The sequence below is a fragment of the Halomonas sp. Mc5H-6 genome, from assembly GCF_024124705.1.
GTDB lineage: Bacteria > Pseudomonadota > Gammaproteobacteria > Pseudomonadales > Halomonadaceae > Vreelandella > Vreelandella subterranea.
The window spans coordinates 1-57671 of sequence record NZ_JAMXSI010000007.1 but is presented as its reverse complement, the minus strand read 5'-3'; the positions used below and the strand labels follow the sequence as shown (position 1 = coordinate 57671).

The 57671-nt window shown below is 57.8% G+C and carries 51 protein-coding genes (1 of these 51 running past the window's edge); 32 read left to right on the top strand and 19 right to left on the bottom strand.

What is annotated here, in order from left to right; all coding sequences use genetic code 11:
* The 3 genes from NH395_RS11390 to NH395_RS11380 all read left to right on the top strand — a co-directional run.
* Positions 1-614 carry the 3' portion of an NAD(P)/FAD-dependent oxidoreductase gene (locus NH395_RS11390; protein ID WP_253024897.1) on the top strand. It extends 1183 nt beyond the left edge of the window, so only the last 614 of its 1797 coding nucleotides appear in the window; its start codon lies beyond the left edge, outside the window; it ends in the stop codon at positions 612-614.
* Between the two features lie 16 nt (positions 615-630).
* Positions 631-1707: a 2,3-butanediol dehydrogenase gene (locus NH395_RS11385; protein WP_290443806.1), complete on the top strand. Its 1077-nt coding sequence runs from the start codon at positions 631-633 to the stop codon at positions 1705-1707.
* Positions 1708-2246: 539 nt separating this feature from the next.
* Positions 2247-2861, top strand: coding sequence for an OmpW family outer membrane protein (locus NH395_RS11380; RefSeq protein WP_253024896.1), 615 nt, complete (start codon positions 2247-2249; stop codon positions 2859-2861).
* 95 nt (positions 2862-2956) lie between these two features.
* On the opposite strand, the gene pepQ is transcribed toward NH395_RS11380, so the two are convergent.
* From pepQ to NH395_RS11340, 8 genes are all read right to left on the bottom strand, one after another.
* Complete coding sequence (pepQ, locus tag NH395_RS11375) at positions 2957-4246, bottom strand: Xaa-Pro dipeptidase (RefSeq protein ID WP_253024895.1); 1290 nt, start codon at positions 4244-4246, stop codon at positions 2957-2959.
* A 9-nt stretch (positions 4247-4255) separates the two neighbouring features.
* A complete protein-coding gene (locus tag NH395_RS11370; protein WP_066319202.1) occupies positions 4256-5170 on the bottom strand; it encodes a LysR family transcriptional regulator in 915 nt (304 codons plus the stop codon).
* Positions 5171-5216: 46 nt separating this feature from the next.
* Positions 5217-6284, bottom strand: a complete 1068-nt coding sequence (locus NH395_RS11365; RefSeq protein ID WP_253024894.1) for an oligopeptide/dipeptide ABC transporter ATP-binding protein — start codon at positions 6282-6284, stop codon at positions 5217-5219.
* On the bottom strand, positions 6281-7297 hold the full coding sequence (locus NH395_RS11360; protein WP_253024893.1) for an ABC transporter ATP-binding protein: 1017 nt from the start codon (positions 7295-7297) through the stop codon (positions 6281-6283). Before NH395_RS11360 ends, NH395_RS11365 begins: the two co-directional genes overlap by 4 nt.
* A 7-nt stretch (positions 7298-7304) precedes the next feature.
* Positions 7305-8246, bottom strand: coding sequence for an ABC transporter permease (locus NH395_RS11355; RefSeq protein ID WP_253024892.1), 942 nt, complete (start codon positions 8244-8246; stop codon positions 7305-7307).
* A complete protein-coding gene (locus NH395_RS11350) occupies positions 8243-9289 on the bottom strand; it encodes an ABC transporter permease (protein ID WP_253024891.1) in 1047 nt (348 codons plus the stop codon). The genes NH395_RS11355 and NH395_RS11350 overlap by 4 nt, the downstream gene beginning before the upstream one ends.
* 98 nt (positions 9290-9387) lie before the next feature.
* Positions 9388-10965: an ABC transporter substrate-binding protein gene (locus NH395_RS11345; protein ID WP_253024890.1), complete on the bottom strand. Its 1578-nt coding sequence runs from the start codon at positions 10963-10965 to the stop codon at positions 9388-9390.
* A 270-nt stretch (positions 10966-11235) separates the two neighbouring features.
* Complete coding sequence (locus NH395_RS11340; RefSeq protein ID WP_253025117.1) at positions 11236-11622, bottom strand: glutaredoxin; 387 nt, start codon at positions 11620-11622, stop codon at positions 11236-11238.
* A 208-nt stretch (positions 11623-11830) separates the two neighbouring features.
* On the opposite strand from NH395_RS11340, the gene mpl reads away from it, so the two are divergent.
* Genes mpl through NH395_RS11325 form a run of 3 tightly spaced genes read left to right on the top strand, consistent with a single transcriptional unit; the run spans position 11831 to position 14490 of the window.
* Entirely contained in the window at positions 11831-13216 is a 1386-nt protein-coding gene (gene mpl, locus NH395_RS11335) for a UDP-N-acetylmuramate:L-alanyl-gamma-D-glutamyl-meso-diaminopimelate ligase (protein WP_253024889.1), read from the top strand.
* Positions 13216-13863, top strand: coding sequence for a flavin prenyltransferase UbiX (locus NH395_RS11330; RefSeq protein ID WP_092828708.1), 648 nt, complete (start codon positions 13216-13218; stop codon positions 13861-13863). The genes mpl and NH395_RS11330 overlap by 1 nt, the downstream gene beginning before the upstream one ends.
* Before the next feature lie 3 nt (positions 13864-13866).
* On the top strand, positions 13867-14490 hold the full coding sequence (locus NH395_RS11325) for a LysE family translocator (RefSeq protein WP_199825210.1): 624 nt from the start codon (positions 13867-13869) through the stop codon (positions 14488-14490).
* Positions 14491-14529: 39 nt separating this feature from the next.
* Here NH395_RS11325 and NH395_RS11320 read toward each other — a convergent pair whose 3' ends face one another.
* Positions 14530-15462, bottom strand: a complete 933-nt coding sequence (locus tag NH395_RS11320) for a diguanylate cyclase (RefSeq protein WP_253024888.1) — start codon at positions 15460-15462, stop codon at positions 14530-14532.
* Positions 15459-16313 (bottom strand): hypothetical protein, encoded by an 855-nt coding sequence (locus tag NH395_RS11315; RefSeq protein WP_253024872.1) that lies wholly within the window; start codon positions 16311-16313, stop codon positions 15459-15461. The genes NH395_RS11320 and NH395_RS11315 overlap by 4 nt, the downstream gene beginning before the upstream one ends.
* A gap of 192 nt (positions 16314-16505) precedes the next feature.
* Here NH395_RS11315 and NH395_RS11310 point away from each other — a divergent pair, with 192 nt between their 5' ends.
* From NH395_RS11310 to lipB, 11 genes are all read left to right on the top strand, one after another.
* Positions 16506-17813: a glutamate-5-semialdehyde dehydrogenase gene (locus tag NH395_RS11310; RefSeq protein WP_253024871.1), complete on the top strand. Its 1308-nt coding sequence runs from the start codon at positions 16506-16508 to the stop codon at positions 17811-17813.
* Positions 17810-18475, top strand: a complete 666-nt coding sequence (gene nadD / locus NH395_RS11305) for a nicotinate-nucleotide adenylyltransferase (protein WP_253024870.1) — start codon at positions 17810-17812, stop codon at positions 18473-18475. The genes NH395_RS11310 and nadD overlap by 4 nt, the downstream gene beginning before the upstream one ends.
* Positions 18476-18530: 55 nt before the next feature.
* A complete protein-coding gene (gene rsfS, locus NH395_RS11300) occupies positions 18531-18911 on the top strand; it encodes a ribosome silencing factor (protein ID WP_253024869.1) in 381 nt (126 codons plus the stop codon).
* Positions 18908-19375 carry a 23S rRNA (pseudouridine(1915)-N(3))-methyltransferase RlmH gene (gene rlmH / locus NH395_RS11295; RefSeq protein WP_253024868.1) on the top strand — a complete coding sequence of 156 codons (468 nt, stop codon included), beginning with the start codon at positions 18908-18910 and terminating at the stop codon, positions 19373-19375. The genes rsfS and rlmH overlap by 4 nt, the downstream gene beginning before the upstream one ends.
* Positions 19376-19429: 54 nt before the next feature.
* On the top strand, positions 19430-21337 hold the full coding sequence (gene mrdA, locus NH395_RS11290) for a penicillin-binding protein 2 (protein WP_253024867.1): 1908 nt from the start codon (positions 19430-19432) through the stop codon (positions 21335-21337).
* Between the two features lie 2 nt (positions 21338-21339).
* Positions 21340-22497 (top strand): rod shape-determining protein RodA, encoded by a 1158-nt coding sequence (rodA, locus tag NH395_RS11285; RefSeq protein WP_253024866.1) that lies wholly within the window; start codon positions 21340-21342, stop codon positions 22495-22497.
* A gap of 119 nt (positions 22498-22616) precedes the next feature.
* On the top strand, positions 22617-23597 hold the full coding sequence (gene mltB / locus NH395_RS11280; RefSeq protein WP_253025115.1) for a lytic murein transglycosylase B: 981 nt from the start codon (positions 22617-22619) through the stop codon (positions 23595-23597).
* Positions 23594-24553, top strand: coding sequence for a septal ring lytic transglycosylase RlpA family protein (locus tag NH395_RS11275; RefSeq protein ID WP_253024864.1), 960 nt, complete (start codon positions 23594-23596; stop codon positions 24551-24553). The genes mltB and NH395_RS11275 overlap by 4 nt, the downstream gene beginning before the upstream one ends.
* A 67-nt stretch (positions 24554-24620) precedes the next feature.
* Positions 24621-25820 carry a D-alanyl-D-alanine carboxypeptidase family protein gene (locus tag NH395_RS11270; protein WP_253024862.1) on the top strand — a complete coding sequence of 400 codons (1200 nt, stop codon included), beginning with the start codon at positions 24621-24623 and terminating at the stop codon, positions 25818-25820.
* Positions 25821-25878: 58 nt separating this feature from the next.
* Positions 25879-26190 (top strand): DUF493 domain-containing protein, encoded by a 312-nt coding sequence (locus NH395_RS11265; RefSeq protein WP_066315147.1) that lies wholly within the window; start codon positions 25879-25881, stop codon positions 26188-26190.
* Positions 26190-26858 (top strand): lipoyl(octanoyl) transferase LipB, encoded by a 669-nt coding sequence (gene lipB, locus NH395_RS11260; protein WP_253024860.1) that lies wholly within the window; start codon positions 26190-26192, stop codon positions 26856-26858. Before NH395_RS11265 ends, lipB begins: the two co-directional genes overlap by 1 nt.
* A gap of 20 nt (positions 26859-26878) precedes the next feature.
* Here lipB and lipA read toward each other — a convergent pair whose 3' ends face one another.
* Positions 26879-27934 carry a lipoyl synthase gene (lipA, locus tag NH395_RS11255; RefSeq protein WP_253024858.1) on the bottom strand — a complete coding sequence of 352 codons (1056 nt, stop codon included), beginning with the start codon at positions 27932-27934 and terminating at the stop codon, positions 26879-26881.
* A gap of 293 nt (positions 27935-28227) precedes the next feature.
* Here lipA and NH395_RS11250 point away from each other — a divergent pair, with 293 nt between their 5' ends.
* From NH395_RS11250 to NH395_RS11225, 6 genes are all read left to right on the top strand, one after another.
* Complete coding sequence (locus NH395_RS11250; RefSeq protein ID WP_253024856.1) at positions 28228-30582, top strand: DUF3141 domain-containing protein; 2355 nt, start codon at positions 28228-28230, stop codon at positions 30580-30582.
* Between the two features lie 302 nt (positions 30583-30884).
* Positions 30885-33515, top strand: coding sequence for a type I DNA topoisomerase (gene topA, locus NH395_RS11245; protein WP_253024854.1), 2631 nt, complete (start codon positions 30885-30887; stop codon positions 33513-33515).
* A complete protein-coding gene (locus NH395_RS11240; protein WP_253024852.1) occupies positions 33512-33973 on the top strand; it encodes a DUF6586 family protein in 462 nt (153 codons plus the stop codon). The genes topA and NH395_RS11240 overlap by 4 nt, the downstream gene beginning before the upstream one ends.
* Positions 33974-34043: 70 nt before the next feature.
* Positions 34044-34508, top strand: a complete 465-nt coding sequence (locus NH395_RS11235; RefSeq protein ID WP_253024850.1) for a 2-hydroxyacyl-CoA dehydratase — start codon at positions 34044-34046, stop codon at positions 34506-34508.
* Positions 34509-34548: 40 nt separating this feature from the next.
* The gene (locus tag NH395_RS11230; protein ID WP_253024848.1) at positions 34549-35181 is read left to right on the top strand and encodes a L,D-transpeptidase; all 633 of its coding nucleotides are present in this window, start codon (positions 34549-34551) and stop codon (positions 35179-35181) included.
* Between the two features lie 212 nt (positions 35182-35393).
* Positions 35394-35657: an Lpp/OprI family alanine-zipper lipoprotein gene (locus NH395_RS11225; protein WP_085919284.1), complete on the top strand. Its 264-nt coding sequence runs from the start codon at positions 35394-35396 to the stop codon at positions 35655-35657.
* A gap of 103 nt (positions 35658-35760) precedes the next feature.
* Here NH395_RS11225 and NH395_RS11220 read toward each other — a convergent pair whose 3' ends face one another.
* The gene (locus NH395_RS11220) at positions 35761-36915 is read right to left on the bottom strand and encodes a L,D-transpeptidase family protein (protein WP_253024846.1); all 1155 of its coding nucleotides are present in this window, start codon (positions 36913-36915) and stop codon (positions 35761-35763) included.
* A 68-nt stretch (positions 36916-36983) separates the two neighbouring features.
* Positions 36984-40433, bottom strand: coding sequence for a transcription-repair coupling factor (gene mfd, locus NH395_RS11215; protein ID WP_253024844.1), 3450 nt, complete (start codon positions 40431-40433; stop codon positions 36984-36986).
* A 198-nt stretch (positions 40434-40631) separates the two neighbouring features.
* Between mfd and NH395_RS11210 the strand changes: the two genes are divergently transcribed.
* The 8 genes from NH395_RS11210 (at position 40632) to nqrM (ending at position 48771) form a co-directional block, all read left to right on the top strand.
* A complete protein-coding gene (locus NH395_RS11210) occupies positions 40632-42095 on the top strand; it encodes a glyceraldehyde-3-phosphate dehydrogenase (protein WP_253024841.1) in 1464 nt (487 codons plus the stop codon).
* A gap of 298 nt (positions 42096-42393) precedes the next feature.
* Positions 42394-43743, top strand: a complete 1350-nt coding sequence (locus tag NH395_RS11205) for a Na(+)-translocating NADH-quinone reductase subunit A (RefSeq protein ID WP_253024839.1) — start codon at positions 42394-42396, stop codon at positions 43741-43743.
* A complete protein-coding gene (locus tag NH395_RS11200) occupies positions 43743-44969 on the top strand; it encodes an NADH:ubiquinone reductase (Na(+)-transporting) subunit B (protein WP_253024837.1) in 1227 nt (408 codons plus the stop codon). The genes NH395_RS11205 and NH395_RS11200 overlap by 1 nt, the downstream gene beginning before the upstream one ends.
* Complete coding sequence (locus NH395_RS11195) at positions 44969-45790, top strand: Na(+)-translocating NADH-quinone reductase subunit C (protein ID WP_253024835.1); 822 nt, start codon at positions 44969-44971, stop codon at positions 45788-45790. The genes NH395_RS11200 and NH395_RS11195 overlap by 1 nt, the downstream gene beginning before the upstream one ends.
* A 2-nt stretch (positions 45791-45792) precedes the next feature.
* Complete coding sequence (locus NH395_RS11190) at positions 45793-46461, top strand: NADH:ubiquinone reductase (Na(+)-transporting) subunit D (protein ID WP_085919291.1); 669 nt, start codon at positions 45793-45795, stop codon at positions 46459-46461.
* 1 nt (position 46462) lies between these two features.
* Complete coding sequence (gene nqrE, locus NH395_RS11185) at positions 46463-47080, top strand: NADH:ubiquinone reductase (Na(+)-transporting) subunit E (protein ID WP_085919292.1); 618 nt, start codon at positions 46463-46465, stop codon at positions 47078-47080.
* 73 nt (positions 47081-47153) lie between these two features.
* Positions 47154-48386, top strand: coding sequence for an NADH:ubiquinone reductase (Na(+)-transporting) subunit F (gene nqrF / locus NH395_RS11180; protein ID WP_253024833.1), 1233 nt, complete (start codon positions 47154-47156; stop codon positions 48384-48386).
* Positions 48387-48516: 130 nt separating this feature from the next.
* Positions 48517-48771 (top strand): (Na+)-NQR maturation NqrM, encoded by a 255-nt coding sequence (nqrM, locus tag NH395_RS11175; RefSeq protein WP_066315197.1) that lies wholly within the window; start codon positions 48517-48519, stop codon positions 48769-48771.
* Positions 48772-48832: 61 nt separating this feature from the next.
* On the opposite strand, the gene NH395_RS11170 is transcribed toward nqrM, so the two are convergent.
* The 5 genes from NH395_RS11170 to leuS all read right to left on the bottom strand — a co-directional run bounded on the left by NH395_RS11170 (position 48833) and on the right by leuS (position 54507).
* The gene (locus NH395_RS11170) at positions 48833-49777 is read right to left on the bottom strand and encodes a PA2778 family cysteine peptidase (RefSeq protein WP_253024831.1); all 945 of its coding nucleotides are present in this window, start codon (positions 49775-49777) and stop codon (positions 48833-48835) included.
* 18 nt (positions 49778-49795) lie between these two features.
* Entirely contained in the window at positions 49796-50191 is a 396-nt protein-coding gene (locus NH395_RS11165; RefSeq protein ID WP_253024829.1) for a PA2779 family protein, read from the bottom strand.
* Between the two features lie 175 nt (positions 50192-50366).
* A complete protein-coding gene (holA, locus tag NH395_RS11160; RefSeq protein ID WP_092828769.1) occupies positions 50367-51434 on the bottom strand; it encodes a DNA polymerase III subunit delta in 1068 nt (355 codons plus the stop codon).
* Complete coding sequence (locus tag NH395_RS11155; protein WP_253024827.1) at positions 51431-51925, bottom strand: hypothetical protein; 495 nt, start codon at positions 51923-51925, stop codon at positions 51431-51433. The genes holA and NH395_RS11155 overlap by 4 nt, the downstream gene beginning before the upstream one ends.
* Complete coding sequence (gene leuS, locus NH395_RS11150) at positions 51922-54507, bottom strand: leucine--tRNA ligase (protein WP_253024825.1); 2586 nt, start codon at positions 54505-54507, stop codon at positions 51922-51924. Before leuS ends, NH395_RS11155 begins: the two co-directional genes overlap by 4 nt.
* 161 nt (positions 54508-54668) lie before the next feature.
* Here leuS and NH395_RS11145 point away from each other — a divergent pair, with 161 nt between their 5' ends.
* On the top strand, positions 54669-55190 hold the full coding sequence (locus tag NH395_RS11145) for a zinc ribbon-containing protein (RefSeq protein ID WP_253024823.1): 522 nt from the start codon (positions 54669-54671) through the stop codon (positions 55188-55190).
* Between the two features lie 7 nt (positions 55191-55197).
* Here the strand turns inward: NH395_RS11145 and NH395_RS11140 are convergent, their stop codons facing one another.
* The gene (locus tag NH395_RS11140; protein ID WP_253024821.1) at positions 55198-56511 is read right to left on the bottom strand and encodes a hypothetical protein; all 1314 of its coding nucleotides are present in this window, start codon (positions 56509-56511) and stop codon (positions 55198-55200) included.
* Positions 56512-57671 lie beyond the last annotated feature (1160 nt).

Genomic DNA, 57671 nt, shown 5'->3' with positions numbered 1-57671 from the left:
TGATTTTTGCTTCGATCCCCTACAAGGTACTGCCAGACTTCCAGCGCCCGGCGTTTGAGGCAATCAAACAGCGCGACGCCGCGTTCTATCAGAAGCTCGAAGACGCGGGCTTTATGCTCGATTTTGGTGACGACGACTCGGGTCTGTTCTTGAAGTACCTGCGCCGGGGCTCGGGCTACTACATCGATGTGGGCGCCTGTGATCTGGTTGCCAATGGCGATATCAAGTTGCGCAGCGGTGTGGGCATTGAGCGGATCAATCCCCACTCCATCACCCTCACCGATGGCAGTGAGCTAGAGGCAGATTTGATCGTTTATGCCACTGGCTATGGCTCCATGAACGGCTGGGCGGCCAGACTTATCTCCCAGGAGGTAGCGGATAAAGTCGGCAAGTGCTGGGGCTTGGGCTCCGACACCACCAAAGACCCCGGCCCCTGGGAGGGCGAGCTACGCAACATGTGGAAACCCACCCAGCAGGAGGCGCTGTGGTTCCATGGCGGCAATCTGCACCAGTCGCGGCACTACTCCCACTATTTGGCGCTGCAGTTGAAAGCACGCATGGAGGGTCTGGCAACGTCTGTCTATGGTCTTCAGCCGGTTCACCACACGTCTTAAACAGGAAGGGAAAGCCATGAGTCAGTCGAACAATCAGCAAACTATGCAGGCAGCGGTTTGGTACGCAGCAAAAGCTTTACGCGTTGAGCAAGTTGCGGTTCCCAGTATCAGCGATCCCCATGAAGTGAAGGTGAAAGTGGCTGCCTGTGGCATTTGCGGCAGTGACTTACATGAGTATGCCGCCGGGCCGATTTTTATCCCGGTGGACAAGCCGCACCCTATCAGCGGTGAACAGGCGCCGATCATCATGGGCCATGAATTTGCCGGGGAAGTGGTCGAGGTCGGCGATAAGGTAACGCGAGTGAAAGTGGGCGACCGCGTGGCGATTGAACCGATTCTCTCGCCCAATAAAGACGGCGCCTACCAAATGGAGCGCTATAACCTTACCCCGCTGCTGGGCTTTCATGGTCTTTCCGGCGGTGGCGGTGGCTTCTCGGCGTTCACCGTGATGGGTGAGCATATGGTGCACAAGCTGCCGGATGACCTTAGCTTCGAGCAGGGCGCACTGGTCGAGCCCGCGGCGGTAGCGCTGCATGCGGTGCGTCAAAGCTGCTTGAAAGCGGGTGATAGCGCAGCTGTATTTGGCGCGGGGCCGATTGGTCTGATGACCATCGAAGCACTGAAAGCCGCCGGTGCTGCTAAAATTTACGCCGTTGAGGTGGCGCCTTCTCGCAAAGCCAAGGCCGAAGCATTGGGGGCCATTGCAGTTGATCCGCAGCAGGAGGATGCGGTGGCAACGATTCAATCACTGAGCGGTGGCGGCGTGGACGTGGCGTTTGAGGTAACTGGCATTCCTGGCGTACTGAATCAGGCGCTGCATAGCACCCACGAAGGCGGGGAGGTGGTAGTGGTGAGTATTTGGGAAGGGGAGGCCAGCTTTCAGCCTAATGACCTCGTCATCAAAGAGCGCACCATGAAGGGTATTATCGCCTATCGCCATGTATACCCAGCGGTGATGGCGCTGATGCAACGGGGCTACTTCCGCGCCGAAGATATGGTCACCCAGCGCATTCCACTGGCTGATATCGTGGAGGCGGGCTTTGAGGCGCTGCTAAGGGACAAAGCCCAGGTAAAAATCATCGTGACACCCTAGCGATTTTGAGGGTTTCTAAACGCTGACGAACTCACATGATGCTTTGTGATGCAAAAAGGCTGCAAACTGCGCAGTGCTGGTGCAGTTTATTTGCTGCAGTGCGGAGAAAATTAATAAAAACCAGGCAGTATTTTCTTAAGATATTGTTTTATATTTATTTTTTTAAAAGTGGCACGCAGATCGCAATATAGATGGCAAAGGGTGAGTGAATAGAGAAACAACGGCTTGGATAGTTTGCTTCTCTCCCTTCTTCACCTACATCGCTACCACATGGTAGCGATACACCGAGTGAGCTGGCGTGCTCCACCTGGGTCCCCTTCGGGGGACTTTTTTTTGCGTGTCATTTGGCCTCTTCTCTGCATATTTTGTGCTTAATATTATAACAAAATTTTACGTGACGTTTTGAAACAGTGTTCTTATAGTAATTGCTGTATAAGTTATCGAAGCGTCGCAGACGGTATGAACCTAGACGTTGTAGACGTGAGTGGTACGTGACGCTTGATAACGGACTCCAAGCGAAAGTTGAGAGGATGACCCTGATGAACCAATTCAAAATTGTTACAGCCGCTGTGATTACCGCTGGCTTTGCCATGGCAAGCCAAGCCGCCCTTGCATACACCGCGGGTGATATTTTTGTTCGCGGTGGGGTCGCTAAAACGGACATCGCTTCCGACAACACCAATGCAGGTGGAGCAGACTTCGACGTTGAAAGTGAAAACGGCTACAGCTACGGCGTTGGTTATCTGTTCCATGACAAATTCGGCATCGAGCTGAACAGTGGTGAAGGCTTCGAGCATGACTTGACGACTGCGGCCGGTGATGATGCCGGTAGCGTCGAGCGTTTGCCGATTAATGCGCTGTTCAACTACTACCCGATGGGCGGTGTCGATTCGCGCATTCAGCCCTACGTAGGCGTGGGCCTTAACTACACCAACTTCTACAGCGAAGATATTGGCGCCGGTATCAAAGTCGACGACAGCTATGGTGCGATTGGTCAGGCGGGTCTCGATCTGGCCGTAACAAACAACATCATGCTTAACGGCTATGTCAGCTATGCCGACGTGGACGCCGACATTACATCCAACGGTAACAACGTTGGTGCCGTGGACATTGATCCTGTAACCGTCGGTGGTGGTGTTACCTACCGCTTCTAATCGGCCATATTGAACGCCCACCATTGCGTTAGCCAAGCTAGAACAAACGCCCAGCTCAGCTGGGCGTTTTTATATCAGGCGTGTGCGACTATAGCTCAAGGGGTCAAATTATCCGGTCCCTGTTCGGTCACGGCAATATTGTCTTCAATGCGAATACCACCGCAGGGCATGCAGTAATCCACCAGCGCCCAGTTGATGGGCAGCGATGTCTCGCGCAGGGGTGCCAACAGCATGGGAATGAAATAAAGCCCGGGCTCGATGGTCACGACCATGCCGCTGGAAAGCGTGCGCGTGAGACGAAGCGCCGGATGCTCTTTGGGCGGCGGAGCCGCAGTGCCGTCCGGGTTGCGTAAACCGGCCACGTCATGCACCTGCAAGCCCAGCGAGTGCCCCAGCCCATGCGGACAGAAGGCGCGGGTGACGCCCTCATCGATCGCCTGTTCGCAGCTGCCACGGAAAAGATCATGGGCGATCAGAATATCGCCCAGCCGCTGGTGCATCTGCTCGTGTAGCGCGATGAAATCCGTACCTGCCGTAACGCCCTGAACCAGTTCGTCTTTCAGGCCGTGCATGGCGCCCACCAGCTCGCCGAATAGCGCCGGGGCATCTGGTCCGGCGTGGGTGCGGGTGATATCGGCGCAGTAACCACGAAAGCGTCTTCCGGCATCGACAAGCAGGCTATGGCGTCGCCTGGGCGGGCTTATGTCGTAGTGCTGGTAGTGGAGGACGCCCGCGTGGTCGTTCAGGCCGATAATATTCTGGTAAGGAACCGCCGACTCGCGCTGGCGGCTACCTGCCAGGTAGGCAAGTTGGATATCCAGCTCGCCGGACGCGCCCAGGAAGGCTGCCTGGGCGGCCTCGTGCCCGGCGATCGCGAGCCGATTAGCTTCACGTAGGCAGGCGATTTCATAGTCAGACTTGACGATGCGACCCTCGTCCAGGCGATTCAACAATGAGGGAGGATTCAGTTGCGCCTTCAGGCTGGCGTTGGGCAGCTGCGCCACGTCGCCGATAATTGCGGCGTGGCCATCCAGCGCGGGGCTGACGTGGTCGCTGCACAGGTGGATATCGAATTCGTCGACCCAGGGTTCTTCGGGAAGCCGGGTCGGCAGGTGCCAAAAGTCCGCCGGGGCATAGAGGTAAAGTTGTGGCCGCTGATGAGGGCGTATCACCAGCCAGCTATGTTGCACGTCGGCCAGTGGCACCCAGTGCATGAAGTGGCCGTAGGTCTGCAAGGCGGGTGCCTGATCGTCGGCAAAGTAGGCGTTGGTGTGCCCGCTGTATATGGCCAGGCTGTCGAGCTGGTGCTCGTCAAGCAAGGCGGTATAGTCGCGCTGCAGGCGTGTCAGGTGCGCTTGCTGTAACCGATATAGTTGCGATGACATGCAGGGTCTCTAGTAAGTGCGAAAGTGTGGGAGTTCACTCCAGAAGGCGTCCAGCTCTCCATGGTGCTGGCCTTGGTGACGATACAGGCGAAGCTCCATGGGCACATCCCAGCGGCTGTCGCCCGCGCGGACCAGGCTACCCTGGCGAAGCTCAGCCTCGACGTTGCGTTCGGGCAGCCAGCTCATTCCGTAGCCGAGCAGCACCAGTTCCTTGATACCCGCCGCATAGAGGTTTTCGCTCTGGGCGTTTAAATAGCTGCTCTGGGGTAATCGCGCCAAGTGGGCGGTCACCGCTGAACCCAGCAGGCCTCGTTGTGGATAGGCGAGCCAGGGAAGTGGCTGCTGGCGGCTGCCCGGCAATAATGCTCTCGGCGCCGAGTGTTCGTCGACACCGGTCACCGGAATCAGCCGTTCATGGCCGATGACGCGGTAGGTGCAGGCACTGGTGTCGATGTCCAGATCGCAGCGCCCAATCGGCCAGTAGCAGATCGCCAGGTCACATTCGCCGTGCTGGAGCGCCTGGAAATAGTCGCTGGCCACCCAGCCGGTGGCGCGCAGGTAGGGTTGAACACGCTCCTGCCAGCCCGTCGTGGCCAGCCACTCGGGTAGAAATTGCCCCAGCAGGCTCTGTGGGGCGGCCACCATGATGCGCCGCTTCTGACCCGCGCTGATTTCCCGAACGCGGTCTCGCGTCAGCCGTACGCGGTCAGTGACCTGCTCGCACAGCAGCAAGAACTCGTCTCCCGCCGGGGTCAAGGAAAGCGGCAGTGTTTGCCGGTTGATCAGCGTCACGCCCATTTCCTCTTCCAGCAGCTTGATACGCCGGGAAAAAGTGGGCTGTGTGACGTTCTGCTCATCAGCAGCGCGGGAGAAGTGTCGCGTTCTGGCCAGGGCGATAAAGTCTTCTAGCCAGCGAATTTCCATGCCTTACCTCTCCGTGCATAGCGCCATCTAAGGTCCGACGACCGCCTCATAGACGGCCTTCTTCAACAGCGTGGCATGCAACACGCGTGCCGTCATCCTGTGTCTGCAGGACAGGAATTTCCTGTTTGCAGCGCGCATTGGCATGGGGGCAACGGCCATGAAACACACAGCCGCTGGGCAGATTCACCGGTGTAGGTACTTCGCCGGAGAGCCGGATGTGCTGGGGGCGGTCGTCTTCAAGCCTTGGAATCGCCGACAGCAACGCCTGAGTATAAGGATGGCGTGGCTTGGCGAATAATGTCGAGGTGGTAGCAATTTCGCATACAGTGCCCAGGTACATGACGGCAACACGGGTCCCGAAATGCTCGACGACTGCCAGGTCATGGGTGATGAACAGATAGGTCAGGTTGCGCTCTTGCTGGGCTTCCATCAGCAGGTTGAGTACCTGGGCCTGAATGGAGACGTCCAGCGCGGAAATGGGCTCATCGGCAACGATGAACTCAGGGTCGACGGCCAGGGCACGGGCAATGGCAATACGCTGACGTTGGCCGCCGGAAAATTCGTGGCCGAAGCGCTTGCCCCAGTCCGGGTCAATGCCTACGGACTGCATGACGTCTTCGACCTTGGCTTCGATTTTCTCCCGATGCCAATCCGGATGGTGCAGCCGTAGCGGTTCTTCCAGCGTTTGCTGGATGGTCATGCGTGGGTTGAGCGATGCATAGGGGTTCTGGAAGATCATCTGCATGCGCTTGCGGTAGGGCAGCAGTTGCCGCGAGCTCAGGTTGTCTATGCGCTCGCCGCCGTAGCGAATCTCGCCTTCTGACGGAGTGATCAGCCCCATGACCATACGTGCAACGGTCGATTTACCACAGCCCGACTCACCTACTACACACAGCGCTTCGCCGCGTTTGATATCCAGGTCAACGCCGTTGATGGCATGCACGTATTCCTGGTGGCGGACCAGCTTGCCACCCTTGAAGCGAAGCTGTTCAAGAAAATCGCCCGACAAGGAAAAGCGCTTTTTCAAGCCGCGAATCTGCAGCAGCGAGTCGTCACTTTTCTCGTTCTGGGTCGGCGTCGGGTGGGCCGCCATGGCCTCAGCAGGCGCGGTCATGAGGTTTCCTCCTTCAAGCGGCGGTCTTCAAGCATTTCAGCGACCATATGGCACGCCACGCGGCAGTTGCCGGACTCGACGAAGCCGGGAACCTGCTCGATACAGGCAGGGCGGGGCTTTCCATCGGCGCGATTGATAAAGTTACAGCGCGGGTGAAACGCACAGCCGCTGGGCAGGTTTGAAAGCGACGGCATGCTGCCGCGGATCTGATTGAGCCTTTCGCCGGGCGTTGCCATCTGCGGCAGGGCGTTGATCAGCCCTTGGGTATAGGGGTGCTGCGGGTCGTTGATGATCTCCCGCGTGGGTCCCTGCTCAATCACGCGACCGGCGTACATGACCAGCATGCGCTGGGTGACTTGGCTCACCACCCCGAGGTCGTGGGTGATCAGAATCAAGCCGACGTTGTGCTGCTCGCAGAGCTCCAGCAGCAACGCCATGATTTCGGCCTGAATGGTCACGTCCAACGCCGTGGTGGGCTCATCGGCGATGATGATATCCGGGTCCAGCAGTAGCGCGATGGCGATGATCACCCGCTGGCGCATGCCGCCGGAGAGTTCGTGGGGGTACTGGTCCAGGCGGGTTTCCGGCGAAGGAATCTGTACCTGGCGCAGTTTGTCCAGGCAAATGGCGCGGGCTTCCTTGCTTGAAATACGCCGGTGGGCCTTTAGGCACTCGACCATTTGTTCGCCGATGGACAGGACCGGATTCAGGGTCATCATCGGGTCCTGGAAAATCATCGAGATGCGGTTGCCACGTACCTTGCGCAGGCCACGCTCGGACATGGTGTTGAGCGTCTTGCCCTCGAAGTTGATGCTGCCCCCGGCAATAAAGCCGGGCTTGGCAATCAGGTTGAGCAGTGAAAACGCGGCCACGGATTTACCGGCGCCAGATTCGCCGACAATGCCTAAGCGCTCGCCACGTTCAAGGGTAAAATTGACGTCGCGCAGTGCGCGCACTTCGCCCTGGCGCAGGCCGAAGCGCACGTCCAGATTTGTCACTTCCAGTAGTGCCATGGTGTCCTCAGCCTTTGTAGAGTCGCGGGTTCATAACGTCACGGAGCCAGTCGCCCAGCAGGTTGATGGACAAGACCAGTACCACCAGTACCGCCCCGGGAATGAGCGTGATCCACCAGGAGCCCGACTGGATATAGTCGAACCCCGACTTGATCAGCGAGCCAAGCGACGGGTGGGTTTCGGGCATACCCAGGCCGAGAAACGACAGGGCGGCTTCTGAAATGATGGCGTTGGCAATCTGTACCGTCGAAATGACGAAGATCGGCGACAGGGTGTTGGGCAGCACATGGCGGAACATGATGCGTTTGCTTCTGAGCCCCATGACGCGGGCGGCGTCGACGTATTCCTTGTTCTTCTCGGCGAGCACCGAGGCGCGCACGGTACGCGCATATTGGGGCCATTCCGCGAGGCCGATAATCAGCACCAGCAGCGGCACGGCGTAGGCGCTGAACGTCTCGCCGCCAAAAATTGCCTTGACCAGCGCACCGACGATAATTGCGACCATCAGGGTCGAGAACGACAGCTGGATATCGGCGAGACGCATCAGGAACGCATCGATCCGGCCCCCCAGATAGCCGGCGAGCAGGCCAAAACAGACACCGATCAGCGCCTGGAGGGCCACGGCGCCAAAACCGATAATCAGCGATACGCGCGCGCCGTACAGAATCGTCGAGAGCATGTCGCGGCCCTGGGCGTCGGTGCCCAGCAGGTACTGTGCGTCGCTACCCTCGACCCAGAACGGCGGCAGCTCCGAGGCGAGAATGTCGATCTGTGCCAGGTCATAGGGGGTCATGGGCGAAAGCCACGGCGCCAGAACCGCGATAGCGACCAGGGCAACGAACACCAGCAGGCTGATTTGAGCGACCATGTCGCGTTTGAAACTGTAAAACAGGTACGAGTCGCGAAAGCGTTCCCAGCGGCTGGGAAGCGCGGAAGAAGAAACATTCATGCGGGCTTTCCGGTGAGTTTGATGGTGGGGTTAACCAGGCCATAAATCAGGTCGACAATGGTGTTGGTGATCACAAATATCAGGCCCACGATCATGAGGTAGGTCACTATGAGCGGAATATCAGAACGCTCGATGGCATCCAGGAACATCAGCCCCATGCCAGGCCACTGGAAAACGGTTTCGGTCAGGATGGTGTAAGCCACCAGCGTACCAATCTGCACGCCGCCGACGGTGATGACCGGCAACATGGTGTTTTTCAAGGCATGCAGGAAATAGATGCGGCGCATGGAAATGCCCTTGGCCCGCGCAAACTTGACGTAGTCGGACTGCATCACTTCGAGCATTTCAGCGCGGATCAGGCGAATGAACAGCGGCAGCATGATCGAAGCCAGTGAAACGGCGGGGAGCACCAGGTAAGTCAGCCCCTCAAGGCTGGCAAAGTTGGTTTCCCAGGTGCCAAACACGGGGACTGGGTTGCCTCGGCCGTAAGCGGGCATGCCGCCGTCCGTGGATATCAAATCATTGAGCCAACTGCCCCAGGCGCTATCAGCGGGGAAAGGAGTCCAGCTAACGCCGATGGCAAACAGCTGTATCAGCATGATGGCGGTAAGAAACACCGGGATCGAAATGCCGACAATCGAGATACCCATAAAAAAGCGGGAAAGCCAGGCGCGAGGCTTGATGGCGCTATAGACGCCAATCGGCACCGACAGGGTGATGATTAAAAAGGTAGCCGCGGCCACGAGCTCCAGCGTCGCCGGTAGATGGCGCGCAATGACCTCGGTGGTAGGCTGGTTGAAGACGTACGAATAGCCGAAATCGAACTGTGCCGCGTTGATTGCAAAGCGTGCGTACTGCACCAGGAAAGGGTCGTTGAGCCCAAGCTCTTCACGCAGTTCGGCACGCTGGCTCTCCGGTACCGACTGGCCGACCATCTGCTGAATCGGGTCGCCCAGGTTATCTTGTATAGCGAAGGCAATGATGCTGATGACGAACATCACCAGCAGCGCGTGGAAAAGGCGCTTAACCAAAAAGGCGATCATGAGAACGTTTCCGTCAGTAAAACAGGGATAACTCGCCCCGAAGCGGATAACCTCGGGGCGAGCTTGTCGGATGACGCTGGGTTAATGCACTGGAGGCCTTATTCGGCGTCCATGACCAGATCACCCAGGTAGGGGAAGTTCATCACGTTGACCACCGGCTCGATGTTGACGTGATTGGCCGACGCCCAGGCCAGGTCCTGCCAGTGCAGCGGGAGAATCGCGGCTTCGTCGTACAGTGTTTGCTCGACTTCCTGAAGCATCGCTGCACGCTTGGCGCGATCAACTTCCACATTGGCTTCGGCTACCAGCGCGTCGAGCTCTGGATTGCAGTAGTTACCGGCGTTGTACTGTCCGGCGCCGGTATCCGGATCCGGGCAGGCCGTCAAGTACTCATGGAAGTTGGCGCTGTCTTCGGTATCCGAGTGCCAGCCAATCAGCATCATGTCGGCGGCACGGTCGTCGTACTCACCCCAGTACTGCGCTTTGGGAAGCGTGCTCAGATCCACGTCGACGTTAATGCGGGCCAGCATTGCCGCCACGGCCTGGGCAATCTTGGCATCGTTCACGTAGCGGTTGTTGGGCGCCATCATGGTGATGTCAAAGCCGTCTTCGTAGCCTGCTTCGGCCATCAGTTCCTTGGCACGCTCCAGGTCGTGGCGCAGCTCCAGGCTTTCGACATGACCGGCGTAACCTTCCGGCGAGAACTGTGCGGCCGGTGTGGCAAAGCCTTTCATCAAGCGGTCAGCAATGGCTTCCTGATTGACGGCATAGGCAAAGGCCTGGCGTACGCGTGGATCCTTGAACGCCTCGACGCGGTCCTGGTTCATGTGGAAGAAGATGATGCGCGTGCCCGACATCGTCACTAGCTGGACGTCGTCGCTTTGACGCACGCGGTCCAGATCATTGGGCGGAACCGGGGCGATGAAATCAACGTCGCCGGAAAGCAGTGCCGCCACGCGGGTCGCGTTCTCACTGATGGGCGTGAGGATGATGTTATCGACATTGCCCGGAGATTCTGTGTCCCAGTAGTTGGGGTTGCGTTCGAACTCGGTACGTACGCCTTGCTGACGATCAGCGATGGTATAAGGGCCGGTGCCTGACACGTTACGTGAGGCAAAGGAATTGCCGTTTTTGACGATTTCGTCTTTCGGGTCACCGTCCTCGGCTTCCCCTGAATAGAAGGCACTGTCCATGGGGAAGATGTAAGTCGCCAGGTTCAACAGCAACGGATAGGGGGTCTTGGTGATGATCTCTACCGTGTAGTCGTCAACAGCGGTGACGCTTTCGATCGGATCAAAAATGGCCTTGAAGTCAGGGCTGCGCTTGAGACGTTCGATGGTCCAGACCACATCGTCGGCAGTGAAGGCGTTTCCGCTGTGGAATTCAACCCCTTCGCGCAGCGACATGCGCATGGTGTTGTCGTCGATGCGTTCCCAGTCAGTGGCCAGGCGCGGCTCGAACTCCAGGGCATCGTTCCAGCGTACGAGCGGGTCGTGGGTCATATGCGACAGCTGCAGTATCCCGCCCGAAAGCTGTTCATGAATATCCAGCGATACCGGATCAGCATCATAGGCCATGCGCAGCGTGTTTTCAGCCTGAGCGGCGGTGGACAGTAGGGCTGTACTGGCAAGTGTTGCGCCAACCACAGAAGCCAGTAGCGTTTTTTTAAACGTCATTATCGTTCCCTGTATAAGGATATTGTTTATTTGCTTTGCTGCTTTTTCTCCGGCTTTGAAGACGTTACGGAGACGTGTTCAAAGCAGCAAAACAGACACGGTCAGCTCGAAAGCTACGCGTCTAACATAGTGAGAGGCGATGGCTTTCTACAATCGAAATAATGACTGACCTCATTCACCATATGAATGAGGCAGGCAGTGGCGAGCGTTACAAAGAGGAGTTAAGACCAAAGAAGTGGTTGGGAAAGGGCACCCAGACAGGTTTTCAAACTAGCCAAACCGCTGATGTAGCCAGCGATTGATCTCATCGGATTCATACAGCCATTCTTCGCGTCCATCTTCGTGGGCAATTTTCAAGCACGGAACTTTGACGCGGCCGCCACCTTCCTGCAGTGCCTTCTTGTGGTCAGGGTCCAGCTGGGCATCACGTTTTTCGATCGTCAGCCCCAGGCGGGCCATTTCCTTGCGCACCTTGATGCAGAATGGGCAGGTGCGGAACTGATACAACGCCAGGCTATTGCAGGCTTCGTCTACCTTGGCCTGTTCTTCAGGCGAGCGCTTTACCGACTGTGGGGTCGAAAGTTTCTCGGATATCATCATGATCGGTGCGAGCACCACGCGGAGACCGCGGAAAAAGTAGCGTATCAGCATGCGCATAAAGTAACCCTCGTCGTCGTGCTTGCCGTCTCGATGGGAGTAGTGGCAAGCGTAGGTGTGTTGGTTGACCGGCATCCTGCAATATCTAAGTGACGTTGTCACTGGAGGATGGTTCCCTGGTGGCATTGCCTCCCTTCAAGACAGGTGAGCCAAGAGGCTGGGCGTGCTAGGCTTGCCAGCTGTTTTTGGGTTGTTTAGAGGCGTAGCGATGCATCTGCACATTATCGGAATTTGCGGCACTTTCATGGGCAGTTTGGCGCTGCTCGCCCGGGAGTTGGGTCATCAGGTGAGTGGCTCCGACGCCAATGTCTATCCGCCGATGAGCACCCAGTTGGAAGAAGCAGGGATCAGCCTGATGGAAGGCTACCGGGCCGCGCACCTGCAGCCAGCCCCCGATATGGTGGTGGTAGGCAATGCGCTTTCCCGTGGCAATGAAGAAGTCGAAGCCTTGCTGAACAGCGGCCTCCCCTATACATCTGGCGCCCAGTGGCTGGCAGAGCATGTGTTGCCGGGTCGGCGGGTGATCGCCGTGGCGGGCACACACGGTAAAACCACCACCGCCAGCCTGTTAGCCTGGCTGCTGGAAAGTGCAGGGTTATCGCCGGGGTTTCTGATCGGCGGTGTGCCACGCAATTTTAATGTCTCGGCCCGGCTGGGGTCGCTGGATGCGCCTTTTGTGGTGGAGGCCGACGAGTACGACACGGCGTTTTTCGATAAGCGCTCCAAGTTCGTTCACTATCGCCCGGATATTGCCGTGCTGCATAACCTGGAATACGACCACGCGGATATTTTCCCCGACCTTGCCGCCATCGAGCGCCAATTCCACCATCTGGTGCGCACCGTGCCCAGCCGGGGGTGTCTATTGGTTGGCGATGGGCAGCCAGCGCTTGAGCGTGTGCTGGATCAGGGCGTTTGGACGCCGGTCGATTATGTGGGCGACCACCCGGAAAGCGCTTGGCAGTTGCGCAGTGAGCGCGATGATGCAAGCCGTTTTCAGGTCATCTATCGCGACCACGAAAGCAAGATTGAAGAAGATGGCGTGGTGGAGTGGGCCTTGACCGGCGAGCACAATGCGCGCAATGCCTTGGCGGCATTGGCCGCTGCCTGGCAGTGTGGGGTCGACCTGGCGCGAGGCTGTGCCGCCCTGGCGCGCTTTGAAACCCCGCGCCGCCGCCAGGAGGTGCGCGGTGAGGTCAACGGCATTCAGGTTATCGATGATTTTGCCCATCACCCCACCGCCATTGCGGCGACGCTTCAGGGCCTCAGGGCGGCAACGCCAAAAGGGCGCCTGCTGGCGGTTATCGAGCCGCGTTCCAATACCATGCGGTTGGGGGCAATGCGTGAACGTCTGATGGAAAGCGTGGCGCAAGCCGATGCGATTTTCTGGTTTCAGCCGCCCAGCGTGGCCTGGTCGATGGAGACACTGGTGGACGCCCAGGCGCATTCGACGCTTTACGATGATATCGACGCCTTGGTGAGCGCGGTCGTCACCCAAGCGTCGCCTCAGGATCGTATCGTGGTGATGTCGAACGGCAGCTTCGAGGGCGTTCATGAGCGCTTGATAAGCGCCTTAGCCGCCGGGGAGGAGGCATAATGGCCGCGACTTTCAAGCCACCGGTCACCGTTGCGCTGACCGGCGCCTCGGGGGCACAGTACGGGCTTCGGCTGATTGATGTATTGATAGCCGCTAATCATGAAGTCTGGGTGATGATCTCCAAAGCCGCCCATATGGTGATCGCCACCGAAACCGAGGTTACTCTTCCTGCTCAGCCAGAGCGGCTCGCCGCGGCGCTGAGCGAGCGCAGCGGCGCGGCGGCGGGGCAAATTCGCTGTTTTGGTCGTGAAGACTGGATGGCGCCTGTGGCGTCAGGGTCTGGCGCGCCGTCCGCCATGGTGATCTGCCCGTGTTCCACCGGCACGCTGTCTGCGGTGGCCACCGGTGCCAGCAACAATCTCATCGAGCGTGCCGCTGATGTGGCGGTGAAGGAGCGGCGTACCCTGGTGATGGTGCCGCGTGAGAGCCCGTTTTCCCCCATTCACCTTGAGCACATGCTCGCCCTGAGTCGGCTGGGCGTGGTCATCCTGCCAGCAGCGCCGGGGTTCTATCATCGTCCTCAATCGATCGAGGATTTAATCGACTTTATTGTGGCGCGTATTCTCAATCAGTTGGGAATCGAGCACCAACTCATGCCCCGCTGGGGGGAAGATCAATTGTCTGCTTCAACGACCAAGGATGGATAGCCAATGATGTCGTGGGCCACGCTTTCGGTGTTTGTACCGACGTTCTTGCTGGTGTCGTTAACGCCGGGCATGTGCATGACCCTGGCGATGGTTCTGGGGATGACCCAGGGCGTCAAGCGCGCGCTATGGATGATGGTCGGCGAATTGATCGGGGTCGGCTTGGTGGCCGCGGCGGCAGGGGCGGGCGTGGCGGCACTGATGCTCCGCCAGCCAGCGCTGTTTATGGCGTTCAAGTGGGTGGGCGGTGCCTACCTGGCCTATATCGGCATCATGATGTGGCGCTCGAGAGGGCGCATGGCGATTCCCAATGAGCTTGAAGCTGGCCCACCGGCAGGGCGATGGCAGTTGGCACTCCAGGGGTTTTTAACGGCCGTCGCCAACCCCAAAGGGTGGGCGTTTTTCATGGTGCTGCTGCCGCCTTTCCTGGATAGCAGCCGACCTCTCGGCCAGCAACTGATTACGCTGATCGCCGTCATATTGACCATCGAGTTTGCCAGTATGCTGGTTTATGCCACTGGCGGGAAAACACTGCGTCGTGTATTGGGTAAAAGCGGCAATGTCCGCCTGTTGAACCGCATCGCCGGCACCTTGATGATCGGGGTGGGGATATGGCTGGCGCTGGGATAAGGGCAGCGCCAACAATAAGCTGATAAGGCCGTTCGTCTGTCAGGGGGTTGCTAGTGCGCGGCCCCGGTTTTCCAGGCGTTGAAGATAGTGTTCAAAATTTTCTTTGGGGCAGGGCAGGCAGGCGGCAATGCGCGCCTCGCACTGTCCGGTTTCGACCAACACGCGCCGGGAAAGGGCGCGCTGAAGGCGGTCCCGGACCAGCAGCGCACCGCTTTCGCTGGTGTCGGGTAACACTAGCCAGAAAGTGGCATTGTCGGCACGGCCCAGCAGGTCGTGGTCGCGACAGCAGCTGTAGACCTCGGTGCACAAGGCGCTGAGCAATGCCTGGGCGGCTCGGGCGCCGAACTGTTCCTCCGCCATGTCGCGCTGGGGTAAATGGATGACCAGTACTGCCAAACGTTGGTTGAGCATATCGGCCCGCTGGTATTCACTGTGCAAGCGCTCTTTAAGCGTGTCGATGTGGTAGGCCTCGCACTCGCTGTCATTAGGGTCGGTGGCTCTCAGCAGTGCACGGCGACGCGCGTGCTCCCAGCGCGGAAGTGCCAGCAAAAGCACCAGCGCCACGTAACCCATCACCAGGGTGGGCGATGCTTGGGCGAGGGCAGGCATCAACCACCAGAGTGGAATCAATGCAAGGTGCAACAAGACCGCACCCATCAGCGGAAGCAGCAGGAAGGCGGCGGTCATCGGCAAGCCGATCCAGATCAGCGGGGTCTCGGGTTGGTAATAAAGCGCGCCGATGACGCTTGCATAGGTGCAAAAAAGCAGCACCAGCCTCGGTAGGTGAGCGCGCATGTCCTGGCCCAGATGGAGCAGAAAGGCGGCCAGCAGGAGCAGGATCATAAAGCTGGGAATGACGAGGTCGCGATACTCGCCCATGGCATAAAGCCAAACCGCATAGCTGCCCATCAAGGCGATGCTGGCTATATACGCAAGCGTCACCAACTGTCGGGGGAAATGATGCCGGGTCATGGCTGGCCTCGCCATTCGCTTGCCTGCCGCTGGGTCAGCGTTTGAAGCGTTGAGGGGTTGGGGGGCACATCCATTAATTCGATCGGGTTGGCGATGGTGTTGTCGGGTAACGCATTGATTAATGACTGGTAACGCTCATGGGCCTCGGGCGCCGAGCGTGACAGCATTAACGTTGCCAGGGTCGTGCCATCGAGGCGGTAGACATTTTCGAAGTCGTGGGTAAGTTCGCAGAGTTTTTTGGCTGTTGGCCACAGTTGATGGCGTTTTACATGCAGGACGATTAGCTCGCCATAAATGCCTTCCCGGGCGCAACGCGTCTGCTCCCGCTGGATGTCTCTTACCAGTTGCTCGCCAGCCCAGAGGTTCAAGCCCGGAACGAGTCGCAAGCGTTGGCGAATTGCTCCGTTCATATCGATCAACTGTTGCGCACGTGCCAGTGCCAGGACGCACAGGATCGCCAGTGAAATGACCATTAATAGCCAGGCGGGTGTCGATAACTGTGGCGCAACCAGTACACTGCTGAGTAGGGCAGCGCTTATGTTGAACGCGGCCACCCAACTCATTTGCGGTAACATGAACAGGGCCGCCCAGGCCCAGATCAGCAGGCCGTGACGTTCCGGTGCGGCGGCAATCAGCCCGAGTAGAAGTGCGCCCGGTAACAACTGCCACGGGCGACCACGCGGGTAGCGGTGGCTGAAGTCCAGCAGCAGGGCCGTGATGAACAACCAGCCCACCGATAGCCACAGCACGAATGCCGCAGACGGCGGTGCAGAGGGTGTCCATAGGGCAAGCACCACGGCCGCTGCCAACAGATTGGCTCTCAATAGGCGTATTTTGTATTTATTTTGCATGGTGGCTTACTATCAACCCTTGGAGAGATGCGTGATGGTGAGCGTGATATGCGTAAAATCGTCATCAGAAAGGTGGCGAAAAGTGTTAAATTAGCCCTTAGTATAGCGCTAAAATAGCTTAGCATGCCGCCTAACCTAGAGGCTAAATATGACCGGGTGGCTTACGCCCACCGAGGAATTTATGGAGATCGCATGAGCGTTTCAACATCGTTCGACGCCGATGCAAAGCTATCCCTTGAGGCTGGCGATGTCGCCGCCTATATGCAATCGCTGGGCAAAGCCGCTCGGCAGGCGGCGGGTGAGCTGCGCCGCGCTGATTCAGGTCAGAAAAACCGTGCGCTGTATGCCATGGCCGCGCGCCTGGATGCGGCCCGCACGGAGGTGCTGGCGGCCAACAGCGAAGATCTGGCTAAAGGCCAGCAAAACGGCCTGGACGCGGCATTACTGGACCGTCTGGCCCTCAGCGATGGGCGTATCGACGCCATGATCGAGGGGCTGAACCAGGTGGCTGCGCTGCCCGACCCGGTGGGTGAAATCAGTGACATGCGCTACCGCCCGAGCGGTATTCAGGTAGGGAAAATGCGTGTTCCCCTGGGCGTGATCGGCATCATCTACGAGTCGCGCCCTAACGTGACTCTTGAAGCCGCCAGCTTATGCCTTAAAGCGGGCAATGCCTGTGTGCTGCGAGGCGGATCCGAGGCGCATGCGTCCAATGCGGCCATTAGCCGCTGTATTCAGGAAGGGCTTGATGATGCAGGGCTGCCATCCGGAAGCGTCCAGGTAGTGGCCACGAGTGACCGTGAAGCGGTGGGGGCGATGATCACCATGCCTGATTATATCGATGTGATTATTCCCCGTGGTGGCAAGTCGCTCATCGAGCGTATTGCCCGGGAGGCGAAGGTACCGGTCATCAAGCACCTCGACGGTGTCTGTCATGTCTATATCCACAGCCTGGCGGACCCGGCCAAGGCACTGGCAATTGCGGTCAACGCCAAGACCCACCGCTATGGCACCTGCAACACCATGGAAACGCTGCTGGTAGATGCGGCGATTGCCGATCTCTTGCTGCCCGAGTTGGCTCGTCAATACGCCGAGCATGAGGTCGAGTTGCGCGGCTGCGAACAAACCCAGGCGCTGCTTCCCCAGGCGCTTCCCGCAAGCGACGATGACTGGAGCGCCGAGTACCTGGCGCCGATACTTGCGATCAAGATTGTCGGCGACATCGATGAGGCCATCGCCCATATAGAGCGTTATGGGTCGCATCACACCGACGCCATCGTGACCGAAGACTATTCGCTGGCCCGCCGTTTTATGGCGGAAGTGGACTCGAGCTCGGTGGTCGTTAATGCCTCTACCCGTTTTGCCGACGGGTTCGAATACGGTCTAGGCGCCGAGATCGGCATTTCGACCGATAAGCTGCATGCCCGTGGGCCGGTAGGCCTTGAAGGCTTGACGACCCAGAAGTATGTGGTCATGGGCAGTGGTCAGGTTCGCGAATGACCCATCCACCCCGTATTGCGATGCTCGGCGGCACCTTTGACCCGGTGCATAACGGTCATTTGCGTAGCGCGGTAGAGCTGCGTGATGCCCTGGGGCTGGACAGGGTCCACATGATACCTGCGCCGCAGCCGCCTTTGCGCGATACGCCGCAGGTATCGCCGCAACAGCGGCTTGAATTGTTACAAACGGCCATTGGTGATACGCCGGGTCTTGAGGCCGATGCGCGAGAGCTTGAGCGCGATGGTCCTTCCTACAGCGTGGATACCCTGCGTTCGTTGCGAAACGAGTATGGCGAACAGGCGCGGCTGGTCATGGCGATTGGCTGGGACGCGTTTTTGCGGCTTGATCAATGGCACAAGCCTGAACAGCTGTTTGCGTTTGCCCACCTGGTGGTGATCGCCCGACCCGGCCATGCCGAGGCGCCGTCGACGCCCCTGATGGAACTGCTGGGCGAGCGTGAAGTCGATAGCGTATTCCGCTTGATGGCCTCACCTCATGGGCAGGTGTTGCGCGTCACGCTGCCTTCCGCGATGGCCATTTCAGCGACCCATATCCGTCAGTCGCTGGAGCAGGGAAAAAGCATTCGCTTTCTGGTACCTGAGGCGGTGGAACGTGCCATTTTACGCGAAGGGCTGTATCAGCGCTGGCAGTCCGCTCATTAGTCGTTACAATGGCCCGCTTCAAAAAGCGCATTACACGGGGTTATCGTTAGGAGATATGCACATCGATACATTAAAGAGCGTAGCGCTTGATGCGCTGGAAGAACTGAAGGCTCGTGATATCGCTCAGTTGGACGTCACTGGGCTGACCGATGTTGCCGATATCATGTTGATTGCCAGCGGTACGTCTACCCGCCATGTTGCTGCCCTGGCCCAGAACGTGGTGGAAAAAGCCAAGGCGGCCGGGCTGTCCCCGCGGGGCGTCGAGGGCGGAGATAATGCCGACTGGGTGCTTGTTGACCTGAGCGACGTGATTGTTCATATCATGCTGCCTGACGCACGCGCCCTTTACGATCTGGAGCGTTTATGGGCCGACTTGCCCAGCGATACTGGGCTGCGTGAGCTTTCGCCACGTGACGAGCCGGCACGCATGTCATGAAAATCCGCCTATTGGCGGTGGGCAGTAAAATGCCCGCCTGGGTGGAAGAGGGCGTAGAAACCTACCGCAAGCGCCTGCCAAAAGATTTCAGCCTGGATATCGAAGAGGTGGCGCTGGGGCAGCGTGGTAAAAATGCCGATATTGCCCGGGCTCGGGAGCAGGAAGCGGAGCGTATTCGCGGCAAGCTGCGGGGCAACGAACATGTGGTTGCGCTGGAGGTCGATGGCAAGGCCTGGACCACCGAGCAGCTCGCCCGGCAAGCCGACGGTTGGCGGCTGCAAGGCCAGGATGTAGTGCTGCTGGTTGGCGGGCCCGACGGGCTTGATCCTGCCGTGTCGGCGATGGCCCAGCAACGCTGGTCGTTATCGCCGCTCACCTTACCTCATCCGTTGGTGCGTATTATGCTCGCCGAGCAGCTTTATCGCGCCTGGACGCTGCTGGTGGGGCATCCCTACCATCGTTGAGTTATTCAGGCAGCTGGATGCCCGTCATCGATTGAATAAGAGTTAGTCATCGCTATGCCACCGCGCTCAGACAAGCTTAAGAATACCGAGCAAGAACTGCGGATTTTTCGTGCCAGAGCGCTACTGGCCCTTGTGGTCGTGGTGGCTTTGACGACCCTGTTGGTCGGTCGTCTGGCCTATCTGCAGGTTGTCCAGCACGATGTTTACAGCACACGCTCCGAAAAAAACCGTGTGCGGGTTGAACCCCTTCCGCCTAACCGAGGGTTGATATACGACCGTAACGGGGTGCTGCTGGCGGAAAACCGTCCCACCTACAACCTGACTCTGGTGCGCGAGCGCTCGGAAGACGTCGACGAAACCCTGGAACTTCTGGTCGAGCTTCTTGAACTCAACGGCGAAGAGATCGACACCTTCTATGAACGCTCAAAGCAATGGCAGCGCCCCTTCCAGCCGGTTCTGCTGGCCAGCGACCTCAGTGAAGAGCAGATTGCCCGGTTAGCCGTTAACCGTCATCAACTGCCGGGGGTTGAGGTCGAAGCTCAGTTACTGCGTTATTACCCCAATGCTGAGGTGATGGCACATGCGCTGGGTTATGTCGGGCGAATCAACGCCGAAGAGTTAGCCGACCTGGATGCCACCCGCTATGCCGGTACACATTTTATCGGTAAAACCGGCATCGAGCGGTTCTATGAGGATGAGCTGCACGGCCAGGCAGGTTTGCGCAGGGTTGAAACCAACGCCCGGGGGCGTGTACTGCGAGAGCTTGGACGCACCGACCCGGTTCCCGGCAAGGATTTGACCTTGACCCTTGACTCGTCGCTGCAGATGCTGGCTTACGAATTGATGGATGGTCGCCGCGGGTCAATCGTTGCCATCGAGCCAGACAGTGGTGAAATACTTGCCATGGTGTCAACGCCCGGTTTTGACAGTAATCAGTTTGTTACCGGTATCGACAGGGCTTCGTATCAAGCGCTTCAGGAAAACCTGAACCTGCCGCTGTTCAACCGGGCGACTCGCGGCCACTACCCGCCTGGTTCGACGATCAAGCCTTTCCTGGCGCTTGGCGGGCTTGTCGAAGGGGCGATCACGCCCGATACCACCATCAACGACCCTGGCTATTATCAATTGCCCAATGATTCACGGCGCTATCGCAACTGGTTGCGCTGGGGGCATGGGCGAGTCGATCTGGAGCGCTCGCTGGCAGTGTCCAACAATACCTTCTATTACTCGCTGGCTCACGAAATGGGCATTGATAGCCTCCACGAGCAAATGACCAACTTCGGGTTTGGTCAGCGCGTCGCGCATGATGTCCAGAGCCAAAGCTCAGGCTTGATGCCATCCCGCGAATGGAAGCGCGAACGTTTTAACCAGTCCTGGTATCCAGGCGAGACACTATCCGTGGGCATTGGCCAGGGGTACTGGCAGGTCACGCCGCTGCAGTTGGCTACCGCCACGGCCACGTTGGCTAACCGTGGACACTGGGTAAAGCCTCGTCTGGCGCGGAAGATTGGTGATACGCCGCTGGCACGGGATCTGCCTGATACCCCGGACGATATCAATCTGGCCCAAGACGATTGGTGGGACAGCGTGTTCAGCGGCATGGAAAAAGTGGTAAGCGGCAGAGAGGGGACCGCGCGGCGTACCGGTGAGGGGCTTGAGTATCGCATGGGTGGTAAATCCGGCACTGCACAGGTGTTTTCACTGGGTCAGGACCAGCGCTACAACGCCGATGAGCTCGAAGAACGCCTGCGTGACCATGCGCTGTTCATCGCCTTTGCGCCTATTGAAGACCCGCAAATTGCCGTTTCGGTCATCGTTGAAAATGCCGGTGGCGGGAGTACCCATGCTGCTCACCTGGCCCGGGCGATGACCGATGAATGGTTGCTGGATGACGATGCCCCCGAAGTCGATGAAGTGCGAGAGACCCTGGAAACCGATACCAGCAATGTGGAGGGCAACTGACCATGCCATGGCAGGCAATCACCCGATCAATACGCGGTAATCCGGTGCGTTCCAGTAGCGGTATTCCCAAGCGTCGCAGTATCTGGGAGCGCATCCACCTTGACCCCTGGCTATTGGGCCTTCTTCTGATCCTGATGGGCAGTGGCCTTTTGGTGATCTATAGCGCCTCTGGACAGAGCATGAACGTGGTCATTGCCCAAGCCATCCGCTTTGGCGTGGCGCTGGTGGCAATGGTGGTGGTGGCTCAGTTTTCACCGATCTTCTTTTTGCGCTGGTCGCCCGTGGCTTACGGGATCGGCGTGCTGATGCTGGTCGCCGTAGAACTGGTCGGTGACATTGGCATGGGTGCCCAGCGCTGGCTGGAAATCCCCGGTGTCATACGCTTTCAGCCTTCAGAGATGATGAAGCTGGCTGTCCCCATGATGGTGGCGGCGTATCTCTACCGCTGTGAGCTGCCGCCTAAGCTGAAAGACATCGCGGTGTGCGCGTTGATTATTGGTCTTCCAGTGGCGTTGATTGCCGCCCAGCCCGATTTGGGTACATCGCTGCTGGTCGCTAGTGCAGCGATCATTGTCGTGTTGCTGGCCGGCTTGTCGTGGCGATTGATCGGGCTGGTGTTTGTGCTGCTGGTTTCCGGCTTTCCCTTGCTGTGGATGAACCTACATAACTACCAGCGGCAGCGCATACTGACGTTCCTGAACCCGGAGACGGATCCGCTGGGTTCAGGCTGGAATATCATCCAGTCGACCACCGCCATTGGTAGCGGTGGTGTTTTCGGCAAGGGGTGGCTTGAGGGGACGCAATCGCAACTGGAGTTTCTGCCTGAGCGTCACACCGACTTTATCGTTGCGGTGCTGGGCGAAGAGGTTGGCCTTGTTGGCATGGTGGTATTGATCTTCCTGTACCTGCTGATCGTGAGTCGCGGGCTGTGGTTGGCAAGCGAGTCACAAAATACCTTTGGCCGTCTGGTCGCGGGCAGCATTATTCTGACGTTTTTTATCTATGTATTTGTCAATATCGGTATGGTGAGTGGCATATTGCCGGTCGTTGGGGTGCCGTTGCCGCTGGTCAGCTACGGCGGCACCTCAAGCGTGACCTTGTTGTTAGGGTTCGGTATTCTCATGTCGATTCACGCGCATCGTCGGCTTCTTCCACGCTAGCGGTAGCGATAGAAAATCACAGCGCAGCCCACAGGAGCAGTGAGTGAATGAATAGAGCCAAACGGATGGCAGGTGTCGGCGTGTTGGGTGTCATGGTCGGCGGCCTGGCGTTGCCTCTAATGGCGGAGGATGGCCATCCTTTCGACCCCGGGCACCATTCAGGCGCGCAGGCTCTGGTGGAAAGCCTTGAAGGCGAAGGCTTGCCGAGCGACTGGTTAAACCGACAGTTGCGTCAGGCCAGGCTGCGTCAACCGGTGCTGGATGCCATGGCGGGGGCCGCCGAGCGCCACCTTGAATGGCACGAGTACCGCGATATTTTCATGACCCAGCAACGCATTGAAGAAGGCGTCGAATTCCAGCAAGCCCATCAGGAGGCGTTTGCCAAGGCGGAAGACGTTTATGGTGTTCCCCGTGACATCATCACGGCGATTATCGGCGTCGAGACCTATTATGGCCGCTATCGGGGGGATCACCCGGTACTGGACTCCTTGGCGACACTGGCCTTCGAACACCCCAGCCGGGGCGATTTTTTTACCCGTGAGCTAGGGGCCTTCCTACAGATTGCGTATGAGCAACAGGTTGACCCTGTGGTCCTCAAGGGTTCCTACGCCGGGGCAATGGGCTACCCACAGTTCATTCCGACAAGCTACCAGGCCTATGCCGTTGACTTCGATGAAGACGGGCAGCGCGATCTTTGGAACAACCCGGTTGATGCGATTGGCAGCGTTGCCAATTATTTCGCGGAGCACGGCTGGCAGGAAGGGGGCGCTGTCTATTACCCAGCCAAGGGGCCTGAAACAGCGCCATCGGATCTGACCATCAACCAGATAACCCCGCCCGATACGTCGTTGGAGGCGTTGGAAAGTGCCGGTATCACGCCCGATGTGGCACTGAACAAGAGTGCCACAGTCACGCCTCTGGTGCTTACCCTGAGCGATGGTCAACTGACGTATCGACTCGGCGACCACAATTTTTACGTAATTACCCGCTACAATCACAGCCATCTTTACGCCATGGCCGTTGCCGAGTTGGCGGAGGCCATCGCGGCTGAGGCGCAAGAGGTGGGCGTAAAAGAGCCCCAGGGTGAGGATGACGCATGAAGTATGACGCTAAAGTCTGGCAGCAAATAGGTTGGACGGCCTTGATTCTGGTTGTCGTCAGCGGCTGTGCGAGTCGCGAGCCGATGAGTGGCTCAAGCCAGTCAGCGCAAAATCGCCCAGTAGAGAGTGCCGAGTCGAGCAATGACCGTGATACTGCCGGTGGGCGTTACGCCATGAGTGGAGATGCCTATCCGCTCGAGCCGCCGGATGTCTCCAGTGTGCCGGATGCGGTTCCCCGGGATGAACCGCTTTCTCGGGCGGGCAATCGGTCAACCTACGAGGTGTGGGGTAAAACTTATCATGTCTTGCCCAGTGCTGACGGGTACAGCAAGCAGGGGCTGGCCTCCTGGTACGGTGAAAAGTTCCACGGTTATGCAACCTCGAACGGTGAAATCTATGACATGTACAAAATGTCGGCGGCGCACCGTTCGCTACCGCTGCCCACCTTCGCGCGCGTGACCAACGAACATAACGGACAGTCGGTGATAGTCCGGGTTAATGACCGTGGCCCATTCCACAGTGATCGCGAAATTGACCTTTCCTATGCGGCAGCCGCCAGGCTGGACATTCTGGATCAAGGGACCGGCGAGGTGAAGGTCGAGGCAATAAATCCCGAGCAGTGGCAGGCGCAGCATTCGCGCAATCCCTCTCGGCCAACGCCCGTGCCCGATACGGCGACGGCAGGTTTAGCGGAAACCGCAGAGCGCAACCGAGATAATCCGCCGAGCGAGCCAAGTGACGGGGTCGTCTATTTACAAATAGCCGCGTTAGGCAACGCTCAAAACGCCCAGAAAATGCGTGCGCAACTGACCAATGCCATATCTCATGATGTGCGTGTGAACCAAGACGACGACATTTATCGGGTACAGGTAGGGCCGGTCGCTGCCGATCAAGAGAGTGACGCTCGCAAAGCGTTACACGATGCGGGCTTTACCGATGTGTTTATCGTGCGATAATTGCTGACCGTTATTTTTTGACGCGTGCTAACGATCGCGTTTTTTTCAAGTTAATGAGAATGTCATCATGAAAGTGTTCAATGCTTTATTTTCTTCCGCTCGGCGTTGTGTATTTGCGGCGGCCATTGTGGTTGCCCCTGCTGTCAGTGCCCAAGAGGTTCCCCAGCCGCAAACCCTAATTCCAGCACCACCGCAATTGGCCGCCAGCTCGTGGATATTAATGGATGCCGACAGCGGCAAAGTGTTGGCGCAACATAATGCAGATGAGCGCTTGCCACCCGCCAGCTTGACCAAGTTAATGACCGCCTATCTGGTAGAGCGTGAGCTGGATCGCGGGAGCATTGCCCTTGATGACCAGGTAAGCATCAGTGAAAAAGCGTGGCGCACGGGCGGCTCTAAAATGTTCGTCGAAGTCGGCGACCAGGTCGCGGTTGAAGACCTGCTGCATGGCATCATCATTGTGTCGGGCAATGACGCCAGTGTGGCGATGGCCGAGCACCTGGCCGGCGGTGAAGCCCCGTTTGCCGATTTGATGAACCAGCATGCTTCGCGACTGGGCATGGAAAACTCCAATTTTGAAAACCCGACGGGGCTGCCGGGAGAAAACCACTATTCTTCTGCCCGCGATATGGCGCTTTTGACGCAACATATCGTCAATGACTATCCAGAGCATTACGCCATCTACTCTGAACGCGAGTTTACCTATGGCGGAATTACGCAACCGAACCGTAACCGCCTCCTGTGGCGTGACCCAACGGTCGACGGCTTGAAAACCGGCTGGACTTCCGAGGCCGGTTACTGTCTGGTGTCGTCGGCTAAACGAGACGACATGCGGTTGATTTCCGTGGTCATGGGAACCGATTCTGAAGAGGCCCGGGCTCAGGAAACCCAGAAGCTGCTCAGCTATGGCTTCCGGTTTTTTGAAACCATGAGCCTTTACGAACGTGGTGCCGTGCTGGCTACGCCGCGTATATGGGGGGGGGATATCAATGAGGTTCGCGTTGGGGTGGATGAAGCCGTCACCATGACATTGCCGCGCAACCGCAATGACGAGCTGCGCGCCCGCCTGAACCTTGATGCTGAGCTCCAGGCACCGCTCAGCGTTGGCGACGAAGTAGGTACGCTTGAGATTCACATGGGTGACGATGTCGTTGGTGAGCGGCAGCTAGTGGCACTGGAAGACGTTGAGGAGGGGGGCTTTTTCAAGCAGTTGCTTGATCAGGTGCGCCGCTTTTTCTCTAATCTGATCAGTAATTTTACTGACTGATACTCGGCCGTCTTGCCGTCGAAGCAGGAATATCATTTGCAAAACCAGTGAGTTTGTCATGTCAAAAGGTGGACAAAACAGCTTTCGCGATCTGCGTCAGCCGGCGGCACAAGAAGCGCCCAAGATCAGCTTTCCGTGCCCCTATCCGTTAAAAGTAGTCGGCGACGCCACCGAGGATTTCCCGGCACGGGTTTGCCAGGTGATTGTTCGGCACGCGCCCGACTTTGATGAAACGACGATGCAAGTCATTGATAGCCGAAACGGACGCTTTCAATCCGTAAGGGTCACCATCACGGCCACCGGTGAGCAACAGCTTAAGCAACTGTTCGACGAGCTTAAGGCCACTGGCCTCGTACATATGGTGGTGTAATGACGACACCGCCCATCGAACTGCATGTATTGGGCCGCAAGCCCTATCTGCCGGTGTGGCAGGCCATGCGTTCGTTGACGGATCATCGAGATCCACAGACGCCTGATCAATTTTGGTTGGTTGAGCACGACCCGGTATTTACCCAGGGGCAGGCCGGTAAGCCCGAGCATGTGTTGATGCCTGGCGATATTCCGGTCGTGCAGACCGACCGGGGCGGGCAGGTAACCTACCATGGCCCTGGTCAGGTGGTGTTGTATCCGTTGCTTGATGTGCGGCGAGGTAAGCTGGGCGTGCGCACGCTGGTGACCGCGCTTGAAAATGCGGTGATTAGCGTGCTGGCAGATTACGGTGTGTCGGCAAGGGCGCGTCCCGATGCGCCGGGCGTCTATGTGAAGGGCGAAGCAGGGGAAGCCAAGATAGCGTCGCTAGGGCTACGTATCCGCCGCGGAGCGAGTTTTCACGGTGTGGCGCTCAATGTCGACGGTGACCTGACGCCCTTTTCTTACATCAACCCCTGTGGCTATGCGGGGATGCCGATGACTCGCCTGGCAGACTGGGTGACCTTGCCAAGCGACCACCGGGTAGGCGAGCAGTTGGCTGAAGCGCTGGCTTTTCAGTTAAGCCGTTCGCTGGTAACCGCCGTGCAGCCGCCACCGCTGCTTGCATAGCGGTGGCGCCGTGGGGCTGATTAGCCGACATTGAGGGCCGGTATGATATTGGGATCTGGCTCTTCCTGGCCGGGTACCGCAGCCGGCGACGCCAGCCCGAGGTTGTTCTTCTCGAACACACGGTCGGCACGGTAGCTCGAGCGTACAAGCGGACCCGATGGCACTTCCATAAAGCCTTTCTCAAGCCCGATTTCGCGGTAGCGGTCGAACTCTTCAGGCGTTACCCAGCGCTCCACTGGCAGGTGATTCTTGGTCGGACGCAAATATTGTCCCAAGGTCACGATATCGACGCCGATTTCGCGCAGGTCGTCGAATGTCTTGAGAATTTCCTCGTCCGTTTCACCTAGGCCGAGCATCAAGCTAGTTTTGGTGATCACGTCAGGGCGGTAGCGTTTGGCGTGGGCCAGGACGTCCAGGGTTTTGCGGTAGCCCGCACGCGGGTCACGGACGCGGCTGGTCAAGCGTTCAACCGTTTCGACGTTTTGGGCAAAGACTTCCAGCCCTGAATCGGCCACTTGCTCGATGGCCGCTGGCACCCCGTCGAAATCCGGGGTCAGTGCTTCAACCACGACGTGAGGGGTGCGTGCCTTGATGGCGCGAATGCAATTGGCGTAGTGGCTGGCGCCACCGTCGTCCAGGTCGTCGCGGTCCACCGAGGTAAGCACGATATAGCGCAGGCCCATCAGCTCGACGGATTTTGCCGTGTTGTCTGGCTCCTCCTGGTCGAGCCAGCCTTTCGGATTACCGGTATCGACCGCGCAGAAACGGCAGGCGCGGGTGCATACCGACCCCATCAGCATGATCGTCGCCGTGCCGTTGCTCCAGCACTCGCCCATGTTGGGGCAGTGGGATTCAGCACAGACAGTGCTGAGCCGGTGGGTGGCAACATTCTTCTTGACCGCCTCGAAGCGCTCGCCACCTGGGATTTGAGCGCGAAGCCATTTGGGCTTGCGATCCAGAGAAGGGGCATCGGCGTCTGCTTTGCGCTGCTTCATGCCATCTTTAATCACCGTCATGCCGTGTTCATTGCGGAATTTTTCACCGCTGGGGACACGTGGCGAGGTGTTATTGCTCATAGCGAGAGAGCCTCTCTACTGGGCGGCAGGCAAGGTCATGCGGCGATGTAAGCCATGTCCGACTGCATGCCGATTGATACGTAGGTAGTAATGCATAATGTAACATAGGTTGGCTTTTGCATGACACCGCAGGCTGGATACCTGTTGCCGACGGTCGGCACGTCGTCAATAGATTATACCAATGGGTCGGCGTTAGGCATCGACGTGATGCGGGGAAAGGCCTAAACTATATTGCGTTGCAGCATCATTGCTTTCGGGTTCGGTGCTACCGCATCAACCCAATGGGAGACTCTATGAATTTCTTCGCTAACCCTCTGTTGCCGACTCCTACCCTCCAGAATAAAGCGACGGCATCTGTCGGTGATGCCATGGCCACGCTGTTCGATCCTTTCGGGTTTGGCCGCGCCGCTTTTGATTACTGGCGAGATAGCGTTGAGCGTAGCGTGCTTTACCTGGACGTGATGCGCGAGCGCGGGAATCAATACCTGGCACACATGGAACAGACCAAACCGAGCGTGCTGGGGTTTGACACCGAAGTGCTGGTGGATGGACGCACCTTGCCGCAGCCCACCAACTATGAACTGCTGCGCGTGATACCGCCGGAAGGCATTGAAACGGATCCGGGAAGCCGTCCTTTTGTGGTGGTCGATCCGCGTGCTGGCCATGGACCCGGTATCGGTGGTTTCAAGCCCGACAGCGAGCTTGGCGTCGCGTTGAAAGCTGGCCATCCGTGCTACTTCATCGGCTTCCTGCCGTTTCCCGAGCCCGGACAAACGGTTGAAGATGTGGTCGAGTCCGAGGTGGCGTTTCTGCGTCATGTGATCGAGCGCCATCCCGAAACCAGCGAGAAGCCCATGGTGGTTGGCAACTGCCAGGCGGGCTGGCAGATCATGATGGCGGCGGCCCTGGAACCTGAGGTGTTCGGCCCTATTCTGATCGCCGGTGCGCCGCTTTCGTATTGGGCAGGCGAGCATGGCAAGGCTCCCATGCGCTATACTGGTGGCATGACCGGCGGTAGCTGGATAACCGCCATGACCAGCGATCTGGGTAACGGCCTGTTCGACGGCGCCTGGCTGGTGCAGAATTTCGAACGTCTCAACCCGGCGAATACCTATTGGAAGAAGCAGTACCACCTGTTTGCCAATATCGATACCGAGTCAAACCGTTACCTCGAGTTCGAGCGCTGGTGGGGCGGCCACGTAGTCCTCGGTGGCGAAGAGATTCAATATATCGTCGATAACCTCTTCGTCGGCAATCGGCTGTCCACTGCCCAGCTGGTCACTCGCGATGGCCGTCGCATCGATTTGCGCAATGTGCGTTCGCCGGTGGTGGTGTTCTGTTCGCGGGGCGACGATATTACGCCGCCGCCGCAGGCATTGGGTTGGATCCGCGATTTATACGAAGATGAAAAAGATATCATTGCCAATGAACAAACCATTGTTTATTGCCAGCATGATACAACCGGGCACCTGGGCATCTTCGTGTCGAGCAGCGTGTCGCGTAAGGAGCATACCGAGTTCACGGCCAACATGGATTATATCGATGTGATGCCGCCGGGGCTTTACGAAACCACGATTACACACGCCGATGACCGCCACGGCGGCGAAAGCCTCGAGCGGGACTATCTGCTCGAGTTCTCGCCGCGGGATTTTGAAGAATTAGACCGTGAAGTCATGCACAAGCCTGAAGATGACCGGCGTTTCGCCACCGTGGCGCGTATTTCCGAAATCAATCTTGGGCTGTACCGGCTTTATATGCAGCCCTGGCTGCAGGCGGTCATGACCCCTGAAGCCGCCCGTTGGATCCGTCGTATGCATCCCATTCGGTTGGGCTACAAGCTGCTTTCTGATCGTAACCCGATGAGTGTGCCGCTGCCCGTGATGGCCGAGCAGGTGCGTCAGTCGCGTCATCCGGTGGACAAGGACAACCTGTTCAAGGCATTTGAAACCATGGCCTCTGATCAGATCGTGGCAGGGCTCAATGCCTGGCGTGATGCCCGTGACGGCGCCACCGAGCGACTGTTCATGGATATCTACGGCCAACCCCTGCTACAGGCCGCCGTTGGGCTTTACGGTGACGCTCACGTGCACCGCCGTCGCCCCGGCGACGAGCCGGAACATCGCCGCTTCCTGGAGCAGCGCGAGAACGAGCTGCTGGCCAAGATTGCCCAGGGTGGGCCTCACGAAGCGGTCATGCGTGCTGTCATTTACGTACTGGGTGGCGCGCCTGCAACGGACGAGCGCAACTTCAAGCGGCTGCGCGCTTCTCGAGCGGCATTGGAGCCCAGCGCCAACTTAAGCGACTTCAAGCGCCTGGTGCGTGAACAGTTCTTTATCCTGAAACTGGATCGGGAGCAGGCGCTCAACACGCTGCCTACCCTGCTCGAGGGCCAGACCAACGACGAGATCGATGCCCATCTTTCGCATCTGGGGGATGTGCTGTCAGCCAGTGGCGAACTCTCTGAGCATGCCGCATCGCGCTTTGCCCAGGTCAGTGAGTTGTTTAATCAGGCCCGGCCTGTTGAAAAAGCCGTTGCGTCAAGTCCTCAGACGCCCAAGCAGTCTCCCCAGGCAGCGCCGGACAAGGCATCGACAGCCAATGCCAAGAAATCCACGACGCCACGGCGCAAATCGCCGCCTGAGCAATAGCGGTTCAATCGATTGCCACACGCCCCTGCCCAACGGCAGGGGCGTTTGCGTTGGGGGCCGCCTGGCGTGGCGTTGATTTTTGGGTTGCCGTTGCGCAATCGGCAGTCTAGTGTCTAGCTACAAATTAGTTGAAAAATGTGATGTTCTTCATCATCGGTTCGACGGCATCCTCGTGCTCACCACTGGCGCTTCGTTATGGGCTGGGGTAGGGTAGGCGCATTTTTTCGGACGCACGGTTTTGATGGCTGTTGCGGCATCGTATTCATCGCACCTCAGCGTGTGCACTCAGAAAGTGGAGCACTATGGGTAAGTCACTGGTCATCGTCGAGTCGCCCGCCAAAGCGAAGACGATCAATAAGTACCTCGGCAACGATTTCATCGTAAAGTCGAGCGTGGGTCATATCCGTGACCTGCCGACCAGCGGCTCGGGTAAGACAGCCTCTGACCCCAAGGAGCGCGCTCGCCAAGCCGCGGCTACACGAAAAATGTCGGCGGACGATAAAGCCGAATATAAGAAGCGCAAGGCGCAGGACCAGCTGATACGGCGGATGGGCATCGACCCCAACAACGGCTGGAAAGCGCATTACGAAGTACTTCCCGGCAAGGAAAAAGTCGTTGCCGAACTCAAGAAGCTGGCCGAGAAGGCCGATGCCGTTTATCTGGCAACGGATTTGGACCGTGAAGGGGAAGCCATCGCCTGGCACCTGCGCGAAACCATCGGCGGGGACGACAGCCGCTATAAGCGCGTAGTGTTCAACGAAATCACCAAAAACGCCATTCAGGACGCTTTTAAAGCCCCTGGGGCGCTGAATATTCCGCGCGTTGAAGCCCAGCAGGCCAGACGTTTTCTTGATCGTGTGGTGGGCTTCATGCTGTCGCCGTTGCTCTGGGCCAAGATCGCCCGGGGGCTCTCGGCGGGGCGCGTGCAGTCGGTTGCCGTGCGCTTGATCGTCGAGCGCGAGCGGGAAATACGCGCCTTCATTCCCGAAGAGTTCTGGGATGTGCACGCTGACCTTGCCTCGCCGGATGGTGAACAGGTGCGCTTCGTGCTGGCTCGGCAGGATGGCAAGGCCTTCCGCCCAACGTCTGAAAAGGACACGCTGGCGCGTATCGAGCGGCTTAGGAGTGCGTCGCTTTCGATCACCTCGCGGGAAGATAAGCCCACCAGCTCGAAGCCGACAGCGCCTTTTATCACTTCGACATTGCAGCAGGCGGCCAGCGGACGGCTGGGGTTCTCGGTCAAAAAGACCATGACCATGGCCCAGCGTCTTTACGAGGCGGGTTATATCACCTATATGCGTACCGATTCGACCAATCTTTCGAAAGATGCGGTGGACAACGTACGGACCTTTATTGGTGAAGAATACGGCACGCGTTATTTGCCCGAAGAAGCCAACCGCTATACCAGCAAGGAAAGCGCCCAGGAGGCCCACGAGGCCATTCGTCCGTCGAGCGTTGACCGCCAGGCAACCGATTTGGTGGGCATGGAGCGTGATGCCGAGCGTCTTTACGAGCTTATCTGGCGTCAGTTCGTGGCCTGTCAGATGACCCCCGCCGAGTATCTTTCCAGCACGCTGAGTATCGACGTTGACGGCTATGAACTGCGTGCCAAGGGGCGTGTGCTGAAGTTCGACGGCTACACGCGGGTAATGAAACCCAGCGGCAAGAATGAAGACCAGCGCCTGCCGGACCTGCCCATCGGCACGTCCATGTCGCTCGAGGCCCTTGACCCGCAGCAGCATTTTACCAAGCCGCCCGCACGCTACACCGAGGCAAGTCTGGTCAAGGAGCTGGAAAAGCAGGGTATTGGCCGTCCGTCGACCTACGCCTCGATCATCTCGACGATCCAGGATCGCGGCTACGTAAGGCTCGAAAGTCGCCGGTTCTATGCCGAAAAACTCGGCGATATCGTGACTGAGCGCCTAAAGGAGTCCTTCCCTGATCTGATGGACTTTTCGTTTACCGCCCGCATGGAAGACAGCCTGGACGAAGTCGCCGAAGGTGAGCGTAACTGGCAGGCCCTGCTGGATGCCTTCTATGAAGAATTTCGGGAAGAGCTGGTCCAGGCTGAAAGCGAAGACGGCATGCGGCCCAACCAACCGGTGCCCACCGATATCGACTGCCCCGCCTGCGGTCGCCATATGCAGATACGTACCGCCTCGACAGGCGTGTTCCTCGGCTGCAGTGGTTATAACCTGCCGCCGAAAGAGCGCTGCAAAACCACCATCGACCTGATTCCCGGTGAAGAGGCCGTGGCGGCTGACGCGGGTGAGGAAGCGGAAACCGACGCGCTGCGTGCCAAGCGGCGTTGCCCGATCTGCAGCACGGCGATGGATAACTATCTGATCGATGAGACCCGTAAGCTGCATATCTGTGGCAATAGCCCGGATTGCGAAGGCTATGAGGTTGAAACCGGCAAGTTCAAGATCAAGGGCTATGACGGGCCACTTATCGAATGCGATAAGTGCGGTGCGGACATGCAGCTGAAGTCAGGGCGCTTTGGCAAGTATTTTGGTTGTACCAACAGTGAATGTAAAAATACCCGCAAGCTGTTGAAGAGTGGCGAAGTGGCGCCGCCGAAGATGGACCCCATCGATATGCCGGAACTGGCCTGCCAGAAAGTCGATGATCATTACGTACTGCGTGACGGTGCCAGCGGGCTCTTTTTGGCAGCGAGCAAGTTTCCCAAAAACCGTGAAACGCGCCCGCCGCTTGTCAAAGAGCTCAAGGCCCATGCGGATGAGCTGCCTGAGAAGTATCATTTCATCCTCAAGGCGCCCAGCGAAGACCCCGATGGACGGCCGGCGCAGATTCGCTACTCGCGCAAGTTCAAAGAGCAGTACGTGATGACCGACGAGGATGGCAAGACGACAGGCTGGAAAGCGACCTTTGAAGGCGGCAAATGGCACGTGGAGGATAAGCGCAAAAAATGAGTGATCGTTCGCGTACCAATCAGTTGCTCTATCAGGCTGAACTACTGGCGACTTCAGCCACTGAAGATGACGAGCATGCCGTGGTGAGAGTTATGGCGCAGGAAGAGGGTGCGCTTGCTCTTTTTGAGATGGCGCTTACGTCGTTGCTGCGCGAAGTGACAGAGCACGCTCGTTTGACGCAGCACGATTGGCGCTACCTTTTGTCTGAGGAAGGGCCGGCGATGGCAGAGCTTCAGCGCCTGCGCGACCTGGCTCACCATCCGGATTCTTGGCTAAACTGGCTAGTGGGTCAACTTGATAAACTGCACAGCAGTGAAGGCGTGGCTAAGCGCCGAGCTTCCCAGCCTGGGATGATCGCGGTCGGCGATCAAGCCAGTTTGCGCGAGCAGCTTCAGACACATCTCGAGTCGGCCAAGCGAGAGGTCGCCGCGCTGCGCGAAACCAGTCAAGAGTGGTAATAAATGTGGTAATGGGAAGTTAACTAGACCGCGTTGCTCTATGAAGCCGCGATGTAGGAAGGGAGAAACAATGCGCTACAACCAAGTAAAAGATTTGATCGTCTGGGTCGAAGCCTACCATGGGCGTCTAGCGGAACAGTACCGGGCCAAAGCCGGTGCTGCCGAGAGCGAAAGACTGCAGATGGTGCTCAATTATCTGGCGGACCATGAAACGCGCATGCAGGCAGGTCTACGCGCTATTTTCGATGAGTCACATGAAAAGCGCGACGTGCTGGATACATGGTTTGATGACCCCAATGACTTTCCACAACCGCCGCAACTGGAACAATTAGCCGATAAGCCCGTTGGCAATTCCATCGAATCGGTCATGGAGTCGGCCGTTGAAGCGCACCGTACCCTTGAGGCGCTCTACCGCCACCGGGTCGACCGGGCGGTGATCGAACCTGAAGTTGAGTTTTTTAACGCCCTGGCGGAAGGCCACAATGCTGAACTCCGCCGTATCGTGGCAGGCATTGAAGAGCTGCAGGGCGTCTAACGCTGTATCGCCCTGACCACCATTTTGATGAGAGTATTGAATGAAGCCGGTAACCCGTCGCCGTTTTCTGGCCTTATCCCTTGGCTGGCCTATTGCTGCTAGTGCAGCGGCCAGCGTCACTTTGTCGTCCGAAGTCTACCCCGACCTGGTTGCCAACCAGCTTGAGCGTGCCGCATCGCCTCGTGAGCCCTATGAGCAATGGGTGCTGGTCGATGATAAAGCTTCAACGCTGACCGTGTTCAGCGGATATACGGTGGTAGAGGAGTTCCATCCTGTCTCACTCGGACGTGGTGGTGCCAGGACCCAGCGGCTTCGCGGTGATAACACCACGCCTCTGGGCGAATTCCGGGTTAACCGCTTCAACTACGACAGCAAATGGTATATTTTCATGGGAGTCGATTATCCGACCCCCGCTCACGCTCGGATGGCCCTGCAGCAGGGTATCTATTCCCAGTCGGATTATGATGCCTATTTTGATTATTATCGACGCCACCGGCAGCCGCCCCAGGATACTGTGCTCGGTGGCGCCATTGGTATTCACGGGTTGGGCGAGGCGGATCCCGACATCCATGACCGCTATAATTGGACCCAAGGCTGTGTGGCCGTCACTAATTCGCAAATTGAACGCCTGACTGAGCTTGTCAAGGTTGGCACTCGCGTAGTGATCCGCTAAGCTGGTGTTGTAGAAGGAAGTTCGAGGTTTTAAATACGTGGCTATAGACATCCGCTGTGGATTGTAATAAAACAGCGTTTGACTTACGTGCTTCGCGGCACAAGTCACGGTCAAGAACCTGCACCGCAGGTAGACAAATTTAGGCTCATATCATAGGCTTATGTTTGTCATACCCTTAACGTTGTACCCAAGGAAGATTCAAGGAGAACACGATGACTTTTAAGACAACTCTGAAGATGTCTGCTGCTGCTGCTTCACTGGCCATTCTGGCCGGTTGTGCCTCTACTGGTGCGCTTGAAGAAGTACGCATGACAGCCGAATCAGCACAAGCTGACGCCGCTGAAGCACGTAGCATGGCTTCTCAAGCTCTGAACACTGCAAACCAAGCTCAGCGCGACGCGCAAGCTGCCCTGCAGATGTCTGAGCAGAACCGTGCAGAAATGGAGCGCATGTTCGAGCGCTCTATGCAGAAGTAATATGACTTAGCGGTTGCGAGAGCTCAGCTTTCGCAACCATTAGGCATATGAAAAACCCCGCCTCGGCGGGGTTTTTTTGTGGCCAGTTTTAGGCCTGGACCGTTTATGCCTCTTCATCGGCGCGGCGGCTGTCGGTTAGTTCGATCTGCTCGAAAATGCCTTGCTCAAGAGGGTCGGTTTCCTCTTCGGCTGCGGGCTCTTCCGGCTCTACGGCGGGCGCCTGGGGCCCGTACAGGGCGATAAACTGGCCATTGGGCGACTCAACGGCACGTCTTACCTGGGAGTAGTCCACCGGAATATTGTCTTCGGTCAGCTCCGAGATGCGATTGAGGGCTTCCAGCAGCGGTTCAAAGTCTTCAAGGTTTTCTTCCAGCTGCGGGTAAGACTGTACGAACAGGGTGCCGTCAGATGCCCAGCCAGCCTTGAAAGGGACGTCAATCAGGTTCACCGGGGTGCCGCTAGGGACACGCTCGTAGAGCGACTCGATATCCTCCGGGTACATGCGGATACAGCCGCGGCTGACGCGCATGCCGACACCGTCAGGACGGTTGGTGCCGTGGATCAGGTAGCTGGGCAGCCCCAGCAGGATTGCGTGTTCGCCTAGCGGGTTGTCAGGGCCGGGTGGCACGATGGAAGGGGCGGGTTCGCCGCGTGCGGCGGCTTCGCGTCGCATGGAGGCGGGGGGTGACCAGGCCGGGTCCTTAACCTTGATCGTGGTCTTGGTCTTGCCAACGGGTGTCGCGAATTCCTCGCGGCCTACGCTGACGGGGTAGGTCTCGACGATGCCCGGCTTGTCAGCGGGGTAGTAGTAAAGCCGCAACTCTGAAAGGTTGATCACGATGCCTTCGCGTTCTACCGGCGGCAGTATATACCGGGATGGAATAACCACCTCGGTGCCTTCGCCAGGCACCCAGATGCTGACATCGGGATTGGCCATGCGAATTTCTTCATAGCCAATGTTGTGTCGCCGGGCCACATCGATAAGCGTGTCTTTCGGATTGTCGATCGTGATGGTGTAGCGTTCGCCAATAATGTCGCCCTCATCGGGAATACGGAATTCCCCACGCGGCAGGTTGTTTGGCGACTTCTGCGAAACGAGCTCTGCGCTTTCAATGGCGATGTCGCTCAGTTCGGGCGTGTCCTGGTTTGCCTGCTCGTCGTCGGCAGACTGGGCCATCACCGGCGCTGAAAGGCTTGCCGTCAGCAGAACCGCGAGGCTGGTAGGGCCCCAGCGAAAAAAAGTATGACGAATGTTCATGAGTAATCCTAATCAGTGAATACATCGCTAACGCTGGCGATGACAACATGTTCAGTTTGCCGCAACCTTCAGGCTGCCGCCACTTTTTGATTGAGTGTGGTTAACAGTGACTCGATATGTTCAAACCGCTGGTCGACTTTTTCCATGTCAAGTTCAAAACGTAACGTATCCGAACCGTCCAGGCGGTAGTGCTGCGGCGAGCTTTGAATAAGCGTGACCAGAGTGTAGGGATCCACCTGGGTGTGGGTGTCAAAGATGATTCGGCCGCGCTTCTCCCCGGCCTCTAACCGCTTGATGCCAAGCTGCTCGGCTCGCTGGCGCAGCCGCGTTTGGCGTATCAGGTGCTTTAGCGGTGATGGCAGCAAGCCAAAGCGATCAATCAGTTCCACCTGCAGTTCCTTGAGCTCGGCGTCACTTTGGGTGTTGGCGATGCGTTTGTACATGACAAGCCGCTGCTGGACGTCGTGAATGTAGTCGTCGGGAATCAGCGCGGGCAGGTTCAGGCTGATTTCGACGCCGCTATCGAAGGGGGCATCGATATTCGGCGTCTTGCCGGCACGAATGGCTTTCACGGCGCGGTCGAGCATTTCCATATAAAGGGTGTACCCGATGGTTTCCATTTGGCCACTCTGTTCATCACCGAGCAGTTCGCCCGCACCGCGGATTTCCATGTCGTGACTCGCCAGGGTGAAGCCTGCGCCAAGGTCATCCGAGGCGCTGATCGCCTCCAAGCGCTTGACGGCATCCCGGGTCATGGCCTTGGGCGTCGGGGTGAGCAGGTAAGCGTAAGCCTGGTGGTGGCTGCGGCCCACACGGCCACGCAGCTGGTGCAGCTGTGCCAGGCCAAACTTGTCGGCGCGTTCGATGATGATGGTATTGGCACTGGGCACATCGATGCCGGTTTCAATGATGGTCGAGCAGACAAGCACGTTGAAGCGGCGGTGATAGAAATCGGACATGACCCGTTCAAGGTTACGTTCGGGAAGCTGGCCATGGGCAACGGCGACGCGGGCCTCAGGGATCAAGGAGCGAATACGCTCGGCGGTATTCTCAATGGTCTTGACTTCATTGTGCAGAAAGTAGACTTGACCACCACGCAGTATCTCACGCAGCAGCGCCTCTTTGATAACGCCGTCCTGATGTTGCTGAACAAAGGTTTTGACCGATAGTCGACGGGGCGGTGGTGTCGCGATGATCGACAGGTCACGAATGCCGCTCATTGCCATGTTGAGCGTCCGGGGAATGGGCGTGGCGGTCAACGTCAGGATATCGATCTGGGCGCGCAGGGTCTTGAGCTTTTCCTTCTGGGCGACGCCAAAGCGGTGTTCTTCATCGATGATCAACAGGCCCATCTTGGGCAACTCAACGTTATTGCCGAGCAGCTTGTGGGTGCCAATCACGATGTCGGTCTGACCGTTCTTGATATCGTCCAGCGTCTTTTTCATCTCCTTGCCGTGGGTAAAGCGCGAGATGAGGCCGATATTGACCGCGGTGTCGGCAAACCGGTCGCGGAAATTCTCAAAATGCTGGCGGGCCAGCAGGGTGGTAGGGACAAGCACCACCACCTGGCGGCCCGACTGAATCGCCAGAAAAGCGGCGCGCATGGCAACCTCGGTCTTGCCGAAGCCCACGTCGCCGCAGACGACCCGATCCATGGGTTGCGGCGATGTCATATCGTCGATGACGGCTTCAATGGCGACTTGTTGATCGGCGGTTTCTTCAAACGGGAAACTGCCCGCGAAACGCGCGTATTCATCACCCGGCGCTTCATACACCACGCCCTGCTGCGCTTCGCGACGGGCATAGACATCCAGTAATTCAGCGGCGGTGTCGCGAATTTTCTCGGCGGCTTTCTTGCGGGCTTTTTCCCATTGGTCCGAGCCCAGCTTATGCAGCGGGGCCAGCTCATCCTCGGCGCCGCTGTAGCGCGAGATCAGGTGAAGGCTATCCACCGGCACATAAAGTTTGGCGCCGTCGGCATATTCCAGTGCTAAGAATTCGTTGGCCTGACCGCCGGCCTCAAGCGCTTCCAGGCCGATGTAACGTCCTACGCCGTGGGCCTGGTGGACCACGGGTGCACCTTTGCGCAGCTCTGAGAGGTGGCGAACGGCAAATTCGTTATCGTCGGTGGCCTTCTCGCGGCGTCGACTCTGGCGGACCACATCGCCGAACAGCTCTGTTTCGCTGATGACGGCAAGCGGCGGGTCGGTCAGCCAGAGCCCGCTGTCAATCAGCCCCTCGGTGATGGCGATGTGCTGGTCACTGGCAAGGAAGTCTTTAAACCCGTCAACGTGCGGCAGTTTCAGCGACAGTGGTGCCAGCACGTCTTCAAGGGCTTCGCGTCGCCCGCGTGACTCGGCAACCAGCAGCACGCGTGAATCCTTCTCGTGCTCGAGGAAATTGGCAAAGTCGTGTAGCGGCCGTTTGGCCCGGGAGTCGATCGCCACCGTTGGCAGTGGTTTGGCTTCGGGCGTCAGGGCGTGTCGCTGTTCCGGGTCGTCACTCAGTTCAACTCGTGGGCGCTGCTTGATGGCCGAAAAGACATCGCTGACCGGAAAGAATGCACGGTGTGGCGGCAAAAGCGGCCGTGTGGGGTCGACCCCCAGGTTGGCATAGCGGCTTTCGATGGCCTGCCAGTGCTGTTCGGCAGCCGCATAGACGCCCGGCAGCAGGGCGACCCGGGTATCCTGGGTCAAGTGGTCAAACAGCGAGGCCGTTTGCTCAAAAAACAGGGGGAGGTAGTGTTCCAGACCCGGCGAGGGAATCCCTTTGAGGGCATCGTTGTACAGCGGGCACTGGCGCGGATCGACATCGAAAAGTGTCTCGAACTGCTCACGGAAGCAGGCGATCGATGAGCGGCTCAGCGAGTATTCATGGGCCGGCAGCAGTTCGATCCTGTCGAGCTTGTCGGTTGAGCGCTGGCTGCCCGGGTCAAAATGACGCAGGGTATCGATCTCATCGTCGAACAGATCAATCCGGATGGGGGCGTCCATGCCCATGGCAAACAGGTCGATCAAGGCCCCGCGCATGGCGTATTCGCCCGGCTCATAGACGGTTTCCACGGCCCGGTAGCCCGCTCGTGAGAGCGCCTCGCGAAACGGCTCGCGGTCGAGTTTGTCGCCGACAGTCAGGGTCAGGACACGCCCGGCGATGTAATCAACGGGCGGTAAGCGCTGCATCAGCGTATTGATAGGGACCAGAACGAGACCGCGTACCCCGTCCTGAAGTTGGCGCAGCGTGCGTAGTCGAGCGGAGACGATATCCTGGTGGGGCGAAAAGCTGTCATAGGGCAGCGTTTCCCAGTCAGGGAAGGGCAATACCGGGACATCGCTATAAAACGACAGGTCCTGCTCGAGGCGCTGGGCGCTGGCGGTACTTGGCGTGATCACCAGCAAGGGAGCGTCGGCGGCCAGGCGTGCCAGGGCAAGCGCCGACGCACTACCGGGGGGCGATGTCCAATAGAGTGTATCGCGCACGCCCTCGGGCTGGGGCGGAGCAAGTAGAGAAAACGTGGGCATAATAAAGATGTCGTTCTGCGCTGAAACGGAGCCTAGATCATACACGATCAATGCTTTCAGGCAGAAGCAGCCCGCTTGTAGTCAAACCGCCGTTTATGTAATCCCCCTACATCGTCTGCGACTATCCAGGCATTGCGGCTCATTCAGCGGCTACGGATAATACACTTGAAAATTATTCATTACTTAATGAGGCCGCACGTGAGTCAGCAAACGCTCGATAACGTTTTTCAGGAATGGCAAAGCAACGAAGCTCTGGCGGAGCAGATGATCCCATTGGTCGGCCGTCTGTACCGTCAGCATAATGTTGTGGCGACCATGTATGGGCGTTCGTTGATCAATCAGTCGGTCATCCGCATCCTCAAGGACCATCGTTTTGTGCGCAAAATCGAAGGGACTGAGCTGTCGGTGGAAGACACCTTTCCGATTGTCAAAACGCTGTGCGAGCTGAACCTTGGGCCTGCCCACGTGGATGTCGGCAAGCTGGCCGTGATGCTGAAGCGGCAGGGCGGTGGCGATGTCGAAACCTTCCTTCGCAAGGAACTGCACCAGATCGTCGACGGTTACCAGCCGGGTGCCAGCAAGGGTGAGCCCAAGGACGTCGTGCTTTATGGGTTTGGTCGTATCGGGCGTTTGCTGGCGCGAGTACTGATCGAAAAAGCCGGTGGCGGCAACCTGCTGCAGCTGCGGGCGATCGTCGTGCGCGGGCGTGGCGATGTGGCGAAGGATCTGGAGAAGCGGGCCAGTCTGCTACGCCGTGATTCGGTTCACGGGCCTTTTGAGGGCACCATTGCCGTTGACGCTGAGGCGCGCACCCTGACGATCAACGGTAATGTGGTGCAAGTGATTTATGCCGATAACCCCAGCGATATTGACTATACGGATTACGGCATCAACAACGCGGTGATCGTCGACAACACCGGAATATGGCGCGACGAGGCAGGCCTGGGTCAACATGTCGCATGCCAGGGCGCTTCCAAGGCATTGCTGACGGCGCCGGGCAAAGGCGATATCAAGAATATTGTCTATGGCATCAACCATGAGTCGATTACCGAGCAGGACCGTATCGTGTCGGCGGCTTCCTGTACCACCAATGCCATCGTGCCGGTGCTCAAAGCGCTCAACGACGAATATGGCGTCGTTAACGGCCACGTGGAGACCGTTCACGCCTATACCAACGACCAGAACCTGATCGATAACTATCACAAGGGCGACCGCCGCGGGCGCAGTGCGGCCCTCAATATGGTGTTGACCGAAACCGGTGCGGCTAAGGCGGTGGCGAAAGCATTGCCGGAGCTTGAAGGCAAGCTGACGGGGAATGCGATCCGCGTCCCCATTCCCAATGTGTCCATGGCGATCCTGAACCTGACGCTCGACAAGACAACCAACGTTGACGCCTTGAACGACTATTTGCGGCGTATGTCGATTGACTCGGCCTACCAGAAGCAAATCGACTTCGTGGATTCGCCTGAGGTGGTTTCGTCCGATTTTGTGGGCAATCGGCACGCCGGGATTGTGGACGCCAAAGCCACCATCGCCAACGGTCATCATGCCGTCGTTTATGTGTGGTACGACAACGAATTTGGCTATAGCTGCCAGGTGATTCGCATTCTTCAGCAGATGTCGAACGTGAGCTTTCTCAAACTCCCCCAGCAAGCCAGTTAGCCCGCCCATTTTGATTGATAATCATTAATCGAAAAACGCCACCATCAGGTGGCGTTTTTGTAGGCGAATGGAATAAAAAATCTTGAAATGAGGGCGTCTATAGCACTTTAGGCGACCCCGGTTGATGTAGTCATTAGGCCCGGTTGTCTTTATAATACGATTGATTTTTCGGGGTGGTTCAAGTGCTGCTTGAGCCTGACTGGTAACAATCTGAACAGATAACAAAAATTCACTGAGCAGAAAATAAGCATTCGAACCCCTTACCTTCGTATATCCGATCCATCAACTGGGCGAGACTATGATCGAAGTCAAAAAAGGCCTGGATCTCCCCATCACGGGAGCGCCCGAGCAGCGTATTGAAGATGCGCGTCCTGTGCGCCACGTGGCAATCCTGGGTACTGACTACGTTGGCATGAAGCCGACAATGGAAGTTCAGGAAGGGGATAAGGTCAAACTGGGCCAACTGCTCTTCACCGACAAGAAAATTGATGGCGTGCGCTTCACCGCACCCGCCTCCGGTGAAGTGGTCGCAATAAACCGTGGCGAAAAGCGTCGTCTATTATCTGTCGTGATCAAAGTCGACGAGCAAGAAGAGGCGGTGAGCTTTGCTTCTCATGAACGTGCCTCGTTAGGTCAGCTCGATCGTCAGGTCGTGGTTGACCAGCTGGTAGAGTCCGGGCTCTGGACCGCGTTACGTACGCGTCCTTTCTCGCGGACACCGGCCATCGACAGCACGCCTACCGATATTTTTGTTACTGCTGTGGATACTCATCCACTCAGCGCTGATCCGGCGTTGATCATCAACGAGAACACACAAGCATTTGAAGACGGCCTCAAGGTGCTAACCCGCCTGACCGAGGGCAACGTTTTTCTGTGCAAGGGCGCTAACGCCTCTGTTCCCGGCGATGATGTCGAGGGTGTTACCACCGAAAGCTTTGCAGGGCCTCATCCCGCAGGCCTGGTAGGGACCCATATTCATTACCTGTCGCCCGTCGCCCTGCATAAAAAGGTATGGCACATTGGTTATCAGGACGTCATTGCGTTTGGCAAGCTGTTTGCCGAAGGTAAGCTCGACGTAAACCGTGTGATCGCGATTGGCGGTCCGCGTGCCGAGAATCCGCGTTTGGTGCGTACCCGTGTGGGTGCGAGCATTGAGGAACTCCTGGCCGGGGATGTCATCCAACCGGAAGACACCCGCATTATTTCAGGATCAGTCTTCTCGGGCTTTGCCGCCGAAGGAAAGCTGACCTATCTGGGACGTTTCGACAATCAAATCAGTTTGCTTGAAGAGGGTAACAAGCGCTCTTTCATGGGCTGGTTGTCGCCAGGCGCTAACCGCCATTCCGTACTGGGTATTTATCTTTCCAAGATCAAGGGCCTGAGCAACTACGCCCCCACAACATCGACTAATGGGTCCGAGCGTGCCATGGTGCCAATTGGCGTCTATGAAACCGTGATGCCGCTGGACATTATGCCGACGCAGTTGTTGCGTTCGCTGATCGTGGGCGACATTGAGGTTGCCATGCAATTGGGGTGTCTGGAGCTGGACGAAGAGGACCTTGCCCTGTGTACCTATGTTTGCCCCGGCAAATACGAGTACGGTCCCATTCTGCGTGACAATCTCACCATGATCGAGAAAGAGGCCTGATGATGGGTATTCGACAAACACTCGATAACATCGAGCCGCACTTCCATAAAGGTGGTAAGTACGAGAAGTTTTACCCGCTTTATGAAGCCGTAGATACGATTTTCTACTCTCCCCCCAGCGTGGCCAAGACCACTGCCCACGTGCGCGATGGCATCGACCTCAAGCGCATCATGATCACCGTCTGGATGTGTACCTTCCCGGCGATGTTCTTTGGCATGTGGAACGCGGGCTGGCAGGCCAACACAGCCATCGAGGCAGGCTATGCATCGATGGACGGCTGGCGCGAAGCCATCATGATGACCCTGGCAGGTGGGCACGACCCGAGCAGCCTGTGGGCAAACTTCGTGTTGGGGGCAACCTACTTCCTGCCCATCTACCTGGTGACCTTCGCCGTCGGTGGTTTCTGGGAAGTGCTCTTTGCCATCAAGCGTGGCCACGAGGTCAATGAAGGCTTCTTCGTGACATCCGTGCTGTTCGCCCTGATCCTGCCGGCGACGATTCCGCTCTGGCAGGTGGCGTTGGGTATCACCTTTGGCGTGGTCATCGGCAAGGAGATTTTCGGGGGGACCGGCAAAAACTTCCTGAACCCCGCGCTGACCGGCCGGGCATTTCTGTACTTTGCTTATCCGGCGCAAATTTCCGGTGATTCTGTCTGGGTGGCAGCCGATGGCTATACAGGTGCCACGGCGCTGTCGCTGGCCTTCCAGGAAGGCATGGGCTCTCTGGCTGATACCTTCAGCTGGTGGGATGCTTTCCTAGGCTTTATTCCCGGCTCGGTAGGCGAGGTGTCCACGCTGGCGATCTTTATTGGGGCCGCCGTCTTGCTGTGGACCGGGATAGCCAGTTGGCGAATCATGCTGGGCGTCTTCCTGGGCATGGTCATCACCAGCACGCTGTTCAATCTGATCGGGTCTGATACCAATCCGATGTTTGCAATGCCGTGGTACTGGCACCTGGTGATCGGTGGCTTTGCCTTTGGCATGGTGTTCATGGCGACGGATCCCGTGTCTGCCTCCATGACCAACCAGGGCCGCCTGGTGTTCGGCGCCTTGATCGGCGTGATGACGGTGCTGATCCGCGTGGTGAACCCGGCTTTCCCGGAAGGCATCATGCTGGCGATTCTGTTTGCCAATCTGTTTGCCCCGTTGATTGACCATTTCTTTGTCCAGGCCAATATCAAGCGTCGCGTCAAGCGCACGGGCGTACCGGCCGAGGAGACTGCCTAATGGCACAAGGTAATAACTCCATCAAGAAAGTTCTGATAGTGGCGTTTGCACTGTGTATCGTGTGCTCCGTCATTGTCTCGACGGCGGCGGTGGCATTACGCCCCGCTCAGCAGTTGAACCAGGAACTGGACCGTAAGACCAACATCCTTAACGTGGCCAAACTCTACGAGCCGGGTATGGATGTTGAAGAAGTATTCAGCAACCAGATCACGGCCCGTGTCGTTGACATGGATTCCGGTGAGTATACCGATGAGTTCGACCCGGAGACCTTCAATAACTTTGAAGCCGCGCGGGATCCGGCCACTGGCCGTACGCTGTCGGGTGAAAAGGATATTGCGGGTCTAAGCCGGGTAGAAAACTACTCCACGGTGTATCTGATTGGCGATGCAAGCGACCCGGAACAGATTGTGTTGCCGATTCGTGGTCAGGGCCTTTGGGGCCTCATGCGTGGCTTCATCTCCGTAGAGGGTGACGGCAATACCATTGTCAGTATCACCTACTACGAGCACAGCGAAACGCCTGGCCTGGGAGCCGAAGTCAACAACCCGCGCTGGCAGGCCCAGTGGGAAGGCAAGGAGATTTACGACGAAGAGGGCGATCTCTCGCCGGAAATCCACCTGACCAAAGGCGGCGCAAGTAACGAACACGAAGTGGATGCGCTATCCGGCGCTACGCTGACCAGTAACGGCGTGACCAACATGCTGCAATTCTGGTTAAGCGAAGAAGGCTTCGGTCCGTATTTGGCGAAATTCCGTAGCGGTACTGACCCGGAAGACGCCGAAGACACCGATACCAACTTCGAAGACGTTGAGGGGGCCTAATCATGGCGGACGTAAATGCAAAAGGCGTTTTAACAGCGCCGATTTTCAAGAACAACCCCATCGCACTGCAGATATTGGGTATCTGTTCGGCGCTGGCGGTGACGACCAGCATGAGTGTTTCGCTGGTAATGGCGTTGGCGGTTATTTTTGTAACGGCATTTTCCAATCTGTTTGTATCGTTGATCCGGAATCATATTCCGTCTTCAATACGGATCATTGTCCAGATGACCATCATCGCCTCGCTGGTTATCGTGGTGGATCAGGTCCTGAAAGCCTATGCGTATGAAATGTCCAAACAGCTGTCGGTGTTCGTCGGTTTGATCATTACCAACTGCATCGTCATGGGACGTGCGGAAGGCTTTGCGATGTCCAACACGCCCGGCATGTCCTTCCTGGACGGTATCGGTAACGGTCTGGGTTACGGCTTTGTACTGATGGTCGTCGGCTTCTTCCGTGAACTGCTGGGCTCAGGCAGCGTGTTTGGCTTTACAGTACTGCCGACCGTTCAGGACGGTGGCTGGTACGTGGGCAACGGCTTGCTGCTGCTTCCGCCTTCTGCATTCTTCATCATCGGCCTGCTGATCTGGGTGCTGCGTTCACTCAATCCTGAGCAGGTTGAAGAGAACGAGTTCAAGATGAAGGAAAATACTCAACCGAAGGAGGCCGTGTAACATGGAACATTATCTAAGCCTTTTTGTTGCGTCGGTCTTCGTTGAAAACATGGCGTTGGCCTTCTTCCTCGGCATGTGTACCTTTCTGGCCGTCTCCAAAAAGGTATCCTCAGCGATTGGCCTGGGTATTGCCGTTATTGTCGTACTGACCGTCACCGTGCCGGTCAACAACCTGGTATACACCTTCCTGCTTCAGGAGGGTGCACTGACCTGGACCGGCATCAATGGTGCTGAAAACATCGACCTGTCGTTCCTCGGCCTGCTCAGCTATATCGGGGTTATCGCAGCACTCGTCCAGATCATGGAAATGTTCCTGGATAAGTACGTGCCTACGCTCTATAACGCGCTGGGGGTTTTCCTACCGCTGATCACGGTGAACTGCGCCATTCTCGGTGGCGTACTGTTCATGGTCGAGCGTAGCTATAACTTTGGTGAGTCGGTGGTCTATGGCTTTGGTGCCGGTACTGGCTGGGCGCTGGCGATCGCTGCCCTGGCAGGTATCCGTGAAAAGCTCAAGTACAGCGATGTACCGGCGGGCTTGCAGGGCCTGGGTATCACCTTTATCACCGTAGGGCTGATGTCGTTGGGCTTTATGTCCTTCTCAGGTATTCAGCTTTAATCGGAGCCGGTTTTCCCGACGGTGCATACGCATCGTCGGGGCAAAGAAAACCCTTCAGCAATAGGAAACCGACATGGTTGATACAGCTGTCATCTTGCTCGGTGTTGTCATGTTTACGGTCATCGTTATCAGCTTAACGGCGATCATTCTGGCAGCGCGAAGCAAGCTTGTGAGTAGTGGGGACGTGACCATTGAGGTCAACGATGACCCTGAACATACCTTGACGACCCAGGCCGGTGGCAAACTACTGAACACCCTGGCCGCCAACGGCATTTTCCTTTCCTCGGCCTGTGGCGGCGGTGGTTCCTGCGCCCAGTGCAAGTGCCGTGTAGAGACCGGCGGTGGTTCTATCCTGCCCACCGAAGAGTCCCACTTCACCATGCGCGAGAAGAAGGAAGGCTGGCGTCTTTCTTGCCAGGTGCCTGTCAAGCAGGACATGAAGATTGAAGTGCCTGAGGAAGTGTTTGGCGTCAAGAAGTGGGAATGCGAAGTTATCGATAACCCCAACGTTGCCACCTTCATCAAAGAGCTGAACCTGAAGCTGCCGGAAGGCGAAGAAGTCGCTTTCCGCGCCGGTGGCTACGTGCAGCTGGTGGCGCCGCCGTACGATATCAAGTTCTCTGATTTTGATATCGAAGAGGAATACCGTGGCGATTGGGAAAAATTCGGCTTGTTCGACGTTTCCCACAAGAACAACGAGGAAATCATTCGCGCTTACTCAATGGCGAACTACCCCGATGAAAAGGGTATCCTCAAGTTCAACATCCGTATCGCGACACCGCCTCCCGGCACCAGCCATCCCCCCGGCTTGATGTCCACCTATGTCTTTAGCCTGAAGCCGGGCGACAAGGTGACCGTGATGGGGCCGTTCGGTGAGTTCTTTGCCAAGGATACCGACGCCGAAATGATCTTTATCGGCGGTGGTGCGGGCATGGCGCCGATGCGCAGCCATATTTTCGACCAGCTCAAGCGGTTGAAAACCGATCGTAAAATTTCATTCTGGTACGGTGCACGCTCATGGCGTGAAACCTTCTACAATGAAGAATACGACCAGCTGGCGGAAGAATTCCCGAACTTCGAATGGCATCTGGCGTTGTCAGACCCGCTACCCGAGGATAACTGGGAAGGAGCGACGGGCTTCATTCACAACGTGTTGTATGAAAACTATCTGAAGGACCACCCCGCGCCGGAAGATTGCGAGTACTACATGTGTGGGCCGCCCATGATGAACGCCTCGTGCATCAAGCTGCTGCTTGATCTGGGTGTTGAGCCGGAAAACATCATGCTGGATGATTTCGGCGGTTAATAGCATGCCCAAGGGCAATTGCGGGGCTGGCCATTGGCTGGCCCCCTTTATTTTCGCGTTGTGGAATATCAGGCACTAACGGAACTTGTTATTGTCTACTGGTAAGGCCCCATCGTGAGAGGAGGTAATTATGGCTATCTGGCTACTGGTTTTCGGGTTCATGGCCCTTGTAATGACGGTCATGGCCGTGGGCGTCATCATGGGACGCAAGCCCATTGCGGGCTCCTGTGGCGGCTTGAATCAAATCGGCATGAAAGACGGCTGCGATATCTGCGGGGGTAAAGACAAGGTGTGCGAGGAAGAGAACCGTAAACGCGGTAGCGCACGTCGCCGCAGCGATGAAAGCCGTGGCGCCGATCTCGGCTACAACGCTTCCCGCCGTTAATTTCCGACTCACAGGATTGATGATTTCCCAAAACGCCGTGGCTTTGCCACGGCGTTTTCAGTTATCTGCCCAGCTGATTTTCCAGCACTTCCTGAGCACGCTCCTGCCAGCTACCTTCGATGGCCGCCGCTTTGCTGAGGGCTTCTCGAGCCGCCCCAGGCTGCTCCCTCTGTAGCTGCAACAGCCCGATATTCAGCCACGCTGCGCCCATCTGCGGATCACGCTGAGCGGCTGCCTGGAAGGCGCTGAGCGCTTTGTCCGGCTGCTGGTTGGCGTAATAGGCATTCGCCAGGCCGAACTGACCAATCGCATTATTGGGGTAACGCTCCGTCATTGCCTGCCAGCTGCCCAGCGTGGCTTCAGGGCCATGCGCTTCCTCGTAGGCGCTGATCGCATTGATCGCGTTGCGTGCGGTAATGCCTTCGGGCAGGGTGCCAGGCTTGGCCACCACAAATCCCCAGCGATCGGTTCTTGCCCAGGTGGCATCAAAGCGGCTGAAAGACAGGGTATGCCGCTCGATTTCGCCACTGCGCAGTATCAGGGTATCGTCATCCAGGTCGTAGCCAATCGCCACCGCGTAATGCCACATGGGAAATGCCGCAAGTGACAGGTTCTGCATGACCAGCACCGGGTCCCCGGCCGCCAGATGCCCCAACAGGTCGTCGAAGCTGCCGCGAATGGGATAGGCGATACGCTCATGACGACGCACGGTGGCCAGCATTTCCGGTTGGACACTGCCTTCGCGGCCAGGAATGAATACCTGGGGAATAAGCGTCTCGACGTCGGTATCGACCCCCTGATGGTTCAGGACCATGGCCAGCGCTGCCGGGCCGCACTGGTACTCGGTCTGGGCGTAAAAGGGGACGTCGCTGATCTCGCTTTGGCGGGGCAGGCGCTGCTCAGTGCTATCGCGCAGCTGCGGCGCGCTGGCGCAAGCCGTGAGTAACAGTACCAAGACGAAAACGCCCGCGAGGCGGGCGTTTTGAAAACAGTAGATAGTGTTCATGAAGAAAGGCTTCATGGATTAGCGGGTAAACGGATAAACATCGGTCAGGCCGAGAATGTCAGTGACCAGTAGAATAATAAAGACCGCAAACAGGGCGCCCACGACCCCTGCGCCAGCTGGCAGCTCTTCCAGTTGGTTGGCCATCTGCTGGGCTTCAGCATCGCTCAAGGCGGCAACACGCGCTTCCACCTCGTCCAGATCAACGCCTTGTTTGACCAGTTCGTCCTGGATGTCGGCGCGGTTAAGCAGCTGGTGGATCCGCTCGCGGTCTGCCTGGGCACCGTCGTTGGCAAGCACGGACTGAGTGCTGACAAGGTCCGTTGTGGAGGAGGCCGGTGCCGCTGCAACGGGCAGGCTGGTAATGACCAGGGCAGCAATTAGCAGCGTCGAGAGATAGGCACGTACTTTATTCATCGTCTTGATCCTTAGACATGTTTGTAGGGATGGGCCAAGCACAAATGGCTTGAAACAAAAGTATAGGAAGAATTTAGCCTTTTTTTAAGCCGGGTACACGCTTTGGTACCGAGAATTCACGGTTGTTGCTTATTCCGGCAGCAGCGCACGGAGGTCGGTCGCCACAAGCCAGGACCTAAAAGCTGGGCGCAACGCGGTACGTCCAGGCGGATTCAGCCAGTAACCCGCGTCCACCGGCCATGGTCATCGCCAGGTCGTGCAACCCGGGCCATAACGGCACCGGTGACGCCCCTTTAACGGCGAGATCCAGTCGCTGAGCCATCAATAGCAGCTTGTGCAACCGCTTCATGGGTAGCCGCTGAGTGGCTTTTTGATAGGCCGGACGGCGCTTGTCGAAAATCATCGGCTTTTGTGCCTTGCAGGCGTGCTCAAAGCTCTGGCCCTGGTCCATGTGCTGATGCAGCGACAATAGGGTGCGCAGCTCGCGGGTTAGCGCCCAGAGGACGATAGGCGCTTCCACGCCCTCACTGCGCAACCCGGTGATAATCCGCGAGACACGGCTGGGCTCGCCTTTCAGACAGGCGTCGGCCAGGGTGAAGACATCAAAGCGGGTGCTGTCTTCCACACCCTGGGCGATGCTTTCCGCGGTAAGCCGGGTGCCCTGGGGGTGGATGAGGGCCAGTTTCTGCATGGCCTGGTCAGCGGCCAGCAGGTTGCCTTCGGTGCGTTCACCCAACAGGCGAGCGGCGTCCAGGTCGATCTGCAAGCCGTGAAGCGAGGCGCGGTCGCGTAGAAAATAACCCAGCCGCGAGACATCAACCGGCCATACCGGGACAAACAGGCCATGCTTATCGAGAGCCTTGAACCAGGCACTTTTTTGCTGCTTGGCATCCAGCTTGCCCATGCTGATCAACAGCAGGTCATCGTTATTGTCCAGGTGCTGGGCGTATTCAGCCAAGGCCTTGCTTCCTTCCTGGCCCAGCTTGTGTTGGCCCAAACGCAGTTCAAGCAGTTTGTTGGTGGCGAACAGCGACAGGTTGCTCGCCACCTCGAGCAGCCGCCCCCAGGCAAAGTTGGGCTCCACGTCCAGGACTTCGCGTTCTTCGATACCCGCCTGGCGGGCAGCGGCTCTCACGGCATCGCAGGCATCACGGTGCTGCAGGGGCTCATCCCCCGCCACGATCACGACCTTGGGCAGCGACTTGGCCAGGGCAGCGGGCAGTTGGTCGGCAAAGACTTTCACGAGGCGTTATCAAGGGCGCTGAGACGTTCGATAATGCGCTGCGTCAATTCACGATTGAGGGTCTGCTCGGCTTCATTGAACAGGTCCTCGCGGTTGAGCAGGTCATTGTCGTTGACGCGAATGCGGGTGCTGGTCGACAGCGTTTCACCGTTGAGCAGGTAGGCGTTGTCTTCCCGGCGCTGGACAGACAGCGTAATGTTAAGGGTCAGCTCGTGGTCTCGGCTACCGCGAACTTCGCCGCCCAGGCGTCGTTCGTCCAGCCTCGGCGACCCCAGCGTCACGCGCCATTCGCCGCTATCACCAAGCCGAGTGCCTAGCTGTTCCAGGCGACTGGTCAGCTGGCGAGCCAGGTCGCTATTGGTATCGCCTTCAAGGGCCAGCGGCGGCAGGCTGGGCATTGAACCCGCACCGCGCAGTCGAAAACCGCAGGCGCTGAGGAGCACGGCCGTTGAGGCGGCCATGCTGGTGGCTAAAAAAGTCCGTCGATTCATCCGCTCACCACTATGTTGACCAGCTTGCCCGGTACCACGATGACTTTACGCACCGTCTTGTCTTCCAGGTGACGCTGGACGTTGTCGTTTTCCATTGCCAACTGCTCGATGGCGGCTTTGTCGGCGCTGGCGGGGGCTTCCAGGCGGGCGCGCAATTTGCCGTTGACCTGAACCACAAGCTCGATGGTGTCGCGGGTGAGCGCCGCTTCGTCGACGGCAGGCCAGGGCGTTTCGATCGCCGGGGTCGTATGGCCCAACTGCTGCCACAGGCGATGGCAAAGGTGCGGCGTGATCGGTGCCAGCAGCAATACGCAGGCTTCCAGTGCCTCACGGCTCACCGCAAGCCCTTGGGCCGAGTCGTCCTCGAAGCGGGCCAGGGCGTTGGACAGCTCCATCACCGCGGCAATGGCGGTGTTGAAGGTCGTCCGGCGGCCAATGTCGTCGCTGGCTTTCTTGATGGTTTCATGGGTTTTGCGGCGCAGTGCCTTCTGGTCGTCATCGAGCGCGGCCACGTCCAGCTTGCCCGGCGAACCGGCTTCAAGATGTTCGTGCACCTGCCGCCACATGCGCTTCAGGAAGCGGTGGGCGCCTTCCACGCCGGAATCCGACCACTCCAGCGACTGCTCGGGGGGTGCGGCGAACATCATGAACAGGCGAACGGTGTCGGCGCCGAACTTGTCGATCATCGACTGCGGGTCAACGCCGTTATTCTTCGACTTGGACATCTTCTCGATGCCGCCCATTTCCACCGGCTGGCCGTCGCTGATCAATACCGCGCTCAGTGGACGGCCTTTCTCATCGCGCTTGACCTCGACATCGGCGGGGTTGAACCACTCCTTGCCGCCGTTCTCGGTGGCGCGGTAGTAGGTTTCCGCAATCACCATGCCCTGGGTCAGCAGCTGCTGGAAGGGCTCGTCGGAATCCACCAGGCCAAAGTCACGCATCAGCTTGTGGAAGAAGCGGGCGTAGAGCAGGTGGAGAATGGCGTGCTCGATCCCGCCGATGTAAAGGTCGACCGGCAGCCAGTAGTTGGCGCGCTCATCGAGCATGGCTTCGTGGTTGTCGGCGCAGCAGAAGCGCGCGAAATACCACGAGGACTCCATGAAGGTATCGAAGGTGTCGGTTTCCCGGGTCCAGCCGTCGCCCAGGTCGGAAAACTCGGGCATCTTCTTGAGCGGTGACCCCGAGGCGTCGACGGTGACTTCCATCGGCAGCTCCACCGGCAACTGGTCATCGGTGAGCGGCACGGTCTGGCCTTCAGGGCCGTATTTGACCGGAATCGGCGCGCCCCAGTAACGCTGGCGGGCCACCCCCCAGTCGCGCAGGCGGTAATTGGTCTTGACCTCGCCGCGGCCCATCTCGGCGAGCTTGGCGGCGATTGCATCAAAGCCTTCCTCAAAGCCCAGCCCGTTGAACTCGCCGGAATTGATCAGCGTGCCGTGTTCGGCATACGCGCCCTGCGACAGGTCGGGGGTGTTGCCGTTTTCATCGGCAATCACCGGCTTGATCTCGATGCCGTACTTGGTGGCGAACTCCCAGTCGCGCTGGTCGTGGGCGGGCACGGCCATGACCGCCCCGGTGCCGAACTCCATCAGCACGAAGTTGGCCACAAAGACGGGCACTTCGTTGCCGGTAAGCGGATGAATGGCCTTGAAGCCCGTGGGCAGGCCCTTTTTCTCCTTGGTGGCCATTTCGGCTTCCGAGGTGCCGCCCCGGGCGCACTCCTCGCGGAAGGCCTGCAGCTCGGCGTTGCATTCAGCGGCCTGTTTGGCCAGCGGGTGATCGGCGGCGACGGCCATGTAAGTAACGCCGAACAACGTGTCCGGGCGCGTGGTGTAGACCGAAAGCGGCTCGCCGCTCGAGCCGTCGGGGGCCTTGATATCGAAAGACAACTCGACGCCCTGGGACTTGCCGATCCAGTTGCGCTGCATGGTCTTGACCTGCTCGGGCCACTCGACGTTGTCGAGATCCGCCAGCAGCTCATCGGCGTAGTCGGTGATCTTCAAAAACCACAGCGGGATTTCCTTGCGCTCGACCAAGGCGCCGGAACGCCAGCCGCGGCCCTCGATGACCTGCTCGTTGGCCAGAACGGTCTGGTCGACCGGGTCCCAGTTGACCGTGGACATCTTCTTGTACACCAGCCCCTTTTCCACCAGCTTGGTGAAGAACCACTGCTCCCAGCGGTAATAGCTGGTATCGCAGGTGGCGAATTCACGGCTCCAGTCGTAGGCAAAGCCAAGGGCTTTCAACTGATTGCGCATGTAGTCGATGTTCTGGTACGTCCACTTGGCGGGCGGCACCTGGTTTTGAATCGCGGCGTTTTCCGCCGGCATGCCGAACGCATCCCAACCCATGGGCTGCATGACATTCTTGCCCTGCATGCGCTGGAAGCGGGACACCACGTCGCCGATAGTGTAGTTACGCACGTGGCCCATGTGCAGCTTGCCGCTGGGGTAGGGGAACATCGAAAGGCAGTAAAACTTTTCGCGGTTCGCGTCCTCTACTGCTTTAAAGCATTGATGTTGATCCCAATATTGTTGGGCGTCGCGTTCAATTTCACGAGGGCTGTAGTGTGCGTCCATCGGTTTATTTAATGCCTTGGCGTATCGCCCAAGTTGGGCGCAAAGTGAATGTTAGATGACGACTGTCAGATTAATGGCGTCGATTGTATCCTATGCAGGTGTATCCTTGAACGGCTAGGCCATGATAGGTCACACCGCGCGTCGACAAAAGGAGAGGGACCATGAGTGAACAACACAACGACCATCGCCTGCGCGAAGGCTACGAGCGTTTGCTGGAACGGATGCGGGATGGCGCTGACGAGCTGACCTGGGACAATCTGCAAAAGGACCTGGACGACGCCGTTGAATTTGAAGCGGAGCTGGAAGAGTACACCAAAGACGAACTGGCTTTGCTACGGGCCTGGGTGGAGCGTGACCTGAAAGACATGCGCCACTACATGTCGGATACCGGTAAGCAGGTAGCCCACTGGCTGGGTATCGATATTGACCACCTTACCCGCCGCGTAGCGGAATCGCTACTTTCGATTGCCGACCGTAGCATCGTCGAGCGTGAGCGCTTTGACGATGACCTGGAAGCCGCCCGCGCCGATTACTGCGAAGGTGAGCTGGCCGCTCCCGGCCTGATGGCCTGTGTGCACTGCGATGCCCAGGTGATGCTGGAAAATGTTGCGCGTCTGGAGCCTTGCCACCAGTGCGGCCATCGTTACTTTTACCGCTTCCCCGGCAAAATCGTCGAGACCTGATACAACGCTAGCCGACGGTCAAACTGACGCCTGCGATCGCGCCCAGCGAAAGCAGGCTCAGGACAGCAGCGTACAGCAGGTTGTTGGTCATCATCCGGTAGCCGCTCACCCCGTAGCGGCCCTGAAGGGACAGGTTGATGCCCGACAGCGGCCCCACGCTGGTGCCCACCGCCCACGAGCTCAATGCCACAAAGGCAAACAGCGTTTGCTCACCGCCCTCCAGATTGAGTATCGAGGCCAATACCGACACGCCGATAATCGGGTGCAACCCGGCCAGGGCACTCAGGGAGATAGCGGCGAAGCTGATCATCGCCTGGGGTGTGCCAAAGTCAGCAAACAGGGTCCAGTCGCTACCCGCCGCGGCCGATACCAGGGTGGAAAGCCCTAGCGTCAATAACCCCGCCGCCAGGAACAGCGATACCTCGCCGCGCATGGCAGGTAAGCGGCTGAGGGTATGCTGGCGGACTCGCCGCAGGGTAAAACGCGGACCCTCGCGCAGGTTGCTCAGCACCGCAACGGCCGGCAGCAGGAAAGTAATAATGCTGACAATGGTTAGCGACGGCGTCAGCCAGAAGTGAAACAACATCACCAGCGCCGCCATGCCCACGGGCATCAGCAGACTGCGCGGTGCCAGCGAATAGCCATCCACCTCGCGCAGGTCAAATCGCCGTCTAAGCTCCAGCGTCGTGAACAACCCCGCCATCATCGCCAGGGGAAAGCCCGCCAGAGCAATGTGCGCGTACTGGACATCGGGCACCAGCGAGATCACCAGGCCCATCGAGGCGAAAAACGGCGACCAAAGGGCGGCGCTGGAAAGCCCACGGTTAAGCGCCAACAGCTGCGGCATCTTAAGCGGCCCGCGCCGGGCCAGCTTATCGCCAACCATCAGCACGGTGGAAAGGTTCAGGATCGTACCCAGAAAATGCACGCCCAGCCAGGTGCGCAACACGCCACCCGCGCCGGTCACCCGGCTGCCCGAGGCACCTTTGCTGCCTTGCTTGCCAATCAGCGTAATAAAACTCACGCCCACCAGCATAGCCACCACGAACACGTTGCCTTGCAACATGGCAGGCCAATCAACCTCAGCGCCGTAAACAAACCGCGCCACCAAAAGCATGCCCGCACCCAGTGCAATCAACACCCCCGCCTGGATCCGCGAACGCCTGGGAATATCCCGCCACAGCAACATTACCGCCGCCCACAGCACATAGCTCACCGCCTGCGTGGTCGCCGCCCAGCCGCTAAACCCCGCTATTTGCACTACTAAGCCAAGCAAAATCAGCACGCCCGCCAAGCGCTGCCGAGAAGTCGTCTCTTGCATCTCAATCCCTTATGGTTGAGTTAGCAGGCTAATCGGGTTTGCAACGGAAGGCCAGCCCCGAACCGATCTGCAAGGCCTCAACACCCTGGGTCCGGTAAAAGCACCCACCAAAATGCACAGAACCCCCCCACGCCACGGAACCCCCTACAGCCACCACACCATTGTAGGAGCTCGACTTGTCGGGCGATTGATAAGGCCACAACACCTAATGCATGCATGGGTTCGAGAAAGCCACTAATCGGAATGCTCATAAATTCATAATGTTACGCCACCCACTACAAGCACTATACCAATGTAGGAGCCAGACTTTGTCGGGCGATTGATAAGGCCACAACACCTAACGCATGCATGGATTAGAGAAAGGCACCCACCAAAATGCCCAGAAACCCACCGCGCCACGCAACCTCTAAGGGCACCACACCAATGTAGGAACTTGTCGGGCGATGATAAAGCCACAACATCTAACGCACGCATGGGTTCGAGAAAGGCACCTACCGAAGCGCTCAGAAATCCAACTCGTCAAGCAACCCTACATGCCCCACACCAATGCAGGAGCCAGACTAGCCAAGCAATGAAAAGGCCAAAAACCCCGCCATGAACTTGGGGTGAGGAATGCCATAACAAAAAGTTAGTGTCTGCTTTGCAATGCCAAAGGAAACTGAGTAACGTCAACGATATAACGTCTGTGTAATTCGAAATAGGCGAAAAAATTGATGAGACGGTCGCAAGCGGAGCGTTCTAACGCATCCCAGTCGTACCGGGGCGGTAGCGTGCCTTCGTTTAGCGTATATGTTTTTCCGGTACGTGGGCTGTAGCGCTTTACTCGCATAGCAGCTTTCACACGATCCATTAGTTTCGGGGACCTGCTTTGCATATCCATTTGGTGTCGATCTCCTAATGGTGGATATGCATACAGTATTATTGAGCTTGGCAAAACACACAAGTGGTAGAATTCTGCAAATGTAGCCTAATTAATATTAATTTAATTGAAAATCATGTGGTTACACGCGAAAAGGTAGGTTACATTTGCTAAGGAGACTCTGAATAAGTCTCCGAAATCAGCGATAATACGGCCATCGTCAACTGCCTAGGATTCATTACCGCATGGATCAGATCACTTTCTCCGAAGCCGAGTACCAGAACAAGAAGCGAAAGACCCG

Bases quoted from the DNA above. Each gene is read 5' to 3' on its own strand.
- NH395_RS11140 (WP_253024821.1), bottom strand. From the start codon at position 56,511: ATGCAAGAGACGACTTCTCGGCAGCGCTTGGCGGGCGTGCTGATTTTG.
- NH395_RS11265 (WP_066315147.1), top strand. From the start codon at position 25,879: ATGTCAAAAGGTGGACAAAACAGCTTTCGCGATCTGCGTCAGCCGGCG.
- topA (WP_253024854.1), top strand. From the start codon at position 30,885: ATGGGTAAGTCACTGGTCATCGTCGAGTCGCCCGCCAAAGCGAAGACG.
- rodA (WP_253024866.1), top strand. From the start codon at position 21,340: ATGCCATGGCAGGCAATCACCCGATCAATACGCGGTAATCCGGTGCGT.
- NH395_RS11385 (WP_290443806.1), top strand. From the start codon at position 631: ATGAGTCAGTCGAACAATCAGCAAACTATGCAGGCAGCGGTTTGGTAC.
- NH395_RS11350 (WP_253024891.1), bottom strand. From the start codon at position 9,289: ATGATCGCCTTTTTGGTTAAGCGCCTTTTCCACGCGCTGCTGGTGATG.
- NH395_RS11310 (WP_253024871.1), top strand. From the start codon at position 16,506: ATGAGCGTTTCAACATCGTTCGACGCCGATGCAAAGCTATCCCTTGAG.
- rlmH (WP_253024868.1), top strand. From the start codon at position 18,908: ATGAAAATCCGCCTATTGGCGGTGGGCAGTAAAATGCCCGCCTGGGTG.
- NH395_RS11315 (WP_253024872.1), bottom strand. From the start codon at position 16,313: ATGCAAAATAAATACAAAATACGCCTATTGAGAGCCAATCTGTTGGCA.
- NH395_RS11200 (WP_253024837.1), top strand. From the start codon at position 43,743: ATGATGGGTATTCGACAAACACTCGATAACATCGAGCCGCACTTCCAT.
- pepQ (WP_253024895.1), bottom strand. From the start codon at position 4,246: ATGTCATCGCAACTATATCGGTTACAGCAAGCGCACCTGACACGCCTG.
- NH395_RS11380 (WP_253024896.1), top strand. From the start codon at position 2,247: ATGAACCAATTCAAAATTGTTACAGCCGCTGTGATTACCGCTGGCTTT.
- NH395_RS11320 (WP_253024888.1), bottom strand. From the start codon at position 15,462: ATGACCCGGCATCATTTCCCCCGACAGTTGGTGACGCTTGCGTATATA.
- NH395_RS11275 (WP_253024864.1), top strand. From the start codon at position 23,594: ATGAAGTATGACGCTAAAGTCTGGCAGCAAATAGGTTGGACGGCCTTG.
- mfd (WP_253024844.1), bottom strand. From the start codon at position 40,433: ATGCCCACGTTTTCTCTACTTGCTCCGCCCCAGCCCGAGGGCGTGCGC.
- lipA (WP_253024858.1), bottom strand. From the start codon at position 27,934: ATGAGCAATAACACCTCGCCACGTGTCCCCAGCGGTGAAAAATTCCGC.
- NH395_RS11330 (WP_092828708.1), top strand. From the start codon at position 13,216: ATGGCCGCGACTTTCAAGCCACCGGTCACCGTTGCGCTGACCGGCGCC.
- mltB (WP_253025115.1), top strand. From the start codon at position 22,617: ATGGCGGAGGATGGCCATCCTTTCGACCCCGGGCACCATTCAGGCGCG.
- NH395_RS11195 (WP_253024835.1), top strand. From the start codon at position 44,969: ATGGCACAAGGTAATAACTCCATCAAGAAAGTTCTGATAGTGGCGTTT.
- NH395_RS11370 (WP_066319202.1), bottom strand. From the start codon at position 5,170: ATGGAAATTCGCTGGCTAGAAGACTTTATCGCCCTGGCCAGAACGCGA.
- nqrM (WP_066315197.1), top strand. From the start codon at position 48,517: ATGGCTATCTGGCTACTGGTTTTCGGGTTCATGGCCCTTGTAATGACG.
- NH395_RS11240 (WP_253024852.1), top strand. From the start codon at position 33,512: ATGAGTGATCGTTCGCGTACCAATCAGTTGCTCTATCAGGCTGAACTA.
- NH395_RS11355 (WP_253024892.1), bottom strand. From the start codon at position 8,246: ATGAATGTTTCTTCTTCCGCGCTTCCCAGCCGCTGGGAACGCTTTCGC.
- NH395_RS11225 (WP_085919284.1), top strand. From the start codon at position 35,394: ATGACTTTTAAGACAACTCTGAAGATGTCTGCTGCTGCTGCTTCACTG.
- nadD (WP_253024870.1), top strand. From the start codon at position 17,810: ATGACCCATCCACCCCGTATTGCGATGCTCGGCGGCACCTTTGACCCG.
- nqrE (WP_085919292.1), top strand. From the start codon at position 46,463: ATGGAACATTATCTAAGCCTTTTTGTTGCGTCGGTCTTCGTTGAAAAC.
- NH395_RS11235 (WP_253024850.1), top strand. From the start codon at position 34,044: ATGCGCTACAACCAAGTAAAAGATTTGATCGTCTGGGTCGAAGCCTAC.
- NH395_RS11325 (WP_199825210.1), top strand. From the start codon at position 13,867: ATGATGTCGTGGGCCACGCTTTCGGTGTTTGTACCGACGTTCTTGCTG.
- nqrF (WP_253024833.1), top strand. From the start codon at position 47,154: ATGGTTGATACAGCTGTCATCTTGCTCGGTGTTGTCATGTTTACGGTC.
- NH395_RS11360 (WP_253024893.1), bottom strand. From the start codon at position 7,297: ATGGCACTACTGGAAGTGACAAATCTGGACGTGCGCTTCGGCCTGCGC.
- NH395_RS11145 (WP_253024823.1), top strand. From the start codon at position 54,669: ATGAGTGAACAACACAACGACCATCGCCTGCGCGAAGGCTACGAGCGT.
- NH395_RS11250 (WP_253024856.1), top strand. From the start codon at position 28,228: ATGAATTTCTTCGCTAACCCTCTGTTGCCGACTCCTACCCTCCAGAAT.
- NH395_RS11170 (WP_253024831.1), bottom strand. From the start codon at position 49,777: ATGAACACTATCTACTGTTTTCAAAACGCCCGCCTCGCGGGCGTTTTC.
- NH395_RS11340 (WP_253025117.1), bottom strand. From the start codon at position 11,622: ATGCGCATGCTGATACGCTACTTTTTCCGCGGTCTCCGCGTGGTGCTC.
- leuS (WP_253024825.1), bottom strand. From the start codon at position 54,507: ATGGACGCACACTACAGCCCTCGTGAAATTGAACGCGACGCCCAACAA.
- NH395_RS11190 (WP_085919291.1), top strand. From the start codon at position 45,793: ATGGCGGACGTAAATGCAAAAGGCGTTTTAACAGCGCCGATTTTCAAG.
- NH395_RS11205 (WP_253024839.1), top strand. From the start codon at position 42,394: ATGATCGAAGTCAAAAAAGGCCTGGATCTCCCCATCACGGGAGCGCCC.
- NH395_RS11345 (WP_253024890.1), bottom strand. From the start codon at position 10,965: ATGACGTTTAAAAAAACGCTACTGGCTTCTGTGGTTGGCGCAACACTT.
- mpl (WP_253024889.1), top strand. From the start codon at position 11,831: ATGCATCTGCACATTATCGGAATTTGCGGCACTTTCATGGGCAGTTTG.
- NH395_RS11165 (WP_253024829.1), bottom strand. From the start codon at position 50,191: ATGAATAAAGTACGTGCCTATCTCTCGACGCTGCTAATTGCTGCCCTG.
- NH395_RS11270 (WP_253024862.1), top strand. From the start codon at position 24,621: ATGAAAGTGTTCAATGCTTTATTTTCTTCCGCTCGGCGTTGTGTATTT.
- mrdA (WP_253024867.1), top strand. From the start codon at position 19,430: ATGCCACCGCGCTCAGACAAGCTTAAGAATACCGAGCAAGAACTGCGG.
- NH395_RS11155 (WP_253024827.1), bottom strand. From the start codon at position 51,925: ATGAATCGACGGACTTTTTTAGCCACCAGCATGGCCGCCTCAACGGCC.
- lipB (WP_253024860.1), top strand. From the start codon at position 26,190: ATGACGACACCGCCCATCGAACTGCATGTATTGGGCCGCAAGCCCTAT.
- rsfS (WP_253024869.1), top strand. From the start codon at position 18,531: ATGCACATCGATACATTAAAGAGCGTAGCGCTTGATGCGCTGGAAGAA.
- NH395_RS11230 (WP_253024848.1), top strand. From the start codon at position 34,549: ATGAAGCCGGTAACCCGTCGCCGTTTTCTGGCCTTATCCCTTGGCTGG.
- NH395_RS11220 (WP_253024846.1), bottom strand. From the start codon at position 36,915: ATGAACATTCGTCATACTTTTTTTCGCTGGGGCCCTACCAGCCTCGCG.
- NH395_RS11365 (WP_253024894.1), bottom strand. From the start codon at position 6,284: ATGACCGCGCCTGCTGAGGCCATGGCGGCCCACCCGACGCCGACCCAG.